This is a genomic window from Shinella sp. M27 (assembly GCF_049199905.1).
Classification (GTDB): domain Bacteria; phylum Pseudomonadota; class Alphaproteobacteria; order Rhizobiales; family Rhizobiaceae; genus Shinella.
Window position 1 is genome coordinate 75,405 of record NZ_JBLZPK010000032.1, and the last position, 44,168, is coordinate 119,572.

At 64.3% G+C, this 44,168-nt stretch carries 48 protein-coding genes and 1 riboswitch; of the genes, 22 read left to right on the plus strand and 26 right to left on the minus strand.

Annotated elements, in window-relative coordinates:
- Positions 1–23: 23 nt before the first annotated feature.
- The 6 genes from ACOZK4_RS12570 to dnaN form a co-directional block, all read right to left on the minus strand.
- A complete protein-coding gene (locus ACOZK4_RS12570) occupies positions 24–1,004 on the minus strand; it encodes a complex I NDUFA9 subunit family protein (RefSeq protein ID WP_421592167.1) in 981 nt (326 codons plus the stop codon).
- A gap of 119 nt (positions 1,005–1,123) precedes the next feature.
- Positions 1,124–1,411 carry a DUF1330 domain-containing protein gene (locus ACOZK4_RS12575; protein WP_226920884.1) on the minus strand — a complete coding sequence of 96 codons (288 nt, stop codon included), beginning with the start codon at positions 1,409–1,411 and terminating at the stop codon, positions 1,124–1,126.
- A 17-nt stretch (positions 1,412–1,428) separates the two neighbouring features.
- Positions 1,429–2,127 carry an orotidine-5'-phosphate decarboxylase gene (gene pyrF, locus ACOZK4_RS12580; RefSeq protein ID WP_421592168.1) on the minus strand — a complete coding sequence of 233 codons (699 nt, stop codon included), beginning with the start codon at positions 2,125–2,127 and terminating at the stop codon, positions 1,429–1,431.
- A 2-nt stretch (positions 2,128–2,129) separates the two neighbouring features.
- Positions 2,130–2,711 (minus strand): histidine phosphatase family protein, encoded by a 582-nt coding sequence (locus ACOZK4_RS12585; RefSeq protein WP_421592169.1) that lies wholly within the window; start codon positions 2,709–2,711, stop codon positions 2,130–2,132.
- Between the two features lie 9 nt (positions 2,712–2,720).
- Positions 2,721–3,323: a phospholipid N-methyltransferase PmtA gene (gene pmtA / locus ACOZK4_RS12590; RefSeq protein ID WP_421592251.1), complete on the minus strand. Its 603-nt coding sequence runs from the start codon at positions 3,321–3,323 to the stop codon at positions 2,721–2,723.
- A gap of 216 nt (positions 3,324–3,539) precedes the next feature.
- Entirely contained in the window at positions 3,540–4,658 is a 1,119-nt protein-coding gene (gene dnaN, locus ACOZK4_RS12595) for a DNA polymerase III subunit beta (RefSeq protein WP_313530238.1), read from the minus strand.
- Between the two features lie 233 nt (positions 4,659–4,891).
- Between dnaN and rsmI the strand changes: the two genes are divergently transcribed.
- The 10 genes from rsmI to ACOZK4_RS12645 all read left to right on the plus strand — a co-directional run bounded on the left by rsmI (position 4,892) and on the right by ACOZK4_RS12645 (position 14,937).
- Positions 4,892–5,818, plus strand: coding sequence for a 16S rRNA (cytidine(1402)-2'-O)-methyltransferase (gene rsmI, locus ACOZK4_RS12600; RefSeq protein WP_421592170.1), 927 nt, complete (start codon positions 4,892–4,894; stop codon positions 5,816–5,818).
- A complete protein-coding gene (locus tag ACOZK4_RS12605) occupies positions 5,808–6,176 on the plus strand; it encodes a YraN family protein (protein WP_421592252.1) in 369 nt (122 codons plus the stop codon). The genes rsmI and ACOZK4_RS12605 overlap by 11 nt, the downstream gene beginning before the upstream one ends.
- Positions 6,177–6,277: 101 nt before the next feature.
- Positions 6,278–7,576 carry an extracellular solute-binding protein gene (locus ACOZK4_RS12610; protein WP_421592171.1) on the plus strand — a complete coding sequence of 433 codons (1,299 nt, stop codon included), beginning with the start codon at positions 6,278–6,280 and terminating at the stop codon, positions 7,574–7,576.
- Positions 7,577–7,645: 69 nt separating this feature from the next.
- Complete coding sequence (locus tag ACOZK4_RS12615; protein ID WP_421592172.1) at positions 7,646–8,527, plus strand: ABC transporter permease subunit; 882 nt, start codon at positions 7,646–7,648, stop codon at positions 8,525–8,527.
- A 14-nt stretch (positions 8,528–8,541) separates the two neighbouring features.
- Positions 8,542–9,384 carry a sn-glycerol-3-phosphate ABC transporter permease UgpE gene (gene ugpE, locus ACOZK4_RS12620; protein ID WP_421592173.1) on the plus strand — a complete coding sequence of 281 codons (843 nt, stop codon included), beginning with the start codon at positions 8,542–8,544 and terminating at the stop codon, positions 9,382–9,384.
- A gap of 12 nt (positions 9,385–9,396) precedes the next feature.
- On the plus strand, positions 9,397–10,506 hold the full coding sequence (locus ACOZK4_RS12625; RefSeq protein ID WP_421592174.1) for an ABC transporter ATP-binding protein: 1,110 nt from the start codon (positions 9,397–9,399) through the stop codon (positions 10,504–10,506).
- On the plus strand, positions 10,506–11,498 hold the full coding sequence (locus ACOZK4_RS12630) for an endonuclease/exonuclease/phosphatase family protein (RefSeq protein WP_421592253.1): 993 nt from the start codon (positions 10,506–10,508) through the stop codon (positions 11,496–11,498). The genes ACOZK4_RS12625 and ACOZK4_RS12630 overlap by 1 nt, the downstream gene beginning before the upstream one ends.
- Before the next feature lie 93 nt (positions 11,499–11,591).
- Positions 11,592–12,092: a cupin domain-containing protein gene (locus tag ACOZK4_RS12635; protein WP_421592175.1), complete on the plus strand. Its 501-nt coding sequence runs from the start codon at positions 11,592–11,594 to the stop codon at positions 12,090–12,092.
- Between the two features lie 122 nt (positions 12,093–12,214).
- Positions 12,215–13,159, plus strand: a complete 945-nt coding sequence (gshB, locus tag ACOZK4_RS12640) for a glutathione synthase (RefSeq protein ID WP_313531976.1) — start codon at positions 12,215–12,217, stop codon at positions 13,157–13,159.
- Between the two features lie 248 nt (positions 13,160–13,407).
- The gene (locus ACOZK4_RS12645; RefSeq protein ID WP_421592176.1) at positions 13,408–14,937 is read left to right on the plus strand and encodes a YifB family Mg chelatase-like AAA ATPase; all 1,530 of its coding nucleotides are present in this window, start codon (positions 13,408–13,410) and stop codon (positions 14,935–14,937) included.
- A 322-nt stretch (positions 14,938–15,259) separates the two neighbouring features.
- On the opposite strand, the gene ACOZK4_RS12650 is transcribed toward ACOZK4_RS12645, so the two are convergent.
- The 3 genes from ACOZK4_RS12650 to ACOZK4_RS12660 form a co-directional block, all read right to left on the minus strand.
- Positions 15,260–15,655 carry a VOC family protein gene (locus ACOZK4_RS12650; RefSeq protein WP_421592177.1) on the minus strand — a complete coding sequence of 132 codons (396 nt, stop codon included), beginning with the start codon at positions 15,653–15,655 and terminating at the stop codon, positions 15,260–15,262.
- Positions 15,656–15,719: 64 nt separating this feature from the next.
- On the minus strand, positions 15,720–16,688 hold the full coding sequence (gene cysK / locus ACOZK4_RS12655; protein ID WP_421592178.1) for a cysteine synthase A: 969 nt from the start codon (positions 16,686–16,688) through the stop codon (positions 15,720–15,722).
- A gap of 128 nt (positions 16,689–16,816) precedes the next feature.
- Positions 16,817–17,434 (minus strand): LysE family translocator, encoded by a 618-nt coding sequence (locus ACOZK4_RS12660; RefSeq protein ID WP_421592179.1) that lies wholly within the window; start codon positions 17,432–17,434, stop codon positions 16,817–16,819.
- Positions 17,435–17,598: 164 nt separating this feature from the next.
- Between ACOZK4_RS12660 and ACOZK4_RS12665 the strand changes: the two genes are divergently transcribed.
- Positions 17,599–18,231, plus strand: coding sequence for a LysE family translocator (locus tag ACOZK4_RS12665; RefSeq protein WP_421592180.1), 633 nt, complete (start codon positions 17,599–17,601; stop codon positions 18,229–18,231).
- Here ACOZK4_RS12665 and ACOZK4_RS12670 read toward each other — a convergent pair whose 3' ends face one another.
- Entirely contained in the window at positions 18,232–19,119 is an 888-nt protein-coding gene (locus tag ACOZK4_RS12670) for a GNAT family N-acetyltransferase (protein WP_421592181.1), read from the minus strand.
- 4 nt (positions 19,120–19,123) lie between these two features.
- Positions 19,124–19,591: a dUTP diphosphatase gene (dut, locus tag ACOZK4_RS12675; RefSeq protein WP_421592182.1), complete on the minus strand. Its 468-nt coding sequence runs from the start codon at positions 19,589–19,591 to the stop codon at positions 19,124–19,126.
- A gap of 94 nt (positions 19,592–19,685) precedes the next feature.
- Here dut and ACOZK4_RS12680 point away from each other — a divergent pair, with 94 nt between their 5' ends.
- Entirely contained in the window at positions 19,686–21,266 is a 1,581-nt protein-coding gene (locus ACOZK4_RS12680) for a peptide chain release factor 3 (protein WP_421592183.1), read from the plus strand.
- 67 nt (positions 21,267–21,333) lie between these two features.
- Positions 21,334–21,430: riboswitch (TPP riboswitch) on the plus strand.
- Between the two features lie 42 nt (positions 21,431–21,472).
- Positions 21,473–22,285, plus strand: a complete 813-nt coding sequence (thiD, locus tag ACOZK4_RS12685) for a bifunctional hydroxymethylpyrimidine kinase/phosphomethylpyrimidine kinase (protein ID WP_421592184.1) — start codon at positions 21,473–21,475, stop codon at positions 22,283–22,285.
- A gap of 98 nt (positions 22,286–22,383) precedes the next feature.
- Here the strand turns inward: thiD and ACOZK4_RS12690 are convergent, their stop codons facing one another.
- The 4 genes from ACOZK4_RS12690 to ACOZK4_RS12705 form a co-directional block, all read right to left on the minus strand.
- Positions 22,384–22,995 (minus strand): LysE family translocator, encoded by a 612-nt coding sequence (locus ACOZK4_RS12690; protein WP_421592185.1) that lies wholly within the window; start codon positions 22,993–22,995, stop codon positions 22,384–22,386.
- A 128-nt stretch (positions 22,996–23,123) separates the two neighbouring features.
- Positions 23,124–23,924, minus strand: a complete 801-nt coding sequence (locus tag ACOZK4_RS12695) for an AraC family transcriptional regulator (RefSeq protein ID WP_421592186.1) — start codon at positions 23,922–23,924, stop codon at positions 23,124–23,126.
- Between the two features lie 4 nt (positions 23,925–23,928).
- The gene (locus tag ACOZK4_RS12700) at positions 23,929–24,333 is read right to left on the minus strand and encodes a GFA family protein (protein ID WP_421592254.1); all 405 of its coding nucleotides are present in this window, start codon (positions 24,331–24,333) and stop codon (positions 23,929–23,931) included.
- A 54-nt stretch (positions 24,334–24,387) separates the two neighbouring features.
- The gene (locus ACOZK4_RS12705) at positions 24,388–25,299 is read right to left on the minus strand and encodes a pirin family protein (RefSeq protein ID WP_421592187.1); all 912 of its coding nucleotides are present in this window, start codon (positions 25,297–25,299) and stop codon (positions 24,388–24,390) included.
- A 273-nt stretch (positions 25,300–25,572) separates the two neighbouring features.
- Here ACOZK4_RS12705 and ACOZK4_RS12710 point away from each other — a divergent pair, with 273 nt between their 5' ends.
- Complete coding sequence (locus tag ACOZK4_RS12710) at positions 25,573–26,394, plus strand: class II glutamine amidotransferase (RefSeq protein ID WP_421592188.1); 822 nt, start codon at positions 25,573–25,575, stop codon at positions 26,392–26,394.
- On the opposite strand, the gene coaBC is transcribed toward ACOZK4_RS12710, so the two are convergent.
- The 5 genes from coaBC to ubiE all read right to left on the minus strand — a co-directional run bounded on the left by coaBC (position 26,387) and on the right by ubiE (position 31,313).
- Complete coding sequence (gene coaBC, locus ACOZK4_RS12715; RefSeq protein WP_421592189.1) at positions 26,387–27,592, minus strand: bifunctional phosphopantothenoylcysteine decarboxylase/phosphopantothenate--cysteine ligase CoaBC; 1,206 nt, start codon at positions 27,590–27,592, stop codon at positions 26,387–26,389. The genes ACOZK4_RS12710 and coaBC overlap by 8 nt on opposite strands.
- A 128-nt stretch (positions 27,593–27,720) precedes the next feature.
- Positions 27,721–27,948: a hypothetical protein gene (locus ACOZK4_RS12720; protein WP_421592190.1), complete on the minus strand. Its 228-nt coding sequence runs from the start codon at positions 27,946–27,948 to the stop codon at positions 27,721–27,723.
- Between the two features lie 135 nt (positions 27,949–28,083).
- Positions 28,084–28,887, minus strand: coding sequence for a potassium channel family protein (locus tag ACOZK4_RS12725; protein ID WP_421592191.1), 804 nt, complete (start codon positions 28,885–28,887; stop codon positions 28,084–28,086).
- 37 nt (positions 28,888–28,924) lie between these two features.
- Positions 28,925–30,499, minus strand: coding sequence for a 2-polyprenylphenol 6-hydroxylase (gene ubiB / locus ACOZK4_RS12730; protein ID WP_421592192.1), 1,575 nt, complete (start codon positions 30,497–30,499; stop codon positions 28,925–28,927).
- Positions 30,500–30,536: 37 nt separating this feature from the next.
- Positions 30,537–31,313 carry a bifunctional demethylmenaquinone methyltransferase/2-methoxy-6-polyprenyl-1,4-benzoquinol methylase UbiE gene (gene ubiE / locus ACOZK4_RS12735; protein ID WP_421592193.1) on the minus strand — a complete coding sequence of 259 codons (777 nt, stop codon included), beginning with the start codon at positions 31,311–31,313 and terminating at the stop codon, positions 30,537–30,539.
- Positions 31,314–31,488: 175 nt separating this feature from the next.
- Between ubiE and mutM the strand changes: the two genes are divergently transcribed.
- From mutM to ACOZK4_RS12760, 5 genes are all read left to right on the plus strand, one after another.
- Positions 31,489–32,379, plus strand: coding sequence for a bifunctional DNA-formamidopyrimidine glycosylase/DNA-(apurinic or apyrimidinic site) lyase (mutM, locus tag ACOZK4_RS12740; RefSeq protein WP_313532123.1), 891 nt, complete (start codon positions 31,489–31,491; stop codon positions 32,377–32,379).
- A 69-nt stretch (positions 32,380–32,448) separates the two neighbouring features.
- Complete coding sequence (locus ACOZK4_RS12745; RefSeq protein ID WP_421592194.1) at positions 32,449–33,222, plus strand: enoyl-CoA hydratase; 774 nt, start codon at positions 32,449–32,451, stop codon at positions 33,220–33,222.
- A 192-nt stretch (positions 33,223–33,414) separates the two neighbouring features.
- A complete protein-coding gene (gene rpsT, locus ACOZK4_RS12750; protein WP_117367657.1) occupies positions 33,415–33,684 on the plus strand; it encodes a 30S ribosomal protein S20 in 270 nt (89 codons plus the stop codon).
- A gap of 980 nt (positions 33,685–34,664) precedes the next feature.
- Positions 34,665–36,116 (plus strand): chromosomal replication initiator protein DnaA, encoded by a 1,452-nt coding sequence (dnaA, locus tag ACOZK4_RS12755; RefSeq protein WP_421592195.1) that lies wholly within the window; start codon positions 34,665–34,667, stop codon positions 36,114–36,116.
- Positions 36,117–36,187: 71 nt separating this feature from the next.
- On the plus strand, positions 36,188–36,688 hold the full coding sequence (locus ACOZK4_RS12760; RefSeq protein WP_313529798.1) for a GNAT family N-acetyltransferase: 501 nt from the start codon (positions 36,188–36,190) through the stop codon (positions 36,686–36,688).
- Here the strand turns inward: ACOZK4_RS12760 and gcvA are convergent.
- Complete coding sequence (gene gcvA, locus ACOZK4_RS12765; protein ID WP_421592196.1) at positions 36,685–37,581, minus strand: transcriptional regulator GcvA; 897 nt, start codon at positions 37,579–37,581, stop codon at positions 36,685–36,687. The genes ACOZK4_RS12760 and gcvA overlap by 4 nt on opposite strands.
- A gap of 137 nt (positions 37,582–37,718) precedes the next feature.
- Between gcvA and ACOZK4_RS12770 the strand changes: the two genes are divergently transcribed.
- Complete coding sequence (locus ACOZK4_RS12770) at positions 37,719–38,642, plus strand: DMT family transporter (protein ID WP_421592197.1); 924 nt, start codon at positions 37,719–37,721, stop codon at positions 38,640–38,642.
- Here the strand turns inward: ACOZK4_RS12770 and hemW are convergent.
- Genes hemW through rph form a run of 4 tightly spaced genes read right to left on the minus strand, consistent with a single transcriptional unit; the run spans position 38,639 to position 41,638 of the window.
- Entirely contained in the window at positions 38,639–39,832 is a 1,194-nt protein-coding gene (gene hemW / locus ACOZK4_RS12775) for a radical SAM family heme chaperone HemW (protein ID WP_421592198.1), read from the minus strand. The two genes, ACOZK4_RS12770 and hemW, sit on opposite strands and share 4 nt — an antisense overlap.
- A gap of 7 nt (positions 39,833–39,839) precedes the next feature.
- The gene (rdgB, locus tag ACOZK4_RS12780) at positions 39,840–40,484 is read right to left on the minus strand and encodes an RdgB/HAM1 family non-canonical purine NTP pyrophosphatase (RefSeq protein ID WP_421592199.1); all 645 of its coding nucleotides are present in this window, start codon (positions 40,482–40,484) and stop codon (positions 39,840–39,842) included.
- A gap of 8 nt (positions 40,485–40,492) precedes the next feature.
- Positions 40,493–40,909, minus strand: a complete 417-nt coding sequence (locus ACOZK4_RS12785; RefSeq protein WP_421592200.1) for a VOC family protein — start codon at positions 40,907–40,909, stop codon at positions 40,493–40,495.
- 9 nt (positions 40,910–40,918) lie between these two features.
- Positions 40,919–41,638 (minus strand): ribonuclease PH, encoded by a 720-nt coding sequence (gene rph, locus ACOZK4_RS12790; RefSeq protein WP_313529812.1) that lies wholly within the window; start codon positions 41,636–41,638, stop codon positions 40,919–40,921.
- A gap of 175 nt (positions 41,639–41,813) precedes the next feature.
- Between rph and hrcA the strand changes: the two genes are divergently transcribed.
- Positions 41,814–42,893, plus strand: coding sequence for a heat-inducible transcriptional repressor HrcA (hrcA, locus tag ACOZK4_RS12795; RefSeq protein ID WP_421592201.1), 1,080 nt, complete (start codon positions 41,814–41,816; stop codon positions 42,891–42,893).
- Positions 42,894–42,975: 82 nt separating this feature from the next.
- Positions 42,976–43,590, plus strand: a complete 615-nt coding sequence (gene grpE, locus ACOZK4_RS12800; RefSeq protein WP_313529817.1) for a nucleotide exchange factor GrpE — start codon at positions 42,976–42,978, stop codon at positions 43,588–43,590.
- A gap of 73 nt (positions 43,591–43,663) precedes the next feature.
- Here the strand turns inward: grpE and ptsN are convergent, their stop codons facing one another.
- On the minus strand, positions 43,664–44,128 hold the full coding sequence (ptsN, locus tag ACOZK4_RS12805) for a PTS IIA-like nitrogen regulatory protein PtsN (RefSeq protein WP_298100574.1): 465 nt from the start codon (positions 44,126–44,128) through the stop codon (positions 43,664–43,666).
- Positions 44,129–44,168: the final 40 nt, after the last annotated feature.

Here is a 44,168-nt window from a genome sequence, read left to right on the forward strand (position 1 = left end):
GTTTTCATATCCGGAAAAGCGGCTCAGGCGGTCTTATCGACCTTCGTGAACTGGCCCTGCACCCGGTAGCGCACGAGATAGCTCGGCAGGATCGCCTCTGCGAGAACCGGCTCGATACCCATGGCATCCAGCGTGCGGCCTTCTTTGCGGGCAGCGTCGGAAACGATGTTGTCGGCGCGCAGCAGCGTCACCTGATCGGATGTGAGCGGCGGTTGGACGAAGGGAATGAGCGAGGCAACGGAGCCGATCAGCGAGGCAATGCCGAAGGGCAGCGGCACGAGCGGGTTCTTGCGGTCGGTGACGCGCAGCATCAGCTCGAGACACTGGCGGAAGCTCAAGACCTCGGGGCCGCCGAGTTCATAGACGCGGCTGGGCTCGATTGCGCCATCCACCGAGCGGGCGACCGCTTCGGCGACATCGGCGACATAGACGGGCTGGAATTTCGTATGGCCGCCGCCGACGAGCGGCAGGACGGGTGCATAGCGCGCCATGGTGGCGAATTTGTTGAAGAAGCCGTCCTCCGGGCCGAACACGATGGAGGGGCGCAGGATCACGGCATCCGGCACGGTGCGCAGCACGGCCGCTTCGCCGCGCGCCTTGGTGCGGGCATAGCTGGAGCCGGAGTTTTCATCCGCGCCGATGGCCGAGATATGCGTGAGCTTCGCGCCGACGCTGCGGGCGGCTTCCGCCACGGCGCGGGCGCCAAAATCCTGCACGGCGTCGAAGGTGTTGCGGCCGGCTTCGAACAGCACGCCGACGCAGTTGATGACATGGTCGGAGCCCTCGACGGCGCGATCGACCGACTGGCGGTAGCGCAGGTTCGCCTGGACGAAAGAGATCTGGCCGACGCCGCCGATCGGCTGCAGGAAGCCGGCGAGATCGGGACGGCGCACGGCGACGCGGATGCGGTAGCCGCGGCGCGCCAAGGCGCGCACCACATGACGTCCGACGAAGCCCGAGCCGCCGAAGACGGTGACGAGCGGCGGAAGGTTGGACAAGGTCATATGGCTGCTCCTGAAGAACATTGTCGGTAGGTAGCGCCTACATAGCCCAAACAACCGGCAAGGTGAAGCGCGGCGAAGCGTCTCTTTTGCCGGTTTTGCGAGGCTTCTGCGCGTGTGGGTCAGAGACCTTCGACGACCACCATTTCCGCGTCGGCCACTTCCTGGCGGATGGCGGCGGCGATCTGGTATTCCGGCGAGTTGTAACAGTCGACGGCGGCCTGCAGGGAGGGGAACTCGATGATCACGTTGCGGGCGCGCACGCGGCCTTCCAGCTGCGCATAGGCGCCGCCGCGGGCGACGAAGTTCGCGCCGTATTTCTCGAAGGCCGGCTTGGCGGCGGCGACATAATCCTTGTAGCGTTCGGGGTCACGCACATCGACCTGTGCAATCCAGTAGCCCTTGGGCATGTCTCACTTCCTCTCTGTTATGCTTGCAGCGCGCCGTCCATCTCGGCAAGGATCGCTTTCGTCGCAGCGAGCGGGTCGTCGGCCTTGACGATGGGGCGGGCGACGACGAGATGGCTGGAGCCAGCCTTCAGCGCGTCGGCCGGCGTCATCACGCGCTTCTGGTCGCCGAGCTCGGCGCCCGCCGGGCGGATGCCGGGGGTCACGATCGCCATGTCGGCACCGACGATTTTCCGCACGGCCTTGGCTTCCTCGGCGGAACAGACGACGCCGCCCATGCCGGCGATGCGCGCCTGTTCGGCGCGGCGCAGAACGAGTGTGTGCGGATCGTATTCATAGCCGGCGTCGATGACGTCCTTGGCATCCATGGAGGTGAGCACGGTCACGCCGAGCAGGCAGAGGTCGGAGCCTTTCGCGGCGGAGACGGCGGCGGCCATGGCCTTCGGATAGGCGTGCAGGGTGAGCATGGACATGCCCATCTTAACGATGTTCTCGACGCCCTTCGCCACCGTGTTGTCGATGTCGAGCAGCTTCATGTCGAGGAAGACCTTCTTGCCGTCCTTGGCAAGGTCGCGGGCGAATTCCAGTCCGCCGGCAAAGACCAGCTGGTAGCCGATCTTGTAGAAGAGGGCGGTGTCACCCAATGTCCGGACTACCTTTTCCGCCTCCGCGATGGTCGGTACATCGAGGCCAACGATCAGGCGGTCGCGCGCGGACATGGTCAAAACCCTTTCCAAGATTCCATTGCCGTCCAGTCGCATGTGACGGCGCGGGCCGCAAGCCGGAATGCAAAAAGATTGCCGCCGCCGGCCGGCTGGTCGCCATCGCGGGCAATCGGTTTGCCCAGGAGATGGCATTTCAAGAGCGTGCCGACGCCGCCGTGGCCGACGAAGGCGATGGGCACGTTCGGATCATGGTTTGCCAGTAGCCGCTCGACCGCCGCGACGATGCGCGTCTGCGCATCCGCCGCCCGCTCCCAGCCTTTGAAGCTCTCCTGCGGGTGCGCGAAAAACCAGTTGGCGGCGTCTTCGAAGGCATCGGGCGGCAGGAAGCCGGTGGCGGAGCGATCGTTCTCGCCCATGGCGTGATCGGTTTCGACCGAAATCCTTCCGGCAGAGAGGATATCGGCAGTTTCGATTGCCTTGCGTTCGGCGCTTGCCACGAAGCGGGCGATTTCCTTCGCCCAGTCCGCAGACGCGGCAAGCGACGCCCGTTCTCGGCCGCGTTCTGAAAGCCCCCAGTCGGGCACCAGCACGGCCGGGTCGATCCGGACCTGCGGATGGGTAATGTAGAGCGCGTACATGGCCGCACCTCAATGGGTGCGGCGATAGGTCCACAGCTGCGCCGGCGGGATGTTGCGCACGACGAAATCGTAATGGCTGATCTGGTAGCGGTCCGGCATGGCGACGACGGGCGAGAGCGGCCCATAGGAAATCTGCATCACGGGCCGGCCGACGGGAATGCGCGACAGGAGATTCTCGATCATCGACACGCGCATATGCATCGGGAAATTCAGGAGCGGCACGGCGGAGACGACGCTGTCGAAGGTCGTGTCGCGCAGTTCGCCGAGCGTTTTATCGAGATCGAAGGCATCGCCGTTGATGAAATTGACGCCGTCGAAGCGGGCGACGAGGTGGTTGTAGAAATCCGTCGAGAATTCGATGGAGGTCAGCTTTTCCGGAGCAAGGCCGGTTTCCAGGATCGCCTTGGTGATCACGCCCGTGCCGGGACCGAGTTCCAGAACGGGAAGGCCGGACTTGGGGTTTACGACGCTCGCCATGCGGCGCGCGGTGATCGAGGAGGTGGGGATGATCGAGCCGACGGCCCGCGTATTGCTCATCCAGCCCTTGAAGAAGCGGATTTCGTCGCCGAACTTCCTGCCGAGCCGTTCCTTGACCTTCACGCGCAACGTCATGCCATCCCCCTTCATGGTGTATTTCCTGGCCGGCAGCGGGATTCATTCCCATCCGCGTCGTCGGCCATGGCGAATATGTGACGCGGTTTGCGTCAAAAACAAGTCTGATTGCGTCGCCGCATTCAAGTTTCCCCGACATGCGAAAGCGCCTGCTTAAAAAAGAACCCGCCGGCGGCCGGCGGGTTCCAGAACGGTTTCCCGATGCCGCGCGGGATCCTAGACGCGCATCGGCATGAGCACGTAAAGCGCGTCGTCGCCGGCAAGGTCGCGCACCAGCGTCGGCGAACCCGGATCGGCCAGCATGAAGACCGCTTCGGAGCCCGAAAGCTGCGACGTGATGTCGAGCAGGTATTTCGCGTTGAAGCCGATTTCCAAGGGGTCGTTGTCGTAGCCTACCGCCAGTTCTTCCGTCGCACTGCCCGAGTCCGGATTGTTGACCGTCAGCGTCAGCTGGCCGTCACCAAGCGCCAGCTTCACGGCGCGGCCGCGCTCGGAGGAAATGGTGGAGACGCGGTCGACGGCCTGTGCGAAGGACTGGCAGTCGATCTTCAGTTCCTTGTCGTTATTCGTCGGGATCACGCGCTGGTAATCCGGGAAGGTGCCGTCGATCAGCTTGGAGGTCAGCACGATCGAGCCGATCGTGAAGCGGATCTTCGCGTCGGAGACTTCGACCGTGACCGTGAGGTCGGGATTGTCGACCAGCTTCTGGAGTTCGCCGACCGTCTTGCGCGGAATGATGATGCCCGGCATGCCCTCGGAGCCCGAGGGGGCCTCGACATCGGCGCGGGCGAGGCGGTGACCGTCGGTGGCGACGGCGCGCAGCTTCAGCTGGCCGGCGCTTTCGATCGTGTGGATGAAGATGCCGTTGAGATAGTAGCGGGTCTCTTCCGTCGAGATCGCAAACTGCGTGCGATCGATCAGCATCTTGAGATCTGTCGCCTTGAGGCGGAACGTGTGCGAGAAGCTGCCGGCGGTGAGATCCGGGAAGTCCGACTGCGGCAGGCATTGCAGCGAGAATTTCGAGCGGCCCGAGGCGACCGTCATGGAGGCGCCGTCGGCGCTGGTGGCGAGCAGCACTTCCGACCCGTCGGAAAGCTTGCGCACGATGTCGTAGAGCAGATGCGCCGGGACGGTGGTGGCGCCGGCCTGCTCGACCTGGGCGGGCGTCGCCTCGGTGATTTCAAGATCGAGGTCGGTCGCCTTCATGTCCAGGCTCGCGCCGTCGGAGCGCAGCAGCACGTTCGAGAGGATCGGGATCGTGTTGCGCCGCTCGACCACGCGGTGAACGTGGTTCAACGACTTCAGAAGATTGGACCGCTCGAGAGTAATGCGCATGAACTGTACCGCTTTCGACCGCTGGCACGCCGGAAACCGGCGCGGCATTGCCTTGAAACTCCGGCGAGGCCGGAAAGATGGGACGGGCAAAATGGCAGAATTTCCCGCCCGATTGCAAGTGCTAACGGCGCCGGACGCGCGATAGTCAACCGTCGTCTCTTGCGAGGGCATTGGTGCTCGCCCATAAGGGGTGACGAAGTGCGGCCGTCCAACCGGCCGGAAAGGTGATGGTGATGCGGGACGAGACAGTGGCAGGCGGCACGGGCGAGGGCGGCAAGACGTTCCGCCTGCACAATGCCGTCATCCCCGCCCGGCCGCTGGAGCCGGCGCTCTATCTCGTCGCCACCCCGATCGGCAATCTCGCCGACATCACGCTGCGCGCGCTGGAAACGCTCGCCGGTGCCGATGTGCTGGCCTGCGAGGACACGCGCGTCACCCGCGTGCTGCTCGACCGTTACGGCATCGTCAACCGGCCCTATGCCTATCACGAGCACAATGCCGACGAAGCCGGCCCGCGCCTCATCGCGGCGCTGGAAGCCGGCAAATCCGTGGCGCTGGTCTCCGATGCCGGCACGCCGCTCGTTTCCGATCCCGGCTATCGTCTGGCACTGCTGGCGATCGCGGCCGGCCATCGCGTCGTGCCGATCCCCGGCGCCTCCGCGCCGCTGGCCGCGCTCGTCGGTTCGGGTCTGCCGAACGATGCCTTCTTCTTCGCCGGCTTCCTGCCGACCAAGGACAAGGCAAAGCGCGACCGCCTCGCCGAACTGGCAAATGTGCCCGCAACGCTGCTGTTCTTCGAATCGCCGCATCGCATTGCCGCGACCGTTGCCGCCGCCGCCGACGTGCTGGGCGAGGGGCGGGCGGCCTGCGTCAGCCGTGAGCTGACGAAAACCTTCGAGGAATTCCGCCGCGGCACGCTCGGCGAACTCGCCGCCCACTATGGCGACGGCCACACCGTGAAGGGTGAGATCGTCTTCGTCATCGGCCCGCCCGGTGAGGCGGCCGCGCCCGAAGCCGAGGATGTCGACCGCCTGTTGACGACCCTGGTGAAGGATATGTCGGCCGGCAAGGCGGCGACGGAGGCTGCGCGCCAGACAGGCCTGCCGCGCCGCGACCTCTACCAGCGTCTCATCGATCTCAAGGATGGCGATGCGGAATAAGGCGGTGGACCCTAACCGGCTGAAAGCCTTCCGCCGGGGGCACGTCTCCGAATATATCGCCGCGCTCTACCTTCTCGCCAAGGGCTACCGTATCCGCGCCATCCGCTACCGCACGAAGCTCGGCGAAATCGACATCATCGCGCGGCGCGGCGATCTCGTCGTCTGTGTCGAGGTCAAGGCCCGTCGCGATGTCGACAGCGCCCTCTTCGCCGTCAGCGGAACCGCGCAGCGCCGCATCCGCGCGGCAAGCGACATCTGGCTCTCCCGCCAGCCGGACGCCCACCGCCTCTCCTTGCGATACGATATCGTTGCGGTCTTGCCGTGGCGGCTTCCAAAACACTTTGTGGATGCGTTTTGAGCAAAAGGAAAATGTAACGAAACTGACATGAAAGCGTAACGCGCCTGTCACGGTCGCTGCTTAGGCACGCCTCACACCAAGTCCGGTGAAGAGGAGCTCCCATGTTCAAGCCGCTTTCCCTCGCAGGTTTCGCACTCGTCTTGTCCGCCACGGCATCGATGGCCGCCACCAACATCACCTGGTGGCACGGCATGGCCGGCCGCAACGGCGAAGTCATCAACGAAGTCGCCAAGAAGTTCAACGAGGCGCAGTCGGCCTGCGCGATCACGCCGGTTTCCAAGGGCACCTATGAAGAGGCGCTCGCCTCCGGCATCGCCGCCTTCCGTGCGGGCGAACAGCCGAACATCCTGCAGGTCTTCGACGCCGGTGCGGCGACGATCATCAACGCGCCGGGCGCCGTCATTCCGGCCGAAGACCTGATCACCCAGGCCGGCTACAAATTCGACCGCGAAGCCTTCATCGAAGGCGTGCGCTACTTCTACGCCGCCCCTGACGGTAAGTTCGTCGGCATGCCGTTCAACTCCTCGGCGCCGATCATGTATGTCAACACCGAAGCCCTCGAAAAGGCCGGCGTCGAAGCGCCGAAGACCTGGGAAGACTTCGAGACGATCGCCCCGAAGCTGAAGGAAGCCGGCTACCTGCCGCTCGTCCAGTCGCAGCTGACCTGGCAGTTCACCGAAAACTTCTTCTCGCGCCACAACATCCAGTTCGCGACGAACAGCAACGGTTACGACTCGGTGGTCGATACCAAGATCAACATGACGGATCCGAACCTCGTCATGATGTTCACCAAGCTCAAGGCCTGGGCTGACGAAGGCTATTTCGGCTATTACGGCGCCGGCTGGAACGACAACCAGAAGCTCTTCGAAGACGGCAAGGCCGCCTTCTGGATCGGCTCCTCGGGTTCGTTTGGCGGCCTCCAGAAGACCGCGCAGAAGCCGTTCTCGGCAACCTTCCTGCCCTATTGGGGCAGCATCCAGGGTGCCGGCACCAACACCTTCATCGGTGGCGCTGCCCTCTTCGCCATGTCCGGCAAGCCGGAAGCCGAAAACAAGTGCACGGCCGACTTCTTCCAGTTCCTGACCTCACCGGAAGTGCAGAAGTTCTACCACGAGGCCACCGGCTACGTGGCCATCACCAAGGCAGCCTATGAGCTCGCCAAGTCCGAAGGCTACTACAAGGAAAAGCCGGCGGCCGAAGTCGGCATTCAGCAGCTGATGCTGAAGTCGGGCGACTGGTCGAAGGGCTACCGCCTCGGCTTCTATCCGCAGATCCGTGAAATCATGGAGCGTGAATACGGCCGGATCTTCGCCGGTGAAACCTCCGTCGAAGACGCCCTGAAGACGATCGAGACCGAAGCGAACGACCTGCTCGCCCGCTTCGCCAAGACCGCCGGCTGATCCGTCGCCTACGTTGAAATCCGTGCCGGGGGCTCAGCGTTCCCGGCACGCCGCTATGAAGGTGGCCCCATGAAGCGCGTGCAGTTTTCCTCGCCCTTTCTGCCCTATCTATTTATCGCGCCGCAGATGGCGATCATCTTCGTGTTCTTCTACTGGCCGTCCGTCCAGGCGATCCAGTCGTCCTTCTATCTGGAAGACCCGTTCGGTTTCGGCGCGACCTTCGTCGGTCTCTCCAACTATGCCGATGCGCTGGGCTCCGCGCAGTATCAGTCTATCGCCCGCTTCACTGTTGTGTTCACGGCGCTCGTCACCTTCCTGTCGCTCGGCATCGGCATGTTGCTTGCCGTCAAGGCCGATGCGGTGCTGAAGGGTAGTTCCACCTACAAGACGCTGCTGATCTGGGTATATGCCATCGCCCCGCCGGTCGCCGGCCTGATGGGCATGATGTTCTTCGACCAGCATATCGGCCCGCTGGTGAAATTCGCCGCGCTTTTCGGCTGGGACATGAAGGTCGGCCTCAACTACTATGACACCGCCTTTGCGATGATCGCCGTCTCGGTCTGGAAGCAGATCCCGTACAATTTCATCTTCATCCTCTCGGGTCTGCAGAGCATTCCCGTCTCGGTGCGCGAAGCCGCCGCCATCGACTGCCGCTCGGGCGTCCGCCGCTTCTGGACGATGACGCTGCCGCTGCTTGCGCCCACCGCCTTCTTCCTGCTCATCATCAACATGACCTATGCGCTGTTCGACACGTTCGGCGTCATCGACGTGATGGTGAAGGACAAGGCCGCCAACAACCCGATCACGCTGGTTTACAAGGTCTATATGGACGGCTTCCGCGGCAACGATCTCGGCGGTTCCTCGGCCCAGTCCGTCATCCTGATGATCGTCGTCTTCGTGCTGACCATCTTCCAGTTCCGCTTCATCGAGCGGCGCGTGCACTACAATTGAGAGGGCGCCCTGCCATGACCCGCATCCGCCTTTTCGATCATCTCGTGCTCCTGCTCGGCGTCTTCATCATGGTGGCGCCCGTCGTGGTCGCTTTCATGACCTCGACGCACGAGGCCGCCGACATCCACCGCAACGGCCTGTCGCTGACCTGGGGCGGCCATTTCACCGAGACTTACGATAAGGTCCTGACCCGCAAGGGCGGGTTCACCGGCGAAATCACCGGCGCGCGCATGATCTGGAATTCACTGATCCTCGGCGTCGGCTTTGCCGCCGGCAAGATCGTGCTGTCGATGCTTGCGGCCTATGCCATCGTCTATTTCCGCTTCCGGCTCGGCACGCTGTTCTTCTGGATGATTTTTACGACGCTGCTCCTGCCGCTCGAAGTGCGCATCGTTCCCTCCTACGAGGTGATGAACAAGCTTGCGCTCACCAACACCTATACCGGCCTCATCGTGCCGCTTCTGGCGTCCGCTACCGGCACCTTCTTCTTCCGCCAGTTCTTCAAGTCCGTGCCGGAGGAATTGCTGGAGGCGGCCCGCATCGACGGCGCCGGGCCGTTCAAATTCTTCATCGACGTGCTGGTGCCGCTCTCGCGCACCATGATCGCGGCGATCTTCATCATCATGTTCGTCTATGGCTGGAACCAGTATCTTTGGCCGACGCTGATGACGACCGACGAGCGCTTCTTCACACTGGTGCGCGGCATCAAGCAAATCCTGCTCGTCTGGGTCGGCTCCAACATTCCCGACTACAACGAAGCCTTTGCGCTGGCGATCCTCGCCATGCTGCCGCCGGTCATGATCGTGCTGATCTTCCAGCGGTGGTTCATCAAGGGCCTCACCGAAAGCGACAAGTAAGGAGTTTCGTTCATGGCATCGATAGGCATCCGTGACGTATCCAAGATCTACAATGGCGGCGTGACCGCGGTCAGCGACGTCAACATCGATATCGCCGATGGCGAGTTCATCGTGCTCGTCGGCCCCTCGGGCTGCGGAAAGTCGACGCTGCTGCGCATGATCGCCGGGCTGGAGACGATCAGCCGGGGGGAGGTGACGATCGGCGGGCGCATCGTCAACGATGTCGATCCGGCCGACCGCGACATCGCCATGGTGTTCCAGAACTATGCGCTCTATCCGCATATGACGGTCTACGAAAACCTCGCCTACGGCCTGAAGAACCGCCGCACGCCGAAGGAGGAGATCGATGCGCGCGTGGCGGAAGCTGCCCGCATGCTCGAACTCCAGCCCTATCTGGAGCGCAAGCCGCGCGCGCTTTCCGGCGGGCAGCGCCAGCGCGTCGCCATGGGGCGCGCCATCGTCAGAAAGCCCTCGGCCTTCCTGTTCGACGAGCCATTGTCCAATCTCGACGCAAAACTGCGTGTCTCCATGCGCGGCGAGATCAAGCGCCTGCAGCGCCGCGTCGGCACGACCTCGATCTATGTCACCCATGACCAGCTGGAAGCCATGACGCTTGCCGACCGGCTCGTCGTGCTCTCCGGCGGAAAGATCGAGCAGATCGGCCGCCCGCTCGATGTCTATCACCGTCCGGCAACCACCTTCGTCGCGAGCTTCATCGGCTCGCCGGCCATGAACCTCGTGAGCGGCGAGCTGCATGGCAGCAGGCTGGCGCTCGGCCCCGCCCTCATCGATCTCGGCGCCACGGTGCCGACGCAGGGCGCCGTCACCGTCGGCCTGCGCGCCGAGGACCTGCGCCTGCACGAAGGCACCGAGGGCGGCCTGCCGTTCCGCATCGATTATGTCGAGGAACTCGGCGCCCAGCGTCTCGTGCATGGCATGGTCGGCGATCAGGCCATCATCGCAGCCCTCTCCTCGGAAATCCCGTTGCCCGAAACGGCCTCGCTTTCCATTGCTCCATCGCGGCTGCATTTCTTCGACACGGCCAGCGGCCGGCGCATCGACTGGTCGGGCGAGGCTGTGGGGCCGGGTGCCGTGGCCGCTGTTCCGGAGGCCGTCGCATGATGATCCGCATCACCGTCGACCGGCTCGCCGCACCGAGCCAGGCGGATCGCGCGGCGATCGCCACGCTGGAAAAATCCTTCGCCGCCCATGATGGCCGCATGGCCGAACTCGCCTGCATGAATGCGGTGGAGACGGGTGGCCGCGCCGAACGCGCCGAACCGCTGCCGTTCCCCTTCACCGTAGCCGCCTGGAACCTCGAGCGCTGCCTTTTCCCCAAGCAGAGCGCCGAGCATTTGGGGATGACGGGCGCCGAGATCGTACTGCTCTCCGAAATGGACGACGGCATGGCCCGCACGCGCCAGGCGCACACGACCGCCGAACTCGCCGATGCACTCGGCATGGCCTATCTTTACGGCGTCGAATTCATCGAGCTCGGCCTCGGCTCCGAGACCGAACTGGAATTCTGCAAGGACGATTTCAACAGCCGCGGCTTGCATGGCAACGGCCTCCTCTCCACCGTGCCGCTGCACCGGCCCTTCCTGCTGCGCCTTGAAGGCGAACGCCTGTGGTTCATGGGCGCGGTCGACCAGCCCAGGCTCGGCGAGCGCATGGCGATCGGCGCCGTCATCAACACCGAAGCCGGCTCGCTTGTGCTGGTCTCCACCCATCTGGAAAGCGCCACCACCGCCGCCTATCGCGAACGGCAGGTGGTCGGCCTGATTGATGCGCTCGACGCCGCCTTCCCCGGCCTGCCCGTCCTCATCGGCGGTGATCTCAACACCGGCAACCATGCCGGCGGTGATTTCGAAGCCGAGGGTCTTTTCGCCCGCGCCGCCGAGCGTGGTTTCACCCGCCATGGCGGCCCGCTGGATGTCATGACGACGCGTCCGAGCCTCATCACCCGCTGGCCGGAGCGTGCCATGAAGCTCGACTGGTTCCTGTCGCGCGGTCTTGCCGTCTCCGCGACGGCGATCGTTTCGTCGCTCTCGCCTGCCGGCCGCCCGCTCTCCGACCACGACCTGATCACCTGCCGGATCGACGGCTTCGCCTGAAAGATGACCGATGCTTAAAATGCGACGGATTGTTTGAACGGCGCCGTTACCGGTTTCGCGTAAGGCTTCCTCCTAAGATGTAAGGGGGATGAAATGGTCCTGAAACTGATGCTTCTCACCATGGTCGGTGCTGCCATGCGCTCGCGCACCTTCGAAGAGAAGGCGCCGCGTCCGCTGATCGCCGCCGCGCTCGATAATCTCGAAATGGCGCCGAAGCCGATCGAGCCCTCCTGGGTTCTCGCCGGCAACCCGCAGGCGCGGCTCTCGCTGCATTCGCGCGCCTATGACGACCAGGCCACCACGGCGATCTGGGATTGCACGGCCGGCACCTTCCGCTGGTATTTCGGCTGGGACGAAACGGTGATGATCCTCGAAGGCGAGGTCCACATCACCGCCGAAGACGGCAGCCAGCGCACGCTGAAGGCCGGCGACATCGCCTATTTCCCCGGCAAGAGCTGGGCGACGTGGCACATCGATACCTATGTGCGCAAGATCGCCTTCTGCCGCAAGGAATTCCCCGCGCCCGTCAATCTGGCGCTGAAGCTGCGCGACCGCCTGCGCGGCACTCAATCCTCCGGCGGCCTCGCGGCCTGATCCCGCAGATACGGAATTCATCGACGGGCGTCGCGTGAAAGCGCGGCGCCCGTTGTCGTTGAGCCCGTTGCCATTGCGCGTGGCGCATCCTACATGTGTCGGGCATTCCTGAGGGGACTTTCATGGCTAAGATCAAGAACGTCGCGGTCCAGATGGACCACGTGTCGACCATCAACATCGCGGGCGATTCCACCTTCGCCATGAGCCTCGAGGCACAAAGCCGCGGCTACAAGCTCTTTCATTATACGCCGGATCGCCTGAGCCTGCGCGACGGCACGGTTTATGCGTCCGTCGAGCCGATGGAGTTGCGCGACGTCAAGGGCGATCATTACACGCTGGGTGCGCCCGAGCGCGTCGATCTCTCGACGATGGACGTGGTGCTGCTGCGCCAGGACCCGCCCTTCGACATGTCCTACATCACCTCCACGCATCTGCTGGAGCGCATCCATCCGAAGACACTCGTCGTCAACGATCCGGCCTGGGTGCGCAATTCGCCGGAAAAGATCTTCGTCACCGAATTCGCCGATCTGATGCCGAAGACGCTGATCACCCGCGACCCCGCTGAAATCCGCCGCTTCCGCGACGAGATGGGCGACATGATCCTGAAGCCGCTCTACGGCAATGGCGGTGCCGGCGTCTTCCATTCCACCAAGGACGACCGCAACCTTTCCTCGCTTCTGGAAATGTTCGGCCAGATGTTCCGCGAGCCCTTTATCGCCCAGCAATATCTCCCCGACGTGCGCAAGGGCGACAAGCGCATCCTGCTGGTCGACGGCGATCCGGTCGGCGCGATCAACCGCGTGCCGGCCGAACACGATGCCCGCTCCAACATGCATGCCGGTGGCCGCCCGGAGCCGACGGAGCTGACGGCGCGCGAAAAGGAGATTTGCGCTCGCATCGGCCCGGCACTCCGCGAACGCGGCTTCCTGCTCGTCGGCATCGACGTCATCGGCGACTACATGACCGAGATCAACGTGACCTCGCCGACCGGCCTGCGCGAGGTGAAGAAATTCGGCGGCGCCGACATCGCAGCCCTGCTGTGGGACGCGATCGAACGCAAGCGCTGACGCCGTTTCCGGCCTTGCCGGGGCGTTCCGTTCGCGAACGTCCCGGCTTCGTTCCGCAAATACAACCCGATGCAACCGGCGCGCGGAAAATCGTGCGGCGAGTTCTATAATTGTTCTTGTTTCATTCCATGTTTCATGCCAGATTTGCAGCTGCAACCCAAGGGCGGGTGAGCGGACTGTTTTCGGCATAAAAGTGTTGCGGCATCATCGTGCTTTGAGCGCGTCGCCGCAGGACAGGCGGGGCGATCATGGTGGCACGCGTTGGTACGATTGCGTTTCAAGGCATCGAGGGCGTGCCTGTCGATGTGCAGGTCATGGTGGCGCCCGGCAAGATGGGCATGCAGATCGTCGGTCTGGCCGACAAGGCCGTAGCGGAAAGCCGCGAGCGGGTGCAGGCCGCTCTTCACGCCTCCGGCCTTTCGCTGCCGCCCAAGCGCGTGACAGTCAATCTCGCACCGGCAGACCTGCCCAAGGAAGGCAGCCACTACGATCTCGCCATCGCGCTCGGCCTGATGATGGCGCTCGGTGCCGTGCCGGCGGATGCGCTGGAGGATTTCCTCGTCATCGGCGAGCTCAATCTCGACGGCACGATCGCTGCCGTCGCCGGTGCGCTTCCCGCCGCCATGGGCGCCAATGCGCTCGGCAAGGGCCTCATTTGCCCGGCGGAAAATGGCGCGGAAGCGGCTTGGGCCGGCGGTGGGCTCGAAATCCTTGCTCCGCGCAGCCTGATCGCACTCGCCAACCATTTCAAAGGGACACAAGCCTTGGGTCGCCCGGTGCCGGCGATCCGCGCAACGCCGGGAGACCTGCCCGATCTCGCGGATATCCGTGGACAGGAGAGCGCCAAGCGCGCGCTGGAAGTGGCAGCCGCGGGCAGCCACAATCTCCTGATGGTCGGCCCGCCCGGCTCGGGAAAGTCCATGCTCGCCGCGCGTCTGGCGGCCATCCTGCCGCCGCTCGCTCCGGCCGAACTGCTGGAAGTGTCGATGATCCATTCCATTGCCGGCCAGCTTTCCGGCGGGCGCCTTTCGGATCGCCGCCCGTTCCGCACGCCGCACCATTCCGCCACCATGGCAGCCCTGGTGGGCGGTGGGCCGCGGGCGCGGCCCGGCGAAGTGTCGCTCGCCCATAACGGCGTGCTCTTCCTCGATGAATTGCCCGAATTCACACCACAGGCGCTCGACGCGCTGCGCCAACCGCTCGAAACCGGCGAGTGCATCATTGCGCGCGCCAACCATCGTGTCAGCTATCCCGCCGCCGTCCAGCTCGTCGCGGCCATGAATCCGTGCCGCTGTGGCATGGCGGGTGAGCCCGGCCGCAGCTGCGCGCGCGGTCCCCGCTGCATGAGCGACTACCAGGCCCGCGTCTCCGGTCCGCTGATGGATCGCATCGATATCCGCATCGACGTGCCCGCCGTCTCCGCGACGGACCTTATCCGCCCGATGGCCGGAGAACCGAGTGCCGTGGTGGCAAAGCGTGTCGCCCAAGCGCGCGCCCTGCAGGCCGATCGCTTCGCCCGCCTCGGCATGGCTTCGGTGACCAGCAATGCGCGGGCCTCGACCGCCCTCGTGGAGAAAGTCGCCGAACCCGACCCCGCCGGTCTCCAGTTGCTGCGCGACGCTGCGGAGAAGATGCGCTTTTCCGCCCGCGGCTATCACCGCGTCCTCAAGGTCGCCCGCACCCTTGCCGATCTCGACGAAACCTCTATCGTCGGTCGCATCCACCTCGCGGAAGCGATTTCCTACCGGATCGCCGGCGAGCGCCTCGTCACCACCTGATTGATCGGCGCGGCCGCGACAAGGCGGGCGCGGGGGCCGGCCGGTGGTCCCTTGAGGCTTGCAGACCAATCGAACCATGCCGGAAGCCACGGCTGTCGCGCGCGCCGAAACGCGGCGTGTTTTTGAGTGTGTGATCCCCGGGCGGCGAGAGGCGTCCTTTGCGGGCCGCCATGGCTGGACTGTTGGGCCGGTCTGGCGCATGCAGCTCGTGCTCTGTTTAAGCGTACCGCCTCGCGTCTTCGAGAGACCTATTCCGCCGATTCAGCGGTACCGCACGGTTATCTGTTTGGTGAAGGTGCCCGCCGGTCCGCTGCCTCCAGCATCACGCCGGTCCTTTGAAGACCGCCTCGATATGGTGCCCGTCCGGATCGATGACGAAGGCCGCATAATAATGCTGGCCGTAATTCAGGCGAAGGCCGGGTGGGCCGTTATCGACGCCGCCGGCGGCGATTGCTGCCGCGTGGAAGGCATCGACGGCCGCACGGTTCGGCGCGGCAAACGCGATGTGGAAGCCAGGGCCGGGTGCACGGGCATCGTCATGGGCCTTGATGGCGAGCTTGTCACCGCCGCCGGGCGGCCCGTAACCGATGGCCTGACCCGTTTCGCCGGGGCGGAGGTCGGACCAGACGCGTGTATAGCCGAGCGGTGCGAGCGCGGCATCGTAGAAGGCGGCTGCACGGTCGATGGCGCGAGCGCCGAGGGAGAGGTGGTGGAGCATGGCGCGAGGGAGAGCCGGTCCGGTGGGGAGATGCCGCATGGCCGGGCCATGCGGCGGTCACGTCTCAGCTTGCGAGTCCTTCGAAGAGCGCGGTCGAGAGATAGCGCTCGGCAAAGGAGGGGATGATGACGACGATGGTCTTGCCGGCGTTTTCCGGGCGGCTGCCGACCTTCGCGGCGGCGGTGAGGGCAGCACCGGAGGAAATGCCGACCGGTACGCCTTCGAGCCGTGCGACGAGGCGGGCATTGGCGAAGGCCTCGTCATTGCTAACGGTCACGACCTCGTCATAGACGTCCTTGTCGAGGATGGCGGGTGCAAAGCCGGCGCCGATGCCCTGGATCTTGTGCGGGCCGGGATTGCCGCCCGACAGAACCGGGCTGTCGGCGGGTTCCACCGCCACGACCTGGAAACCGGGTTTGCGCGCCTTCAGCACCTGGCCGACGCCGGTGATGGTGCCGCCCGTGCCGATGCCGGAAACGAGGATGTCGACCGCACCGTCGGTGTCGTTCCAGATCTCCTCGGCCGTGGTCTTGCGATGGATCTCGGGATTGGCCGGGTTTTCGAACTGCTGGGGAATGACGGCGCCGGGAATGGTGCTGGCCAGTTCCTCGGCCATGGCGATGGCGCCTTTCATGCCCTTCGGCCCCTCGGTCAGCACCAGCTCGGCGCCGAGCAGGGCGAGCATCTTGCGCCGCTCGATCGACATGGTCTCCGGCATGGTCAGGATGAGGCGATAGCCCTTGGCGGCGGCGGCGAAGGCGAGCGCGATGCCGGTATTGCCCGAGGTCGGCTCGACCAGCGTCGATTTGCCGGGCGTGATCTTGCCCTGGGCCTCCAGCGCCTCGATCATCGCCACCCCGATGCGGTCCTTCACCGAGGCGATCGGATTGAAGAATTCGAGCTTGGCCAGAAGGTTGGCGACGACGCCCTTTTCCTTGGCAAACTTGTCGAGACGCACGATCGGCGTGTCGCCGATGGTCTCGGTGATGGAGGCGTAGATACGGCCGCGGCCGGGCTTGCGGGGTTCGCTCATCGGGGTCTCCTCGTTATTATCGCAGAGAAGATAGGAGGGAACGCGGCGGGAGACGAGTCCGGATTTCGCGGTAAAACGGTTTCAAACGGAATAATCGGGTTGTCGGTGGCGAAAAACCTGGCAATCCGTCATGCCGCGCGGGTGGCGATATAGGCTGCGGTTCCCGCCAGAATGCCGGCCGCGACGCGGTTCAGCCGCTGCAAGGCTTTCGGCTGCCTGAGCAGGACCCGGGCGCGCGCGGCGAGCGCGATATAGGGCACGACCACGATGAGCAGCACGATGAAGGTGGCGGCCAGCAGCACGCCATAATCCTTGAGGCCGATCGCCTCGAGATCGACCAGCGTTGGCACGAGCGCGACATAGAACAGCATGGTCTTGGGATTGCCGAGCGTCACGAACAGGCCCGACAGGAAGGACATGGTCATGCTGGTGGAGCGCTGCTCCTCGATGTTCTGCGGCAGCAGCCCACCCGTCCAGAGTTTCCAGGCGATGTAGCCGAGATAGAGCGCCCCGGCGATCTTGATCAGCATGAAGGCCGTGGTGAAGGTCTGGGCGATGAAGGCAAGGCCGAGGATGACTGCCGTCAGATAGACCATGTCGCCGAGGATGAGCCCGAGCCCCATGAAAAAGGTCGGCCGGAACCCGGAACCGAGCGCACGGGCGACGATCGCCGTGATCCCGGGACCGGGAATGATGGCGGCAATGAACAAGGCACCGCTATAGGCGATGAGGACGGCGAGGGTCATGGGGAAACTCCTTGGGTGCATCCCTTTTACGCCCGGCGGTGTTTTCCGGCAATGGCCGGCCTCGCAGCGGACAGCGGGTACTCTTGTCACCGGGACAAGTGCGATCCTTGCGGCGGCAGGGCGCGAGGAATACTCCTCTTTCGTCCATCCAGGGGAGATGATCCGTGCCCGAATTGACCAGCCTTGCCGCTTTCGCCCTCATTGCGCTCGGCATGGTGCTGACGCCGGGGCCGAACATGCTCTATCTCGTCTCCCGCTCGATCTGCCAGGGACCGGCGGCCGGGCTCATCTCGCTCGGCGGCGTGGCGCTCGGTTTCGTGTTCTATCTGTTTGCCGCAGCCCTCGGCATCACCGCGCTTTTGATGGCGGTGCCCTATGCCTATGATGCGTTGCGTTTTGCGGGCGCGCTCTATCTCGCCTGGCTGGCCTGGCAGGCGCTGCGTCCCGGCGGGCGTTCGCCCTTTGCGGTGAAGACCCTGCCGCGCGACGGCAACCGCAAACTCTTCCTCATGGGGCTTGTCACCAATCTGCTGAACCCCAAGGTTGCCGTGCTCTATCTCTCGCTGCTGCCGCAGTTCATCGACCCTGCAAGGGGCCATGTTTTCCTGCAGGCGCTGGTGCTGGGCGGCACGCAGATCGTCATTGCCGTCAGCATCAACGGGCTGATCGCCGTGTCCGCGGGCTCCGTGGCCGCCCTTCTCGCCACCCGCCCGCGCTGGGCGCTCGTGCAGCGCTGGCTGATGGGCACGATGCTGGCCGGGCTCGCGCTGCGCATGGCGACGGATGCTGGACGCTGATCAGAATTCTGCCATCGGCGGCAGCGCGAAGGGCTTTTGCGGCAGCAGGTCCTCCGCTCCGCGCAGCATGAGCACCACGTCGCCCTCGTCGGCAATGGCCTCGCCGTTCCAGTTCAGATGATCGGGCGCAAAATGCACGTGGATTTTTGACGGCGTGAGCCGCAGGCTTGCGAGGATATCGGCGAGGGCAGGGATTTGCGCACCGGCCACGTCGAACAGCTCGAAGGTGCCGTCTTCGCCCTGTTGCCAGGCAATGACGGCGCCGTCCTCTTCCATGACGTCGAGCCGGAGATCCGGCATCAGCGCGGCGTTGAACAGAAACATCTCGACCTGCCGCAGCGGTGCAAAACGATCGGAAACCGGGCGACGACCATTCAAGAGTCGGCGAAGCAACGTCACGTCCGCATCGTTGGCCATATCGAGCTGCCGCGTTGCGCCAGCCCGACCGCCTGTCGGTGCCGGGCCTGCAAAACGATGCTGCGCCAGCGTTCGGAAACCGTAACGCTCGTAGAGGGTGGGCTTGTCGGTCAGCAGCGCCACGGCTTCAAAACCCTCGCTGTCGCAATAGTCGAGGGCTGCCTCCATGACGGAGCGGAACAGGCCGCGCCCGCGAAAATCCGGCCGCACCGCTCCCGATTGCAGCGCCGCGGCGCGCGTGAAATTGCCGTTGATGACCAGCGGCATCGAGAAGGCACTGATATTGGCGATGCAGGTGCCGGATGCGTCGAACCAGGCGAAGGGCACGCCGGTCGGGTCCGGCCCGCCAAGCCGGTCGAGGATCGTCACATCGATGCCGAACGTGTCGTCGAGCAGGCCGGCAAGCGCCAGCGAAGCCGCCGGATCGCCGAAATAGTTCGCGCGGAAAACGAGCGCAGGATGGCCCGTCATCGTCTCAGCGCACGCCGGTCGAGCCGAAGCCGCCGGCGCCGCGTGCGGTCTCGCTGGCTTCCGTTACCTCGTGAACGGCGATCTGCGTTACGGGGGCGATTACCATCTGGGCGATGCGCATGCCGCGCTCGATGGTGAACGGCTCTTCGCCGAGATTGACGAGCAGCACCTTCACCTCGCCGCGATAATCGCTGTCGATGGTGCCGGGGGTGTTGAGGCAGGTGATGCCGTTCTTGAAGGCGAGGCCGGAGCGCGGACGGATCTGCGCCTCGTAGCCGAAGGGCACTTCGAAGACGAAGCCGGTCGGTACCAGCGTGCGCTTGCCCGGCGCGAGCGTCAGCGGTGCATCGGCTTCCACCGCGGCGCGCAGGTCCATGCCGGCGGCGCCCGGCGTCTCATAGGCGGGAAGCTCGATCCCCGCGCCATGCGGCAGGCGGATGAGGGAGAGCTGGGCGGGAGCGTGTGCGGTCATGCGGCCATAAGCCGGCCGTGGCGGCAGCGCGTCAATTGCATCTTCGAGGCGGAGCCTGTAAAGACGCCGGCAACTCACAGGATATTGCAGAAAAATGGCTGAAACCCTCGCCGAGGCGGTCTCCCGCCGCCGCACCTTCGCGATCATCGCGCACCCGGACGCCGGTAAAACCACGCTCACCGAAAAGCTGCTGCTGTTCGGCGGCGCCATCCAGCTCGCCGGCGAAGTGAAGGCGAAGAAGGACCGCATCCAGACCCGGTCGGACTGGATGAAGATCGAGCGCGAGCGCGGCATCTCCGTCGTGACCTCGGTCATGACCTTCGAATATGACGGCAACGTCTTCAACATTCTCGATACGCCCGGCCACGAGGACTTCGCCGACGATACCTACCGCACGCTGACGGCCGTTGACGCGGCCATCATGGTCATCGATGCCGCCAAGGGTATCGAGCCGCGCACGCTGAAACTCTTCGAAGTCTGCCGCCTGCGCGATATCCCGATCATCACCTTCGTCAACAAGATGGACCGCGAAAGCCGCGACCCCTTCGAAATCCTCGACGAGGTGGAAGAGAAGCTGGCACTCGATACCGCGCCGGTCACCTGGCCCGTCGGCCGCTCCAAGTCCTTCTGCGGCTCCTATCACCTTGCCGATCGCACCTATCGCGGCTCGGATACGCAGGTGCAGCCGACGAAAATGGACGATATCGCCGAAGTCGCCAAAAACCTGCCGGAAAACGAGCGCGAAGCCTTCACCGAGGAGCTGGAGCTGGCCCGCGAGGCCTGCCGCCCATTCGACCGCGAAGCCTTCCTCGAAGGCCATATGACGCCGGTCTTCTTCGGTTCGGCATTGCGCAATTTCGGTGTGCGCGATCTCATCAACGCGCTCGGCGCCTTCGCGCCGCCGCCGCGTGACCAGATTGCCGATGTGCGCAAGGTCCATGCCGCCGAAGACAAGATGACGGCCTTCGTCTTCAAGATCCAGGCCAATATGGACCCGAACCACCGCGACCGCATCGCGTTTGCCCGCGTCTGCTCCGGTATGCTGGAGCGCGGCATGAAGGTGCGCCTTGCCCGCACCGGCAAGACCATAGGTCTCTCGGCGCCGCAGTTCTTCTTCGCCTCGCAGCGCCAGCTGGCCGACACGGCCTATGCCGGCGACGTGGTGGGCATCCCGAACCACGGCACGCTGCGCATCGGCGATACGCTGACGGAAGGCGAAGCGCTGGTCTTCGAGGGCGTGCCGAACTTCGCGCCGGAAATTCTGCGCCGCGTGCGGCTGGAAGACGCGATGAAGGCCAAGAAGCTGAAGGAAGCCCTGCAGCAGATGGCGGAAGAGGGCGTCGTGCAGCTATTCTCACCGGAAGACGGCTCGCCGGCCATCGTCGGCGTGGTCGGTGCGCTGCAGCTCGACGTGTTGAAGGAACGGCTTCAGGGGGAATACGGTCTGCCGGTTTCCTTCGAGATGTCGCGCTTCTCCGTCTGCCGCTGGGTTTCCTCCGAGAATGCGGCGGAACTCGACAAATTCGTTACCCAGCGCCGCGGCGATATCGCCCGCGACCTTGACGGCGATCCGGTGTTTTTGGCGCAGGACAGCTTCTCTCTGCGCTACGAGGCGGAGCGCTATCCCGCGATCAAGATGGTCGCCATCAAGGAATATCACGTCACCAAGGCGTAACGCACGCCTGCCATTTTGCCGCCTGTCACTTTCAAGATGACAGGCGGCTTTTCATTTGCGAAACGTAGCGCCTGGACAGGGGCGTCCGCCGCAAGGCGGGCTGAGAAGCACCCTTTGAACCTGAACCGGATCATGCCGGCGGAGGGAGTCGAACGGGCGCCGTATCGCTGCGCGTCCCACGGCCACCTCCGTCGCAAGGAGGCTTAATGGCCGAGACGACCATCGCAAACATCCTTTCCATCGCAGGGTCCGACCCGTCGGGCGGCGCCGGCATCCAGGCCGATCTCAAGACCTTCGCGGCGCGCGGCACCTATGGCATGGCCGTGCTGACGGCGCTGACGGCGCAGAACACACAAGGCGTGTCCGGCGTGCATCTCGTGCCGGCGGATTTCGTCGCGGCGCAGATCCGGGATGTCTTCGCCGATGTGCGGGTCCATGCGGTGAAGATCGGCATGATCGCCTCGGCCGATATTGTCGAGGCGGTGGCCCATGCGCTCGCCAGCCATCGCAGCACGCCGCTCGTGCTCGATCCCGTCATGGTGGCCAAGGGTGGCGCCTCGCTTCTGGCGCGCGAGGCCGTCGATGCCCTGATGCGCCGCCTGCTGCCGCTCGCCACGGTGCTCACGCCCAACCTGCCGGAGGCGGCCGCTCTGCTCGGCGAGGCGGAGGCAACGGACCGGGAGACGATGGCGGATCAGGCGAACCGCCTGCTGGCGCTTGGCCCCAAGGCGGTGCTGCTGAAGGGTGGGCACCTGCCCGGCAACCAGAGCCCGGATGTCCTGGCGACGCGCGATCGCCTGCGCTGGTTCGAGGGCGTGCGCGTCCTTACGCGCAACACCCATGGCACCGGCTGCTCGCTATCGAGCGCCATTGCGGCCGAACTCGGCAAGGGCAAGACGCTGCCGGATGCCGTGGCGGCGGCAAAAAGCTACATTGCCGGCGCCGTGCGCGGCTCGGATGCGCTGGCCGTCGGCTCCGGCCACGGCCCGCTGCACCATTTTCATGCGCTCTGGAACTAGAGTATTTCCGCTTTTCTTCGAAACGCGAAAACGCTCTAGCTCTTTGTTTCTAGGCAATTCCGGACGCAAAACCGCTTCGCACTTTTGCTGGAATTGCTCTAGCGATCCGCGAGCGCCAGCCGCAGACCCATCAGACCGAGCGCGGCGGCAAAACTGCGCTGTGTCCAGACCATGATCTTCGGACGGCTCAGCACCTGCTGCCGCAGGCCTGCGGCAAGGGCTGCATAGAGCGCGAAGACGAGGAAGGTCAGCGCCATGAAGACTACGCCGAGGATGAGCATGCGCGCGGTGACGTCAGGCGCCTGTGCCGGTACGAATTGCGGCAGGAAGGCCAGGAAGAACAGCGAGAGTTTCGGGTTGAAGATATTGGTGAGGATGCCTTTCCGCACGATGCGCGGCGCCCGTTCTGCCGGCTGATCCGGCCCGAGATCGAGCGCACGCGAATCCTTCAGGAGGCTCCAGGCGATGAAAAGCAGATAGGCGACGCCGGCATAGCGCAGCACCTCGAAGGCGAGCGCACTGGCATGCAGCACGGCGGCAAGCCCGACGACACTGGCGAGGATATGCGGAATGATGCCGAGCGTGCAGCCGAAGGCGGCAAGCAGGCCGGCGCGAAAACCACCGCTGATACCGAGCGCCAGCGTATAGATGACGCCGGTGCCCGGAAGCAGGATGACAACGAGCGAGGTTATGAGGAATTCGGTGGTCATGTGATGTTCCCATGCTGAGGAGCGGGCAGGAAACACCGGAGCGGCCAGGATGGTCTTGAACGAAATTGCAGCCAAGCAATTCCAGCAAAAGTGCGGAGCGGTTTTGCGCCCGGAATTGCGAAAAGTCGCTAGGCGAGGGCGGCGTGGTAGGCACCGGGCGTATAGCCGTAGCGGCGGGTGAAATTGCGCGTCATATGGCTCTGGTCGGCAAAGCCTGCTTCGGCCGCGGCTTCGGCGAGCGGCTTTCCCGTCGCGATCAATCGACGGGAAAGCTCGGTGCGGCGCTGGAGCAGGTAGGCGTGCGGTGTCAGCCCGGTCACGCGGGCGAAGTCACGCACCAGCCGGAAACGGCCAAGCCCGCTTTCTTCCGCAAGGTCTTCAAGGGTGATGGCGGCATCGGGCATGCTGTCGAGTTTTTCACGGGCACGGGCGACGCCCGATGTTGCGATGCCGGAACGTTTTGCCGGCCGTTCGCGCAGCACGGCTGCCAGCAACAGCAGCAGCCGTTCCTCGTGGCCAAGCGGCGCGGCCCGAGCATCCAGCAAGGCCGCAAGGGCTGCTGCGGCGAGAGCGCTCACATGCCCGTCCGCCAGAACAGGTGCATAAAACTCGTCGCGCGGCCGGCCCTCGAAAATATCCTCCGCGGCAGACGCGACGATCTTCGGCTGCAGATACAGCATGCGCCAGGCGCGCGGCGTATCGCCGATCGGTACACCGTCGTGCACTTCGCCGGGATTGACCGTGATGGTGTTGCCGGCCTCGGCCTCGACCCGGCCGCGTCCGCTCGCCGAGGTCTGCGCGCCGCGTTCGATCAGGCCGATGCCGTAGGTGTCGTGGCTGTGGCGCGCGAAGGTGTGGCTGCTGTCGGCGACGACGGCCTCGATGCCGTCGATGGCCGTGCGCAGAATCTGGAAGCGCCCGGCGGCCATGCCTCTACTCCTGCGGCGTGCCGGGAAGGGCGGTCGTTTCGCCGAACCAGTCGGTGGCGGAGGAACACCAGATTTGCCGCGCCGGTCTCAGGTCGGCGCGCTGGTTGATGCTGCCCCAGCGGATGCCCCAGGTCGCCGCGGCCTCTCCCGTTCCCGTCGAGAAAAGCGGTGTGCCGCATTCGGGACAGAAGGACAGCATGCGTGGGCGGCCGCTTCCGGCGATCTTGGTGTAGATTTTCGGCGAATTGCCGGTCAGGCGCACGGCCTCGCGTGCTGCCCGCACGGTGACGCGATAGGGCGAGCCAGTCAGCCGCTGGCAATCCGTGCAATGGCAGATCAGCACCGCGCCGGGATCGATCTCGGCCTCGTAGGTCACGAGGCCGCAATGGCATTGCCCGTCGATGCGCATGAACAGTCCTTCCGCCGTGGGTACGACGGAAGGATAGGGTTTCACGAGCAGGCGTCAATGCGCCGGCTTGATGAAGGTGCCGTTGCGCAGCTCGCGCATCGCCTGTTCCAGCTCGACCTGTGTGTTCATTACGATCGGGCCGTGCCAGGCGACGGGCTCCTGGATCGGCTTGCCCGAGACGAGCAGGAAGCGGATGCCCTTTTCGCCGGCCTGCACCGTCACCTCGTCGCCGGTGTCGAACACGACGAGCGTGCGGTTGCCAGAGAGGTCGCGAATGTTCAGCTCCTCGCCCTGGAACTCCTTCTCCACCTTCACGCCGAACGGTTTCGACGCATCGCGGAACGTGCCGGAACCGGCGAAGATATAGGCGAAGGCCGAGCGGTAGGTATCGACCGGCAGGCGCTTGGTCTTGCCCGGCGGCACGGAGATGTCGAGATAGACGGGCTCGGCGGCGATGCCGTCGACCGGGCCGGTCTTGCCCCAGAAACTGCCGGCGATGACACGGGCCACCGTGCCGTCGTCATCGACGACGACGGGGATATCGCCGGATTTGATGTCCTGGTAGCGCGGCGCGGTCATCTTCAGCGACGAGGGCAGGTTGGCCCAGAGCTGGAAGCCGTGCATCTTGCCGACGAAATCGCCGCGCGGCATTTCCTGGTGCAGGATGCCGCTGCCGGCGGTCATCCACTGCACGTCGCCCGCACCCATCACGCCGTGATTGCCGAGGCTGTCGCCGTGTTCGACGGAGCCGGCCAGGACATAGGTGATGGTCTCGATGCCGCGATGCGGATGCCAGGGGAAGCCGCGGATGTAATCCTGCGGATCGTCGTTGCGGAAATCGTCCATCATCAGGAAGGGATCGGTCATCGACGGATCGCCGAAACCGAAGACGCGGTGCAGTTTCACGCCGGCGCCTTCCATGGCGGGGCGGGCGATGCTTTCGTGTTTGACGGGGCGTATGGACATGGGGAAGTCCTTTCGTTTGGGGTGTTGAAGCCTTTATACGCCGCACCCATCGTTCACGAAATCTGGCGGGCGCAGAACGGACTGTTCACAAAATCCTGTTCCGCCGGAAACTGCCGCTTGAGACGCCTGCCATCACAATGACACGCATGGTTTCGCCGCGTTTACATTCGTTAACGCAATTTTACCCATTTGCGTTGAAAATCCGGGCAGTGCCATGGTTAATGCGTCGTATCTCACACCGGTTCGCACCGGTCCAAACAAGCGGGAAATGTCATGTGCCGTTGGGCAGCCTATCGCGGAGAGCCGCTTTTCCTTGAGGAACTGGTGTCCTCGCCTGCGCACTCGCTGATCGAACAATCCCACTGCGCCACCCGCGCCAAGACGGCCACCAATGGCGACGGCTTCGGCATCGCCTGGTATGGCGAACGCCCGGAGCCCGGCCGTTACCGCGATATCCTGCCCGCCTGGTCCGACTGCAACCTGCGCAGCATCGCAAGCCAGGTCCGCTCGCCGCTGTTCCTCGCCCATGTGCGCGCGGCGACCGGCGGCGGCACGCGGCGCGACAATTGCCATCCCTTCGTGCACGGCATCTGGTCCTTCATGCACAATGGCCAGATCGCCGATTTCGAGCATCTGCGCCGGCCGCTCGAAACCATGCTCGACAACGACCTCTATCACGCCCGCACCGGCTCGACGGATTCCGAACTTCTGTTCCTGCTGGCGCTGCAATTCGGCCTGGCGCGCGATCCGCTCGGCGCCATGGCCGAGACTATCGCCTTCGTCGAGCGTCTCGCGGCGCATCTGGAACGTCACGTGCTGGTGCGCTTCACCGCCGCCTTCACCGATGGCAAGCAGCTCTATGCCGTGCGCTATGCGACGGACTACAAGGCCCCGACGCTGTATGCCGCGCCGATGGGCGAGACGGGCGGTTACTGTCTCGTCTCCGAGCCCTTGAACGACGATACGGAAGCCTGGGTGGAAATCCCCGATGGCAGCGCCGTCGTGCTGGGCGAAAACGGCGTCGATGTGCGCATCTTCTCGCCCGCCGGCCGCCCGGCCAGCGCCATGGACGCCAGAATCAGCCTCGTCAAATAAGCCGGTCGGCAATCCAGCCGGCGAGGCCGTCCGCCACGTCGTCCTTGGAGAGTTCAGGCCAGGCCTCGATGCCCTCGGCCGTGATGAGCTTCACGCTGTTGCGCGTGCCGCCCATGATGCCGGTTTCCGGCGAGACGTCATTGGCGACGATCAGGTCCGCGCCCTTCTTCTGAAGCTTGACACGGCCGTTGCTCTCGACGTCCTGTGTTTCGGCCGCAAAACCGACGACGACCTTCGGGCGCTTGTCGCTGTGGCCGACGGTCTTCAGGATATCGGGATTTTCCGTAAGCATCAGCGGCGGCGGGCCTTCGCCCGGCTGTTTCTTGATCTTTTCATTGTTCGGCGTGGCCACGCGCCAGTCGGCGACGGCGGCGACCATCACGGCGATATCGGCGGGCAGGCTGACCAGCACGGCGTCCAGCATCTCGGCTGCCTGCTCGACATGGATAACCTTCACGCCCTTGGGATCGGGAATCGTGACCGGGCCGGAAACGAGCGTCACGTCCGCACCAAGCCGGGCAAGGGCTGCAGCAATGGCATGGCCCTGCCGGCCGGAGGAGCGGTTGGCGATGTAGCGCACGGGGTCGATCGGCTCATGCGTCGGGCCTGATGTGACCACGGCCGTGCGACCGGCGAGCGGCTTTGCGCCGCCATCGAGCAGGCGCTCTACCGCCGCGACGATCTCCAGCGGCTCCGCCATGCGCCCGAATCCGGCTTCGCCGCTTTCCGCCATCTCGCCGGCATTGGGGCCGATGAAGGCGATGCCATCCTTGCGCAGCGTCTCGACATTGCGGCGGGTTGCGGTATGCGCCCACATTTTCGGGTTCATGGCCGGGGCGACCAGCACCGGGCGGTCGGTGGCCAGAAGCACGGTGGAGGCAAGGTCGTCGGCAAGGCCGTTCGCCATCTTTGCCATCAGGTCGGCGGTGGCCGGCGCGACGACGATCAGGTCGCAATCGCGCGCCAGCCGGATATGCCCGATATCCTGCTCGTCCTCGCGGGAAAACAGCTCCGTATAGACATGGCCCGACGACAGCGCGCCGACGGCAAGCGGCGTCACGAATTGCTGCGCGCCCGCGGTCATGACGGGCCGCACCTCCGCGCCGCGTTCGCGCAGCCGGCGGATGAGGTCGAGGCTTTTATAGGCGGCGATGCCGCCGGAGATGACGAGAAGGATGCGTTTTCCTGCAAGCGGCATGGCGGGTCCCGGGCTCAAGAGGCGCAAGACCGCCCCCGGAGAGGACGGTCATCCCGTCCTACCCCGTTGCCGCGGCATTTCCAAGTCTTAGCCGTCGCCGAAGCGGTGCCGCTTCGGCTGGAAAGGCCCTAATGGCAGACCTTCACCTTCTTGATGATGAGGTTGCCGTAATAGTCGTATTTCTTGATCTTCTTCCAGAAACATTTCGGTTTGTGACCGTAGTAGTGGGTGACGAGCTCGACGGCACCGGCGGTCTGGAGACCTGATCCGTCCGGCATCCTGCCGGCAAAGGCGGGTGCGGCGAAGCTGCTGAAAGACAAGGCGGCAATGGCGGAAACAAACATGATCTTGCGCATGGGACGCTCCCCTTTTGGCCCCTGGAGAATACGGTCTTGCACTGCACTGCGCCGGTTGTTCCGGCCTTGCTAAAGTAACACCTTCGCGCGTTGCCGCAAGCCATCGCGACGGGCCAAGACGGGGTGCTTACGCCTTCAGGCGCCTTCGTCGGGAATGTTGAGCACGTGGCCGCAGGCCTTGCAGTGCACGGCATCGGTATCGTGGCGCGACAGGCCACATTCGGGGCAGGGGAAGGTCACCTTGTAGGGCCGGACGATGGCCTGTGCGAGGCGCACGAAAAGCGAGATGCCGACGATCATCGTGATGATCGAGGTGAGCTTTCCAAGCGTGCCGGGCAGCGTTATGTCGCCGAAACCGGTCGTCGTAACCGTCGCGACGGAGAAGTAGAGCGCATCGACGAAACCTTCAAAACCACCGGCGCCGTAGAAGAAGTTGGCATAGACGAAGCCTGTGACGAGGAAGAGGAAGACGAGAAAATTCACGCAGGCCTGGATGACGTCTTCCAGATAGCCATAACCGGTGCGGCGCAAAACCACCGTCACCAGCTTGCTCTGGCTGATCGCCCAGATGCGCAGGACGCGCAGGAACGCGAAATTGTGCAGATGGCTGGGAAACAGCAGCGTGCCGAGAATGACGATGTCCACCCAGGTCATCGGCCGAAGCAGCCAGTAGCGCAGGTTCGGCGCAATCAGCGCCCGCGCAGCAAGCTCAAAGGCGATGACAGCTGCAATCGCATAGTCGACGATGACATAGGCCGAGCCGGTGCGCAGGTAGGGCCCGGCGATGAAGAAAACCAGCACGGCGATATCGATGAACAGCATCGCCAGCTGAAACCGCACGGCCTCCCGGTCCCGCCCGAAATAAAGCCCGCGCAACTGCCGGCGCGCCCGTTCGAGAAAGGGTCGCGGTTCGGTCAAGCTCAGTGGTTCGTCGGTCATGGCGGAAAGACTAGCGCCGGGGCGGTGCCGGTCAAGCTCAGCCGAGCGTCCAGGCGATATAGACGAGCGTTGCGGCAATGACCCAGAGCGCGATGCGGCCCGAACGGGCGTGGCGGGCTTCCGAGCGGCCGATGGCCTCGGCGGTGTCCGCATCGAAACGCAGACCCTTTTCGGCCATCGACGTCAGGTCCTGCGAGAGCTTTTCCGTCTTGGCGGCGATCTCGGGGGCGGCTTCGGCGAGACGCAGCGCGGCGTGGGCGGCGTCGCGCAGGTCTGTCAGCAGGCGTTTCGGGCCGAGATTGTCGCGGATCCAATCGCCGACGACGCCTTCGGAGGCCTTCCACATGTTGAAGCGGGGGTTCAGCGTGCGCGACACGCCTTCCACGACGACCATGGTCTTCTGCAGCATGACGAGCTCGGTGCGGGTCTCCATGTCGAAGAGTTCCGTCACCTCGAAGAGCAGGGTGAGGAGCTTGGCCATGGAGATCGTTTCGGCCGGCTGGCCATGGATCGGCTCGCCGATGGCGCGGATCGCCTGGGCGAAGCTTGCGGTATCGTGGTGCGAGGGCACGTAGCCAGCCTCGAAATGCACGTCGGCGACGCGCTGGTAATCGCGCGTGATGAAGCCGTAGAGGATTTCGGCGAGGAAGCGGCGCTCCTTCTTGCCGAGCCGCCCGACAATGCCCATGTCGACCGCGACGACGACGCCCTGAGGATCGACGAAAAGGTTGCCCTGGTGCATGTCGGCATGGAAGAAGCCGTCGCGCAGCGTGTGGCGCAGGAAGGACTGGATGAGCGTGTCGGCGAGCGCGTTCAGGTCGTGGCCGGCGGCGCGCAGGCCCTCGACATCCGACATCTTGATGCCGTCGATCCACTCCATCGTAACGACGTCGCGGCCGGTGCGCTCCCAGTCGACCTTTGGCACGCGGAAGCCGGGATCGTCCTTGGTATTCTCGCCGAGTTCGGATAGGGCTGCCGCCTCAAGGCGCAGATCCATCTCGATCTTGGTCGTCTGTTCCAGCGTGCGCGTCACCTCGACGGGTTTCAGCCGGCGCGTGTTGGGCAGGATCTTTTCCTGAAGGCGGGCGGCCGCATACATGGCTTCGAGGTCATGCGCGAAGCGTTGGCGCACGCCGGGGCGGATGACCTTCACCGCCACCTTCCGCTCGCCATCGGCATCGCGCACCGTTGCAGGATGGACCTGGGCGATGGAGGCGGCGGCGACCGGATCGCCGAAATCCACATAGAGATCGTCGAGCGTGCGGCCGAGCGAGCCCTCGACGGTGGCGACGGCCGCTTCCCGTGGGAAGGTGGCCATACGGTCCTGCAAAGCGGAAAGCTCGACCGCAATCTCGGCGCCGACGACGTCGGGACGTGTCGCCAGGAACTGACCCATCTTCACATAGGAGGGGCCGAGGCGCTCGATGGCGCGGGCCAGCCGGTCGCCGCGGTCTTCGCGCGACGCCTTGCGGCGCTCCAAAAGGCCGGCGAGTGCATGCGCGGTGCGGGCAAGCGGCGGCATGCCCTCAGTCGGCAGCGCCGAGACGACGCCCTCGCGCACGAGAACCCAGCCCACCCGGGCAAGGCGAAGATAGGCGCCGATCATACTCATGCGGGGCGATACTGTCTGGAGGAGAGGCGGGCCATGCTCAGAGCTTCCAGCCCCAATGCAGCGCGGCGATGCCGCCCGTGTAGTTGGTATAGTTCACGCGCGAAAAACCGGCGGTGCGGATCATCGCGGCGAAGTCTTGCTGGTTGGGGAACTTGCGGATCGATTCCACGAGATACTGGTAGGGTTCGGCGTCGCCGGTGATCATCTTGCCGAATTGCGGGATCGCGTTGAACGACCAGGCGTCATAGACCTTGTCGAGCAGCGGCATCTCCACTTCGGAAAATTCCAGCACCAGCAGGCGCCCGCCGCGCTTCAGCACGCGATAGGCTTCCGACAGCGCGACATCAATGCGCGGCACGTTGCGGATGCCGAAGGCGATCGTATAGGCGTCGAAGCTGTTTGCCTCGAAAGGCAGGTCTTCGGCATTGGCCTCGACGAAGTCGAGATTGGCGGAGAGCCCCTTCTTCGCCGCCCGGTCGGCGCCGACGCCGAGCATCGAGCCGTTGATGTCGAGCACGGTGGAATGCGCCAGCCTGTCGGAGGCTTCGATGATGCGGAAGGCGATGTCGCCGGTGCCACCGGCAACGTCCAATGTCTTGTAGGAGGCGTCTTTGCGCGGGTTAAGGCTTGCGATCATCGCGTCCTTCCAGGCCCGGTGCAGGCCGGCGGACATGACGTCGTTCATGATATCGTAGCGCTTGGCGACCTTGTGGAAGACGTCGTTGACCAGCGCCTGCTTTTCGCCTTCGCGAACCTCGCGAAAGCCGTAGGAGGTTGCCATGCCGCCGTCCGCGGATGTGCGCTGTTCCGTCATCGTCGTCTCCATGGGCCGGTCTGTCGCAGCTCTATCGCCACTTAGACCATAGCGATTTGGCTTTGGCCGCGCTATCTGAACGCTTCGCCGGGTATATAGGACATAGATTGCCGAGAGGGAAATGCCGGAGCGCGGCAAATGCGCCCAAGGTTAAAGCCCGTTCAAGGAGACGAACATGCCGGAACTGCCGGAAGTGGAAACGGTCAAGCGCGGCCTCGCCCCCGTCATGGAAGGGTCGAAAATCCGCCGGGCGGAGCTACGCCGTCCGGATCTGCGCTTTCCCTTTCCGCCCGCCTTCGCCGAAAAGCTGGAGGGACGGCGTGTCACCTCGCTTGGCCGGCGCGCCAAATATCTGCTGATCGATCTCGAGGGCGGCGATGTCGTCATCGCCCATCTCGGCATGTCCGGCTCGTTCCGGGTGGAGGGGGCGGAGGCCGTCGAGACGCCCGGCGAGTTTCATATGCCGCGCAGCAAGGACACGCGCCACGACCATGTCGTCTTCCATCTGGAGACGCCGGAGGGTGAACGCCGCGTCGTCTATAACGACCCGCGCCGCTTCGGCTTCATGGATCTGGCCAAGCGCGAGGACATCGCCGCCCACGCCTTCTTCCGTGATCTCGGCGCCGAACCGACCGGCAACACGCTCGATGCCGATTATATCGCCGCGAAGTTTCGCGGCCGGCAGACGCCGCTGAAGGCGGCGCTGCTCGACCAGAAGAACATAGCCGGTCTCGGCAACATCTATGTCTGCGAGGCGTTGTGGCGGTCGCATCTGTCGCCGGAGCGTCATGCCGGCACGCTGGTGACGGCGGCGGGCAAGCCGAAGACGGAGCTTCTGGCGCTGACGGACGCGATCCGCGAGGTCATCGCCGACGCTATCGAAGCCGGCGGCTCGACCTTGCGCGACCATATCCGCGCCGACGGCTCGCTCGGCTACTTCCAGCATTCCTTTTCCGCCTATGATCGTGCGGGAGAGCCTTGCCGGACACCCGGCTGCGCGGGCACGATCGGCCGTATCGTGCAGAGCGGGCGGTCGACGTTCTATTGTGCCGATTGCCAGAAATAGAGCCAATGCCAGGAAAAGTGTGAAGCGGTTTTCCGTTCGGCAGAGCGTAACAAAAAAGGAGAGAGACGAATGGCCTATGAAACCCTGCTGGTGGAGACGCGCGGACGCGTCGGCCTCATCACGCTCAACCGGCCGCAGGCGCTGAATGCGCTGAACCGCAAGCTGCTGGAGGAGTTGAAGAGCGTGCTTTCAGGCTTCGAGGCGGATGCCGGCATTGGCGCCATCGTCCTCACCGGCTCGGAAAAAGCCTTTGCCGCCGGTGCTGATATCAAGGAAATGCAGCCCTACGGCTTTGCCAAAGCGGTCGTGGAAGACCTTGCCGCCGGCTGGGACGAGGTGGCAGCCTGCCGCAAGCCGATGATCGCCGCCGTCAGCGGCTTTGCGCTGGGTGGCGGCTGCGAGGTCGCCATGATGTGCGATTTCATCATCGCCTCGGAGACGGCGAAATTCGGCCAGCCGGAAATCACGCTCGGCATCATCCCCGGCATGGGCGGCACGCAGCGCCTGACGCGCGCGCTCGGCAAGTCGAAGGCGATGGACCTGATCCTGACGGGCCGAATGATGGATGCGGCGGAGGCTGAGCGCTGCGGCCTGGTGGCCCGCGTCGTCGCGCCGGAAAAGCTGATGGACGAGGCGCTGGCGGCGGCGGAAAAGATCGCGGGCTTCTCGCTGCCCTCGACCATGATGGCCAAGGAGGCGGTGAGCCGCGCCTACGAGACGGTGTTGTCGGAAGGCATGCGCGCGGAGCGCCGGCTCTTCCATGCGCTCTTCGCCACGGAAGACCAGAAGGAGGGCATGACGGCCTTCATCGAGAAGCGCAAGCCTGTGTTCGGCAACCGGTGAATCACCCGAGGCGGCGTTTCTTGCAGAATCCGCGTTGACGACCCCGCGGTTTCCAGCTATACGCCGCCCACAGTTTGGAAAGCCGAATTCTGAGGTTTTCCGATATTGCTCCCGAATTGCTTGGATGACAGGTCGCAGTGACCCGGCACGGCGAGGGTGGAGTTCGTGTCAGATTTCTGAAGAGAGGCATACATGGCCAATACAAGCTCGGCAAAGAAGGCGACCCGCAAGATCGCCGCGCGCACTGCAGTCAACAAGTCGCGCCGTTCGCGCGTCCGCAACTTCATCCGCAAGGTCGAAGAAGCCATCGCTTCCGGCGACCAGGCTTCGGCCGCTGCCGCCCTCAAGGCTGCACAGCCGGAACTGATGCGCGCTGCCACCAAGGGCGTGCTTCATTCCAACACGGCTTCCCGCAAGGTTTCGCGTCTCGCAAACCGCGTCAAGACGATGACGGCAGCCTGATCAGCTCCACCTGAGCTATGCAATATTAGTAAAAGCCCGGCGCCTGCGCCGGGCTTTTTGTTTTGTTTTTCGGGCTTGCTATGGTTAACGTGCACGGCTCGATCGTGTCAAAAGAGTGACGAAGAAAACTCTTTAAATTCAGTTACTTGTGGGAGGTTATCCCGCCTCGGTACCCCTTTCGTAGCGGGAGTTTGACAGCAATTTGAGTCAAGCGAATTTTTATTTTTTTCGTTTTTCCCGCGCTGCGAAACCCACCCGAAAACAAAGCCATTGATTCCTAACGGATTCTGTTGAGAGGGGGGCTTTCCGAGTCAAAAACGCTCTTCCGAGTCAACGCCTGCCCCTTAATTTTGCGTAAAATTCGTGATTGATCTTGGGGCATGATCCTGCCTAAATGCTTTCCACAGGGGGCGCGGACATATCCCGAAAATGATCGCCGGCAAGACTGTCTCACAAGGCAGCGGTGGTTGTTTGTTCTCTGTAGCGGAGCGGCCCACGCTTCGTAAAATCATCAAACCGGCAGAGCTTGCCCCAGGTGCCCCTGGCACACTGGCAGGGCTTTTTGCGACTTCGGTCGCGCCGGGCGAAAGCCGCGAGGACGGCCGTGATGAACGCGGGCATGCCTGCCGGACGCTCAACGAGGGAGCGGATGGTGTGGCTCACAAACGGACCAAGCGGATCGGGCATGACGCCGGATCTTTCGAGGCCCGACTTGTGTTTGACAAACAGGACCGTGCTGAAGGTAGGGGGTCGGCACTGTCAGGGACACCAGAACCCGTTCGGGCGATTGGCTCGACACGGACGGGCGATGGCAAACATGGAAGGCGTCGGCAGAACTGCCGGCGTGGCGAAGAAGCATGAAAGAAGGCGGCAAGATGCAAATGAATACGGCCAGGACGACTGGTGCATTCGCGAACGGGGAAAATGCACTCAAGGCGCTTCCGAAAGAAGAAGTGCGCGCGGCGGGGGTTCCATCCGATATGAAGCAGGACGCGATTTTCGAGCGGGTCAGCGCGCGCCTTAAAGCGCAGGTCGGTCCGGACGTCTTCGCAAGCTGGTTCGGTCGGCTGAAGATCCACTCCGTCTCGAAGAGCGTCGTGCGCCTGTCTGTGCCCACGACATTTCTGAAGTCCTGGATCAACAACCGCTATCTCGATCTCATCACCAGCTTGTTCCAGCAGGAGGATGCCGAAATCCTCAAGGTGGAAATCCTGGTGCGCACCGCCACCCGCGGCGTGCGTCCCGGCAGCCTCGACGAGGCCGTTGCCGTTGCCGAACCCGCACCGCAGGCCCAGCCGCGCCGCGCCGCCGGTGGCCCGCAGCCCGTCGCCAATGCCATTGCTTCGATTGCGCCTGCAGCCCAGCCGCGCGCCCAGCACACCGGCCCGCTCTTCGGCTCCCCGCTCGATCAGCGCTACACGTTCGATGCCTTCGTCGAGGGCACGTCGAACCGCGTCGCCCTTGCCGCCGCCCGCACCATCGCGGAAGCCGGTGCCGGCGCCGTGCGCTTCAACCCGCTCTTCGTCCATTCCAGCGTCGGCCTCGGCAAGACGCATCTTCTGCAGGCCATCGCGCTCGGTGCGCTTTCCAGCGCCCGCAATCCGCGCGTCGTCTATCTGACGGCCGAATATTTCATGTGGCGCTTCGCGACCGCGATCCGCGACAATGACGCGCTCTCGCTGAAGGAGACGCTGCGCAACATCGATCTCCTGATCATCGACGACATGCAGTTCCTGCAGGGGAATTCGATCCAGAACGAGTTCTGCCATCTGCTCAACATGCTGCTCGATTCCGCCAAGCAGGTCGTCGTCGCCGCCGACCGCGCACCGTGGGAACTGGAATCGCTCGATCCGCGCGTGCGTTCGCGCCTCCAGGGTGGCGTCGCCATCGAGATGGAAGCGCCCGACTACGAGATGCGCCTCGAAATCCTCAAGCGCCGCCTGGCCGCAGCCCAGCAGGAAGACGGCTCGCTCGATATCTCGCCGGAAATTCTGAGCCACGTCGCCCGCAACATCACGGCCAGCGGTCGCGAGCTGGAAGGCGCCTTCAATCAGCTGCTGTTTCGCCGCTCCTTCGAGCCGAACCTGACGATCGAGCGCGTCGACGAACTGCTCGGCCATCTCGTCGCAGCCGGCGAGCCGCGCCGCGTGCGCATCGAGGACATCCAGCGCGTCGTTGCCAAGCATTACAACGTCTCGCGCCAGGAGCTGGTCTCGAACCGCCGCACCCGCGTCATCGTCAAGCCGCGCCAGATCGCCATGTATCTGTCGAAGACGCTGACGCCACGCTCCTTCCCGGAAATCGGCCGCCGTTTTGGCGGACGCGACCACACGACCGTGCTGCATGCAGTGCGCAAGATCGAGGAACTGATCTCGGGCGATACCAAGCTCAGCCACGAGATCGAGCTTCTGAAGCGCCTGATCAACGAATAGGCCCTTTGCCCTTTAGCGCGACGCCGTGCCGTCCTCTGGACGCGCACGGCGTTTCTCTTTGAGAGACCGGCATGCGACTGCTCGTCACCTATATGCACCTGCGCGAACCGCCGGCGAACCGTGCGGCTCTGCCAGTGCCGGCCGTCAATCTCGCGTTTCAGCCGGAACGCCTCTCGATCGAAGACTATCTAGCGATCTACCGGGAGATCGGCACGCCGCTCACCTGGGATTCCCGCCTGCACATGCCGCAGGCAGCGTTGGCGGCCTTCCTGTCTGCGTTTTCGACGGCGACCTTCGTCCTGCGCGAGGAGGGGCGGGCGATAGGCCTCTGCGAATTCGATGCCATCGATACCGAGGATATCGAACTTACGCATTTCGGTCTCATCCCGGCCGCCTATGGCCGGCGCATCGGCCCCTGGCTGCTCGACACGGCGCTGCGGGCCGTCTGGCGTGAGGCGACGCGGCGGATCTGGCTGCATACCGATACCAACGACCACCCGAAGGCGCAGGTGACCTACAGGCGGGCAGGTTTCGAGATTTACAAAGAGCAGATGGAAGATTTTCCGGATTAGCTGCCGCGCACCGCACGGGCCTCTTCCGTCAGCCATTGCCGGAGGCTGGCGACGGCCGGGCGATCCAGCGCGCCGGGCGGATAGACGATGTAGTAGGCGAGCCCTGTCGCGACCCCTCTCGAGAAGGGCGCAACCAGCCGGCGTTCCTGGATTTCCCGCGCCACCAGTGACAGCCGCACCAGCACCACGCCATCGCCCGCCTTCGCCGCTTCGATTGCGCCGTTGCTGTCGGTGAAGACGGGGCCGCGCTGGGCGTCGATCTCGGTGATGCCGTTGGATTCCAGCCAGAGCCGCCAATCCTGCCGGTGCACGTCGTGGATCAGCACATGCTTGCCGAGGTCACCAGGCTCGTCGAGCGGTATCCGCTCGCGCAGGGAAGGCGCGATGACAGGCACGAGGTCGTCGTCCAGCAGCCTTTCGCTCACCAGGCCCTCATAGCGGCCGAAACCATGGCGGATCGCGATATCGACGCCGTCGCGGGCGAAATCGACGAGGCGGTTGGAGGCGCTGATGCGGATATCGGCGCCGGGCAGGCTCTCCTCGAATTTCGGCAGGCGCGGCACCAGCCATTGCGCGGCAAAAGTCGGCGTGCAGCTGATCAGCAGCGTGGACGGCGAGCGCGCCCGGATCAGCAGTTCCTCCGTCGCCTCGCGCATCAGCCGGAAGGCCGAGCGCATGGCCTTGAAGTAGCCTTCGCCATCGTCCGTCAGGATCAGCCGGCGCGGCTTGCGCTCGAAGAGCCGAACGCCGAGCGCTTCTTCGAGGTCACGGATCTGCAGGCTGACGGCGCCGGGCGTGACCGAAAGCTCGTCGGCGGCAAGTGTGACGGACAGATGCCGCGCCGTCGCCTCGAAGGCGCGCAGGCCGGACAGAGAGGGGAGGCGACCGTTCATGATTTAGTTTTCCTCGCTGATATCAGGAAATATGATCGTTTGTCTCAGGCGGAAATTACCGGAATGATAGCGCAAATTCCGGTGCGTCACATCCGGCCTTTTCATCCGGTTTAGAAAAAATCTCTGAGGATACCATCATGTCAAACCGTCCTATGACGACGATCGAATGGGGCCTGCTCATCGCGCTTTCCGCGCTCTGGGGCGGCTCTTTCCTGTTCAACGGCATTCTCGTGCGCGAGCTGCCGCCGCTCACCATCGTCGCCGCCCGCGTGGCGCTGGCGGCGATTGCGCTCTGGACCATCGTGCGCCTGTCTGGCCATGCCGTGCCGCGCGGCCGCGAGGTCTGGCTCGCCTTTCTCGGTATGGGCGTGCTGAACAATGTCATCCCCTTCTCGCTGATCGTCTGGGGCCAGACGCATATCGCCAGTGGCCTCGCTTCCATCCTCAACGCCACGACGCCGCTCTTCGCCGTCATCGTTGCCCATGTGCTGACGGAGGACGAGAAGATGACGGGTGGCCGGCTGGTGGGCGTGCTCGTCGGTTTTGCCGGTGTGGCGCTGATGATCGGCCCTTCGGTGCTGTCGGATCTCGGCACGAATGTGCTGGCGCAGCTGGCCGTACTGGGGGCTGCCGTGTCCTATGCCTTTGCCGGTATCTGGGGCCGCCGTTTCCGCCGCATGGGCCTGCCGCCGCTGCTGCCGGCTGCAGGGCAGGTGACGGCCTCCGCGCTGATCATGCTGCCCGTGGCGCTGGTCGTCGATCGTCCCTGGACGTTGGCCATGCCCTCGCACGAGGCCTGGCTCGCGCTGTTCGGCCTTGCCGTGCTCGCCACAGCCCTCGCCTATGTCATCTTCTTCCGCATCCTTGCGACGGCGGGGGCTACGAACCTGATGCTGGTGACCTTCCTCATCCCCGTCAGTGCCATCCTGCTCGGCGCGCTGGTTCTGGGCGAGGTGCTGGCGCCGAAGCATTTTGCCGGCATGGCGCTGATCGCCGTCGGCCTTGCAGCCATCGACGGGCGGGTGTTCAAGATGTTTGCGGACAAGCGCCGGTCGGCCTAGCAGGCGAGGTCGGCCACCACGGCATCGAGGATCAGCATTCCCGCCGGCGTGCAGCGCAGGCGGGAATTGCCGAGGCGCTCGATGAAGCCGTGCTCGATGAGGAACTGTTCGCGATCCGGGTCCGGCTCGCGGCCGGACAGGGCCTGCCAGCGCACGAGATCGATACCCTCTTTGAGGCGAAGGCCCATCAGCAGCAGCTCGTCGGCCTGCGCCTCGCGCTCCAGCAGCTCCTGGTCGACCATGCCGTGGCCCTCGGCCTCGACGAGGCTTAGCCAGCCCTCCGGCTTGCGCTCCGTGGCGGTCGCGATCTTCGCGCCGCCGGTCGTCAGCCGGCCATGCGCGCCGGGGCCGATGCCGACATAGTCGCCATAACGCCAGTAGGTGAGGTTGTGGCGGCTCTCGGAGCCGGGGCGGGCATGATTGGAGACCTCGTAGGCCGGCATGCCCTCGCGCTCGGTGATCTCCTGCGTCGCTTCGTAGAGCACGGCGGATTGCTCGCCGTCGGGCACGATCAGCTTGCCGGCCTTGTGCAGGCCGTAGAAGGGCGTGCCCTCCTCGATGGTGAGCTGGTAGAGCGAGAGATGGTCGACGGCGTAGGAGACGGCCTCCCTCAGCTCGCGGTCCCATTCCTCGACGGTCTGGTTGGGGCGGGCATAGATGAGGTCGAAGGACATGCGCGGAAAGATTTCTCGCGCGAGGCGGATGGCTTTCAGCGCATCGGCGACGTCATGCAGCCGCCCGAGGAATTTCAGGTCCCGGTCGTTCAGCGCCTGAACGCCAAGCGAGACGCGGTTGACGCCGGCCGCCCGGTAGCCGCGGAAACGCTCGGCCTCCACGCTGGAGGGATTGGCCTCCATGGTGATCTCGATGCCATCGGGCACATGCCAGTGGCGGGCGATGCCGTTGAGGATCGCGTCCACCGTCTCCGGCGCCATCAGCGAGGGCGTGCCGCCGCCCATGAAGATGCTGGTGACGGTGCGCGAGCCGGTGAGCCGGCGCATTGTCGCCATTTCCTTCAGGAAGGCCTGCACGAAGCGCGGCTGGTCGACCGGCTGGTGGCGCACATGGCTGTTGAAGTCGCAATAGGGGCATTTGGCGGCACAGAACGGCCAGTGCACATAGATGCCGAAGCCGGGATCGGAGAGATCCGCTGCCGAACTCGGCCGCATGTCGAAGGGCACTGCCGTCATGGATCGTTCAAGCCTTCAGGCAGGTTTCGACGAAAATCTTGAAGGCGCGCGCCCGGTGCGACAGCGCCGTGGCATCGCCGGGCTTCCAGCCGTGTTTTTCCTCCGCGCTCATCTCGCCAAAGGTCGTCGCGTAACCCTCGGGCTGGAACACCGGGTCATAGCCGAAACCCTTCTCGCCGCGCGGCGGCCAGACGACGGTGCCTTCGACCTCGCCACGGAAGAGTTCGGTGTGACCATCCGGCCAGGCGAGGCAGAGCACGGAAACGAAGCGCGCGGTGCGGTCCTTCGCCTCGGTCACGCCCTTGTCGGAAAGCGCCTTCTCCACCTTCTCCATGGCCATGGCGAAATCGCGCGTGCCGTCTTCCTTCTCCGCCCAATTGGCCGTGTAGACGCCCGGCGCACCGTCGAGCGCGTCGATCACGAGACCGGAATCGTCCGAAAGGGCCGGCAGGCCGGAGGCCTTGGCGGAGGAGAGCGCCTTGATGGCGGCGTTTTCCTCGAAGGTCGTGCCCGTTTCATCCGGCTCGTCGAATTTCAGTTCGGTGGCGGATTTGGCGGAAAAGCCGAAGGGGCCGATCAGGTCCTCGATCTCGCGGATTTTTCCCGCATTGTGGCTGGCGACGACGATCGTCTTGGTGTCGAGCTTGCGCATAAGGGTTCCTAGGCGATGTTCCATAGACCCGGCTCGGCACATTCGAGGCTGTTGCCGGCGGGGTCACGGAAATAGATGGAGCGGGCGCCGTTCGGCCAGCGAAAGTCCGCTTCGATGGTGATGCCGGCTTCTATGAGCTTTTTTACCCAGAAATCAAGCGCTGAGCCTGGAACACGGAAACAGGCGTGGCCGGCACCCGTCGCCCCGTGCACCGGCACGGGGAAGGCGTGCGGCGGTGGCGGCTGCACGGTCTCCTTCGGGTTGAAGATCAGGAGAACGCCCGGGCCGCAGCGAAAGAAGACGTGGCGGTCGGCCTGGCGGGTGATCTTTTCCAGCCCCAATATGCCGCCATAGAAGGCTTCCGCCGCGTCGAGGTCGTCAGCATAGAGCGCTGTTTCGAGAATGCCTTCGATCGCGGCGGTCATGGTCGAGCCTTATCCGGCAATCGCCTGCTTCTGCAGGGTGACGAGTTCGGCAATGCCGTTGCGGGCAAGCGTCATCAGGCTGGAGAATTCCTCCTCGGTGAACGGCTTGCCTTCGGCGGTGCCCTGGATTTCGACGATGCCGCCCGAGCCGGTCATGACGAAATTGGCGTCGGTCTCGGCGGCAGAATCCTCGAGATAGTCGAGGTCGATCACCGACTGGCTGGCGAAGATGCCGCAAGAGATCGCGGCGACATGATCCTTCAGGACCTTCTCGGTCTTGATCATGTTGCGCGCTTCCATCCACTTCAGGCAGTCGTGCAGGGCGATGAAGGCGCCGGTGATCGAGGCCGTGCGGGTTCCGCCATCGGCCTGGATGACGTCGCAGTCGATGGTGATCTGGCGTTCGCCAAGTGCTTCGAGATCGACGATGGCGCGGAGCGACCGGCCGATCAGGCGCTGAATTTCCTGCGTGCGACCGCCCTGCTTGCCGGTGGCGGCTTCGCGCCTCATGCGGTCGCCGGTGGCGCGCGGGAGCATGCCGTATTCGGCGGTCACCCAGCCCTTGCCGCTGTTGCGCAGCCACGGCGGCGTCTTGTCTTCCAGGCTTGCCGTGACCAGCACATGCGTATCGCCGAACTTGACGAGACAGGATCCCTCGGCATGTTTGGAAACGTTGCGCTCGAAGGAAACCTTGCGCATCTGATCGGTTTTTCTGCCGGACGGCCGCATGACGAACTCCTGTCTCATGATATATTGGAAGGTGCTTTAGACCAGTTCGCCGGATGAGGGAATGGCGCGACGGAAAGCCGGGCGATTTCTCGCGATGCTGCGTCGCGAAAATCCGTTTTGCGCTGATCGCCTAAATCACTATATTCCCCTGAAGTAACAAGGTTGTTGGCGAAAGATGGTTTTGCGATCCCCCGGTCCGGACATTCAGTCGGCGCTCGACGAGCGGTCGGGCGAGATTTTCCGCCGCATCGTGGAGAGCTATCTGGAAAGCGGCGAGCCGCTCGGCTCGCGTAACCTGTCGCGCATCCTGCCCATGTCGCTGTCGCCTGCCTCCGTGCGCAATGTGATGAGCGATCTGGAGGAACTGGGCCTAATCTATTCGCCGCATATCAGCGCCGGCCGCCTGCCGACGCAGCTGGGGCTCCGCTTCTTCGTCGATGCCTTCATGCAGATCGGCAACATCTCGGCGGAGGACCGCGCCTCGATCGAGCGGCATGTGCGTCCGCACGGCCAGAAGCATACGGCCGTCGAGACCATGATGAACGAGGCGAGCCAGGCGCTATCAGGCATGTCGCGTGGCGCCGGCCTCGTCATCACCACGAAGAACGACGCCGTGCTCAAACATGTCGAGTTCATCCGGCTGGAGCCGACCAAGGCGCTGGTCGTGCTGGTTGGCGATCACGACCAGGTGGAAAACCGTATCATCGAGCTGCCGGCCGGCGTGACGGGCTCGCAGCTCACAGAGGCCGCGAATTTCCTCAATGCCCATCTTGCCGGCAACACGCTGGTCGAGGCGCGCTCGCAGCTGGAGCGCCTGCGCGGCGAGATCAGCGGCGAGTTGGACAAGCTGTCGCAGGATCTCGTCGAGCGTGGACTTGCCGTCTGGTCCGGCGGCTTCGAGGAGGGCAAGCCGACGCGGCTCATCGTGCGCGGCCGGGCGAACCTGCTCGAAGGCCTTGCCGGTGCTGACGATATCGATCGCCTGCGCATGCTGTTCGACGATCTCGAACGCAAGGATGGCCTGATCGAGCTCCTGAACCTCGCGGAAACCGGGCCGGGCGTGCGCATCTTCATCGGCTCGGAGAACAAGCTGTTCTCGCTGTCCGGCTCTTCGCTCATCGTCGCACCCTATCGCGACAGCGACGAGAAGATCGTCGGTGCGGTCGGCGTCATCGGCCCCACGCGGCTCAACTATTCGCGGATCGTGCCGATGGTGGACTATACGGCGCAGCTGATGTCGCGGCTTTCGCGTTGAATTGCCCATCCACCCTTGATTTTTCGGGCTCAAAGCTCGATATCGGGCCCAACCTCAGGACACATGCAATTCGGAGTACGTCATGACCGACGAGAGCAAGAAACACGGACCTGACGACGTGGTGGATATCAGCCTGGCTGCGGATGCAGCGGCAGACGCCGCCGTCGAGGCCGACACCCCGTCCGAGCCGGATCCGCTCGACGTGCTGCGCGCGGAAAATTCGGACCTGCGCGACAGGTATCTGCGCCTTGCCGCCGAGATGGACAACCTGCGCCGCCGCACCGAGCGCGACGTGAAGGATGCCAAGTCCTATTCCGTCGCCGGTTTCGCCCGCGACATGCTGGCCGTCTCTGACAACCTGCGCCGCGCGCTCGACGCAATCCCGGCCGATGCGCTGGCAAACGACGAGAGCGTCAAGACGCTGGCCGAAGGCGTAGAAATGACCGAGCGTTCGATGCTGGCGGCCCTCGAACGCCATGGCGTGCGCAAGCTCGAGCCCATCGGTGAGAAATTCGACCCGAATTTCCACCAGGCGATGTTCGAAGTGCCGAACCCCGACGTTCCCAACAACACGGTCGTGCAGGTCGTTCAGGACGGTTACGTCATCGGCGAGCGCGTGCTGCGCCCCGCCATGGTCGGCGTCGCCAAGGGCGGCCCGAAGGCACCTGCCGGCGACGCGAGTGCAACGCAGGCCTGATCGAAGGCTTTGACGGACACAGAAAAACCGGCGGTCGCAAAACCGCCGGTTTTTTCATGCGAATTCGAAAGCCTCAGGCCGCGTTCGACGCGTGTTCTTCGCTGAGGCAGGCATAGATCGCGCTTTCGCTGTCGGAAGCGCGTAGCTTTGCGACCATGGCCGGATCGCGCAGCACACGGGCGATGCGCGAAAGGGCCTTCAGGTGGTCGGCGCCAGCACCCTCGGGCGCAAGCAGCAGGAAGACGAGGTCGACCGGCTGGTCGTCCAGGGCCTCGAAGTCCACGGGGGTTTCAAGCCTCGCGAAGAGGCCGGTGATCTGCGAAAGCTCCTTCAGCTTGCCGTGCGGGATGGCGATGCCATTGCCCACGCCGGTCGAACCGAGCCGCTCGCGCTGAAGGATGACGTCGAAGATCTCGCGTTCCGGAATCCCGGTGATCTTTGCCGCTTTTACCGCCAGTTCCTGAAGCAGCTGCTTCTTGGAATTGGCCTTCATCGCCGGAATAATCGCACTCTGCTGCAGTAGACCTGCCAATGCCATGCTTTTGTCCTCGTGCGCTGGGTGAAGGTTTGAAGAAGCG

Bases quoted from the DNA above. Each gene is read 5' to 3' on its own strand.
- ACOZK4_RS12570 (WP_421592167.1), bottom strand. From the start codon at position 1,004: ATGACCTTGTCCAACCTTCCGCCGCTCGTCACCGTCTTCGGCGGCTCG.
- ACOZK4_RS12575 (WP_226920884.1), bottom strand. From the start codon at position 1,411: ATGCCCAAGGGCTACTGGATTGCACAGGTCGATGTGCGTGACCCCGAA.
- pyrF (WP_421592168.1), bottom strand. From the start codon at position 2,127: ATGTCCGCGCGCGACCGCCTGATCGTTGGCCTCGATGTACCGACCATC.
- ACOZK4_RS12585 (WP_421592169.1), bottom strand. From the start codon at position 2,711: ATGTACGCGCTCTACATTACCCATCCGCAGGTCCGGATCGACCCGGCC.
- pmtA (WP_421592251.1), bottom strand. From the start codon at position 3,323: ATGACGTTGCGCGTGAAGGTCAAGGAACGGCTCGGCAGGAAGTTCGGC.
- dnaN (WP_313530238.1), bottom strand. From the start codon at position 4,658: ATGCGCATTACTCTCGAGCGGTCCAATCTTCTGAAGTCGTTGAACCAC.
- rsmI (WP_421592170.1), top strand. From the start codon at position 4,892: ATGCGGGACGAGACAGTGGCAGGCGGCACGGGCGAGGGCGGCAAGACG.
- ACOZK4_RS12605 (WP_421592252.1), top strand. From the start codon at position 5,808: ATGCGGAATAAGGCGGTGGACCCTAACCGGCTGAAAGCCTTCCGCCGG.
- ACOZK4_RS12610 (WP_421592171.1), top strand. From the start codon at position 6,278: ATGTTCAAGCCGCTTTCCCTCGCAGGTTTCGCACTCGTCTTGTCCGCC.
- ACOZK4_RS12615 (WP_421592172.1), top strand. From the start codon at position 7,646: ATGAAGCGCGTGCAGTTTTCCTCGCCCTTTCTGCCCTATCTATTTATC.
- ugpE (WP_421592173.1), top strand. From the start codon at position 8,542: ATGACCCGCATCCGCCTTTTCGATCATCTCGTGCTCCTGCTCGGCGTC.
- ACOZK4_RS12625 (WP_421592174.1), top strand. From the start codon at position 9,397: ATGGCATCGATAGGCATCCGTGACGTATCCAAGATCTACAATGGCGGC.
- ACOZK4_RS12630 (WP_421592253.1), top strand. From the start codon at position 10,506: ATGATCCGCATCACCGTCGACCGGCTCGCCGCACCGAGCCAGGCGGAT.
- ACOZK4_RS12635 (WP_421592175.1), top strand. From the start codon at position 11,592: ATGGTCCTGAAACTGATGCTTCTCACCATGGTCGGTGCTGCCATGCGC.
- gshB (WP_313531976.1), top strand. From the start codon at position 12,215: ATGGCTAAGATCAAGAACGTCGCGGTCCAGATGGACCACGTGTCGACC.
- ACOZK4_RS12645 (WP_421592176.1), top strand. From the start codon at position 13,408: ATGGTGGCACGCGTTGGTACGATTGCGTTTCAAGGCATCGAGGGCGTG.
- ACOZK4_RS12650 (WP_421592177.1), bottom strand. From the start codon at position 15,655: ATGCTCCACCACCTCTCCCTCGGCGCTCGCGCCATCGACCGTGCAGCC.
- cysK (WP_421592178.1), bottom strand. From the start codon at position 16,688: ATGAGCGAACCCCGCAAGCCCGGCCGCGGCCGTATCTACGCCTCCATC.
- ACOZK4_RS12660 (WP_421592179.1), bottom strand. From the start codon at position 17,434: ATGACCCTCGCCGTCCTCATCGCCTATAGCGGTGCCTTGTTCATTGCC.
- ACOZK4_RS12670 (WP_421592181.1), bottom strand. From the start codon at position 19,119: ATGACGGGCCATCCTGCGCTCGTTTTCCGCGCGAACTATTTCGGCGAT.
- dut (WP_421592182.1), bottom strand. From the start codon at position 19,591: ATGACCGCACACGCTCCCGCCCAGCTCTCCCTCATCCGCCTGCCGCAT.
- ACOZK4_RS12680 (WP_421592183.1), top strand. From the start codon at position 19,686: ATGGCTGAAACCCTCGCCGAGGCGGTCTCCCGCCGCCGCACCTTCGCG.
- thiD (WP_421592184.1), top strand. From the start codon at position 21,473: ATGGCCGAGACGACCATCGCAAACATCCTTTCCATCGCAGGGTCCGAC.
- ACOZK4_RS12690 (WP_421592185.1), bottom strand. From the start codon at position 22,995: ATGACCACCGAATTCCTCATAACCTCGCTCGTTGTCATCCTGCTTCCG.
- ACOZK4_RS12695 (WP_421592186.1), bottom strand. From the start codon at position 23,924: ATGGCCGCCGGGCGCTTCCAGATTCTGCGCACGGCCATCGACGGCATC.
- ACOZK4_RS12700 (WP_421592254.1), bottom strand. From the start codon at position 24,333: ATGCGCATCGACGGGCAATGCCATTGCGGCCTCGTGACCTACGAGGCC.
- ACOZK4_RS12705 (WP_421592187.1), bottom strand. From the start codon at position 25,299: ATGTCCATACGCCCCGTCAAACACGAAAGCATCGCCCGCCCCGCCATG.
- ACOZK4_RS12710 (WP_421592188.1), top strand. From the start codon at position 25,573: ATGTGCCGTTGGGCAGCCTATCGCGGAGAGCCGCTTTTCCTTGAGGAA.
- coaBC (WP_421592189.1), bottom strand. From the start codon at position 27,592: ATGCCGCTTGCAGGAAAACGCATCCTTCTCGTCATCTCCGGCGGCATC.
- ACOZK4_RS12720 (WP_421592190.1), bottom strand. From the start codon at position 27,948: ATGCGCAAGATCATGTTTGTTTCCGCCATTGCCGCCTTGTCTTTCAGC.
- ACOZK4_RS12725 (WP_421592191.1), bottom strand. From the start codon at position 28,887: ATGACCGACGAACCACTGAGCTTGACCGAACCGCGACCCTTTCTCGAA.
- ubiB (WP_421592192.1), bottom strand. From the start codon at position 30,499: ATGAGTATGATCGGCGCCTATCTTCGCCTTGCCCGGGTGGGCTGGGTT.
- ubiE (WP_421592193.1), bottom strand. From the start codon at position 31,313: ATGACGGAACAGCGCACATCCGCGGACGGCGGCATGGCAACCTCCTAC.
- mutM (WP_313532123.1), top strand. From the start codon at position 31,489: ATGCCGGAACTGCCGGAAGTGGAAACGGTCAAGCGCGGCCTCGCCCCC.
- ACOZK4_RS12745 (WP_421592194.1), top strand. From the start codon at position 32,449: ATGGCCTATGAAACCCTGCTGGTGGAGACGCGCGGACGCGTCGGCCTC.
- rpsT (WP_117367657.1), top strand. From the start codon at position 33,415: ATGGCCAATACAAGCTCGGCAAAGAAGGCGACCCGCAAGATCGCCGCG.
- dnaA (WP_421592195.1), top strand. From the start codon at position 34,665: ATGAAGCAGGACGCGATTTTCGAGCGGGTCAGCGCGCGCCTTAAAGCG.
- ACOZK4_RS12760 (WP_313529798.1), top strand. From the start codon at position 36,188: ATGCGACTGCTCGTCACCTATATGCACCTGCGCGAACCGCCGGCGAAC.
- gcvA (WP_421592196.1), bottom strand. From the start codon at position 37,581: ATGAACGGTCGCCTCCCCTCTCTGTCCGGCCTGCGCGCCTTCGAGGCG.
- ACOZK4_RS12770 (WP_421592197.1), top strand. From the start codon at position 37,719: ATGTCAAACCGTCCTATGACGACGATCGAATGGGGCCTGCTCATCGCG.
- hemW (WP_421592198.1), bottom strand. From the start codon at position 39,832: ATGACGGCAGTGCCCTTCGACATGCGGCCGAGTTCGGCAGCGGATCTC.
- rdgB (WP_421592199.1), bottom strand. From the start codon at position 40,484: ATGCGCAAGCTCGACACCAAGACGATCGTCGTCGCCAGCCACAATGCG.
- ACOZK4_RS12785 (WP_421592200.1), bottom strand. From the start codon at position 40,909: ATGACCGCCGCGATCGAAGGCATTCTCGAAACAGCGCTCTATGCTGAC.
- rph (WP_313529812.1), bottom strand. From the start codon at position 41,638: ATGCGGCCGTCCGGCAGAAAAACCGATCAGATGCGCAAGGTTTCCTTC.
- hrcA (WP_421592201.1), top strand. From the start codon at position 41,814: ATGGTTTTGCGATCCCCCGGTCCGGACATTCAGTCGGCGCTCGACGAG.
- grpE (WP_313529817.1), top strand. From the start codon at position 42,976: ATGACCGACGAGAGCAAGAAACACGGACCTGACGACGTGGTGGATATC.
- ptsN (WP_298100574.1), bottom strand. From the start codon at position 44,128: ATGGCATTGGCAGGTCTACTGCAGCAGAGTGCGATTATTCCGGCGATG.